The organism is Enterobacter cloacae complex sp. HYC003_NIDB, assembly GCF_056673375.1.
The window spans coordinates 4,010,066-4,067,736 of record NZ_CP114220.1 but is presented as its reverse complement, the minus strand read 5'-3'; the positions used below and the strand labels follow the sequence as shown (position 1 = coordinate 4,067,736).

The 57,671-nt window shown below is 55.4% G+C and carries 49 protein-coding genes (2 of these 49 running past the window's edge); 33 read left to right on the top strand and 16 right to left on the bottom strand.

The features are described 5' to 3' along the window. From ilvI to mutT, 22 genes are all read left to right on the top strand, one after another. Nucleotides 1-1,504, top strand: the 3' portion of a protein-coding gene (ilvI, locus tag O1722_RS19490; RefSeq protein WP_015572665.1) for an acetolactate synthase 3 large subunit. Its footprint begins 221 nt before the window's first position; the window shows 1,504 of its 1,725 coding nt (coding positions 222-1,725); its start codon lies off the left edge, out of view; the stop codon is at nt 1,502-1,504. A 1-nt stretch (nt 1,505) separates the two neighbouring features. Then, nucleotides 1,506-1,997, top strand: coding sequence for an acetolactate synthase small subunit (gene ilvN / locus O1722_RS19485; protein WP_003856371.1), 492 nt, complete (start codon nt 1,506-1,508; stop codon nt 1,995-1,997). A 179-nt stretch (nt 1,998-2,176) separates the two neighbouring features. After that, entirely contained in the window at nt 2,177-3,181 is a 1,005-nt protein-coding gene (cra, locus tag O1722_RS19480; protein WP_003856369.1) for a catabolite repressor/activator, read from the top strand. Between the two features lie 591 nt (nt 3,182-3,772). Further along, complete coding sequence (gene mraZ / locus O1722_RS19475; protein WP_033486443.1) at nt 3,773-4,231, top strand: division/cell wall cluster transcriptional repressor MraZ; 459 nt, start codon at nt 3,773-3,775, stop codon at nt 4,229-4,231. 2 nt (nt 4,232-4,233) lie between these two features. Further along, on the top strand, nt 4,234-5,175 hold the full coding sequence (rsmH, locus tag O1722_RS19470) for a 16S rRNA (cytosine(1402)-N(4))-methyltransferase RsmH (protein WP_003856366.1): 942 nt from the start codon (nt 4,234-4,236) through the stop codon (nt 5,173-5,175). Continuing rightward, nucleotides 5,172-5,537, top strand: coding sequence for a cell division protein FtsL (gene ftsL, locus O1722_RS19465; protein ID WP_003856363.1), 366 nt, complete (start codon nt 5,172-5,174; stop codon nt 5,535-5,537). The genes rsmH and ftsL overlap by 4 nt, the downstream gene beginning before the upstream one ends. Before the next feature lie 15 nt (nt 5,538-5,552). Further along, nucleotides 5,553-7,319, top strand: a complete 1,767-nt coding sequence (gene ftsI / locus O1722_RS19460; protein ID WP_003856361.1) for a peptidoglycan glycosyltransferase FtsI — start codon at nt 5,553-5,555, stop codon at nt 7,317-7,319. Continuing rightward, nucleotides 7,306-8,793 (top strand): UDP-N-acetylmuramoyl-L-alanyl-D-glutamate--2,6-diaminopimelate ligase, encoded by a 1,488-nt coding sequence (murE, locus tag O1722_RS19455; RefSeq protein ID WP_017383786.1) that lies wholly within the window; start codon nt 7,306-7,308, stop codon nt 8,791-8,793. Before ftsI ends, murE begins: the two co-directional genes overlap by 14 nt. Next, nucleotides 8,790-10,148: a UDP-N-acetylmuramoyl-tripeptide--D-alanyl-D-alanine ligase gene (murF, locus tag O1722_RS19450; RefSeq protein ID WP_033486444.1), complete on the top strand. Its 1,359-nt coding sequence runs from the start codon at nt 8,790-8,792 to the stop codon at nt 10,146-10,148. Before murE ends, murF begins: the two co-directional genes overlap by 4 nt. After that, entirely contained in the window at nt 10,142-11,224 is a 1,083-nt protein-coding gene (gene mraY, locus O1722_RS19445; protein WP_003856353.1) for a phospho-N-acetylmuramoyl-pentapeptide-transferase, read from the top strand. Before murF ends, mraY begins: the two co-directional genes overlap by 7 nt. A gap of 2 nt (nt 11,225-11,226) precedes the next feature. Further along, a complete protein-coding gene (gene murD / locus O1722_RS19440; protein WP_017694517.1) occupies nt 11,227-12,543 on the top strand; it encodes a UDP-N-acetylmuramoyl-L-alanine--D-glutamate ligase in 1,317 nt (438 codons plus the stop codon). Next, a complete protein-coding gene (ftsW, locus tag O1722_RS19435) occupies nt 12,543-13,787 on the top strand; it encodes a cell division protein FtsW (RefSeq protein WP_006810115.1) in 1,245 nt (414 codons plus the stop codon). Before murD ends, ftsW begins: the two co-directional genes overlap by 1 nt. Continuing rightward, nucleotides 13,784-14,848, top strand: a complete 1,065-nt coding sequence (gene murG, locus O1722_RS19430; protein WP_033486445.1) for an undecaprenyldiphospho-muramoylpentapeptide beta-N-acetylglucosaminyltransferase — start codon at nt 13,784-13,786, stop codon at nt 14,846-14,848. Before ftsW ends, murG begins: the two co-directional genes overlap by 4 nt. Nucleotides 14,849-14,907: 59 nt before the next feature. Then, nucleotides 14,908-16,383, top strand: coding sequence for a UDP-N-acetylmuramate--L-alanine ligase (murC, locus tag O1722_RS19425; protein WP_003856345.1), 1,476 nt, complete (start codon nt 14,908-14,910; stop codon nt 16,381-16,383). Then, the gene (locus O1722_RS19420; protein WP_033486446.1) at nt 16,376-17,296 is read left to right on the top strand and encodes a D-alanine--D-alanine ligase; all 921 of its coding nucleotides are present in this window, start codon (nt 16,376-16,378) and stop codon (nt 17,294-17,296) included. The genes murC and O1722_RS19420 overlap by 8 nt, the downstream gene beginning before the upstream one ends. Nucleotide 17,297: 1 nt before the next feature. Beyond that, the gene (ftsQ, locus tag O1722_RS19415; protein WP_003856342.1) at nt 17,298-18,140 is read left to right on the top strand and encodes a cell division protein FtsQ; all 843 of its coding nucleotides are present in this window, start codon (nt 17,298-17,300) and stop codon (nt 18,138-18,140) included. After that, nucleotides 18,137-19,393 (top strand): cell division protein FtsA, encoded by a 1,257-nt coding sequence (gene ftsA, locus O1722_RS19410; protein WP_003856340.1) that lies wholly within the window; start codon nt 18,137-18,139, stop codon nt 19,391-19,393. The genes ftsQ and ftsA overlap by 4 nt, the downstream gene beginning before the upstream one ends. Before the next feature lie 63 nt (nt 19,394-19,456). After that, nucleotides 19,457-20,608, top strand: coding sequence for a cell division protein FtsZ (ftsZ, locus tag O1722_RS19405; protein WP_003856338.1), 1,152 nt, complete (start codon nt 19,457-19,459; stop codon nt 20,606-20,608). A gap of 101 nt (nt 20,609-20,709) precedes the next feature. After that, nucleotides 20,710-21,627 carry a UDP-3-O-acyl-N-acetylglucosamine deacetylase gene (lpxC, locus tag O1722_RS19400; protein WP_003856337.1) on the top strand — a complete coding sequence of 306 codons (918 nt, stop codon included), beginning with the start codon at nt 20,710-20,712 and terminating at the stop codon, nt 21,625-21,627. Nucleotides 21,628-21,907: 280 nt separating this feature from the next. Next, on the top strand, nt 21,908-22,411 hold the full coding sequence (gene secM / locus O1722_RS19395) for a secA translation cis-regulator SecM (RefSeq protein WP_032103219.1): 504 nt from the start codon (nt 21,908-21,910) through the stop codon (nt 22,409-22,411). A 58-nt stretch (nt 22,412-22,469) separates the two neighbouring features. Then, the gene (secA, locus tag O1722_RS19390) at nt 22,470-25,175 is read left to right on the top strand and encodes a preprotein translocase subunit SecA (protein WP_015572673.1); all 2,706 of its coding nucleotides are present in this window, start codon (nt 22,470-22,472) and stop codon (nt 25,173-25,175) included. A gap of 57 nt (nt 25,176-25,232) precedes the next feature. Beyond that, nucleotides 25,233-25,625 (top strand): 8-oxo-dGTP diphosphatase MutT, encoded by a 393-nt coding sequence (gene mutT / locus O1722_RS19385; RefSeq protein WP_026080649.1) that lies wholly within the window; start codon nt 25,233-25,235, stop codon nt 25,623-25,625. A gap of 34 nt (nt 25,626-25,659) precedes the next feature. Here the strand turns inward: mutT and yacG are convergent, their stop codons facing one another. From yacG to coaE, 3 genes are read right to left on the bottom strand one after another with little or no spacing between them, the layout of a single operon-like run. Beyond that, the gene (yacG, locus tag O1722_RS19380; protein WP_003856332.1) at nt 25,660-25,854 is read right to left on the bottom strand and encodes a DNA gyrase inhibitor YacG; all 195 of its coding nucleotides are present in this window, start codon (nt 25,852-25,854) and stop codon (nt 25,660-25,662) included. 9 nt (nt 25,855-25,863) lie between these two features. After that, complete coding sequence (gene zapD / locus O1722_RS19375) at nt 25,864-26,607, bottom strand: cell division protein ZapD (protein WP_015572676.1); 744 nt, start codon at nt 26,605-26,607, stop codon at nt 25,864-25,866. Then, nucleotides 26,607-27,227, bottom strand: coding sequence for a dephospho-CoA kinase (gene coaE, locus O1722_RS19370; protein WP_032103181.1), 621 nt, complete (start codon nt 27,225-27,227; stop codon nt 26,607-26,609). The genes zapD and coaE overlap by 1 nt, the downstream gene beginning before the upstream one ends. 228 nt (nt 27,228-27,455) lie before the next feature. Here coaE and O1722_RS19365 point away from each other — a divergent pair, with 228 nt between their 5' ends. Beyond that, on the top strand, nt 27,456-28,499 hold the full coding sequence (locus O1722_RS19365; protein WP_017383777.1) for a GMP reductase: 1,044 nt from the start codon (nt 27,456-27,458) through the stop codon (nt 28,497-28,499). 33 nt (nt 28,500-28,532) lie between these two features. On the opposite strand, the gene hofC is transcribed toward O1722_RS19365, so the two are convergent. From hofC to nadC, 4 genes are all read right to left on the bottom strand, one after another. Continuing rightward, nucleotides 28,533-29,717, bottom strand: a complete 1,185-nt coding sequence (hofC, locus tag O1722_RS19360) for a protein transport protein HofC (RefSeq protein ID WP_033486448.1) — start codon at nt 29,715-29,717, stop codon at nt 28,533-28,535. Further along, complete coding sequence (gspE, locus tag O1722_RS19355) at nt 29,707-31,086, bottom strand: type II secretion system protein GspE (protein WP_032671436.1); 1,380 nt, start codon at nt 31,084-31,086, stop codon at nt 29,707-29,709. The genes hofC and gspE overlap by 11 nt, the downstream gene beginning before the upstream one ends. A gap of 12 nt (nt 31,087-31,098) precedes the next feature. Next, the gene (gene ppdD / locus O1722_RS19350; protein WP_479954375.1) at nt 31,099-31,536 is read right to left on the bottom strand and encodes a prepilin peptidase-dependent pilin; all 438 of its coding nucleotides are present in this window, start codon (nt 31,534-31,536) and stop codon (nt 31,099-31,101) included. Between the two features lie 174 nt (nt 31,537-31,710). Next, nucleotides 31,711-32,604, bottom strand: coding sequence for a carboxylating nicotinate-nucleotide diphosphorylase (gene nadC, locus O1722_RS19345; RefSeq protein ID WP_015572681.1), 894 nt, complete (start codon nt 32,602-32,604; stop codon nt 31,711-31,713). 140 nt (nt 32,605-32,744) lie between these two features. On the opposite strand from nadC, the gene O1722_RS19340 reads away from it, so the two are divergent. The 3 genes from O1722_RS19340 to ampE all read left to right on the top strand — a co-directional run bounded on the left by O1722_RS19340 (nt 32,745) and on the right by ampE (nt 35,433). Next, the gene (locus tag O1722_RS19340) at nt 32,745-33,749 is read left to right on the top strand and encodes an IS110-like element IS4321 family transposase (RefSeq protein ID WP_000427623.1); all 1,005 of its coding nucleotides are present in this window, start codon (nt 32,745-32,747) and stop codon (nt 33,747-33,749) included. A gap of 269 nt (nt 33,750-34,018) precedes the next feature. Further along, nucleotides 34,019-34,582 (top strand): 1,6-anhydro-N-acetylmuramyl-L-alanine amidase AmpD, encoded by a 564-nt coding sequence (ampD, locus tag O1722_RS19335; RefSeq protein WP_017694507.1) that lies wholly within the window; start codon nt 34,019-34,021, stop codon nt 34,580-34,582. Then, a complete protein-coding gene (ampE, locus tag O1722_RS19330) occupies nt 34,579-35,433 on the top strand; it encodes a beta-lactamase regulator AmpE (RefSeq protein WP_003856320.1) in 855 nt (284 codons plus the stop codon). The genes ampD and ampE overlap by 4 nt, the downstream gene beginning before the upstream one ends. An 18-nt stretch (nt 35,434-35,451) precedes the next feature. Here ampE and O1722_RS19325 read toward each other — a convergent pair whose 3' ends face one another. The 3 genes from O1722_RS19325 to aroP all read right to left on the bottom strand — a co-directional run bounded on the left by O1722_RS19325 (nt 35,452) and on the right by aroP (nt 39,345). Further along, entirely contained in the window at nt 35,452-36,402 is a 951-nt protein-coding gene (locus O1722_RS19325) for a glycoside hydrolase family 43 protein (protein ID WP_033486449.1), read from the bottom strand. A 10-nt stretch (nt 36,403-36,412) separates the two neighbouring features. Beyond that, nucleotides 36,413-37,810 carry a glycoside-pentoside-hexuronide (GPH):cation symporter gene (locus O1722_RS19320; RefSeq protein ID WP_017383771.1) on the bottom strand — a complete coding sequence of 466 codons (1,398 nt, stop codon included), beginning with the start codon at nt 37,808-37,810 and terminating at the stop codon, nt 36,413-36,415. A 164-nt stretch (nt 37,811-37,974) separates the two neighbouring features. Beyond that, a complete protein-coding gene (aroP, locus tag O1722_RS19315; RefSeq protein ID WP_015572685.1) occupies nt 37,975-39,345 on the bottom strand; it encodes an aromatic amino acid transporter AroP in 1,371 nt (456 codons plus the stop codon). Nucleotides 39,346-39,882: 537 nt separating this feature from the next. Here aroP and pdhR point away from each other — a divergent pair. The 4 genes from pdhR (at nt 39,883) to lpdA (ending at nt 46,944) form a co-directional block, all read left to right on the top strand. Further along, nucleotides 39,883-40,647, top strand: a complete 765-nt coding sequence (gene pdhR, locus O1722_RS19310; protein WP_015572686.1) for a pyruvate dehydrogenase complex transcriptional repressor PdhR — start codon at nt 39,883-39,885, stop codon at nt 40,645-40,647. 123 nt (nt 40,648-40,770) lie between these two features. Next, a complete protein-coding gene (gene aceE / locus O1722_RS19305; RefSeq protein ID WP_003856315.1) occupies nt 40,771-43,434 on the top strand; it encodes a pyruvate dehydrogenase (acetyl-transferring), homodimeric type in 2,664 nt (887 codons plus the stop codon). 14 nt (nt 43,435-43,448) lie between these two features. Continuing rightward, nucleotides 43,449-45,344, top strand: a complete 1,896-nt coding sequence (aceF, locus tag O1722_RS19300) for a pyruvate dehydrogenase complex dihydrolipoyllysine-residue acetyltransferase (protein ID WP_017694504.1) — start codon at nt 43,449-43,451, stop codon at nt 45,342-45,344. Nucleotides 45,345-45,519: 175 nt separating this feature from the next. Further along, nucleotides 45,520-46,944: a dihydrolipoyl dehydrogenase gene (lpdA, locus tag O1722_RS19295; protein ID WP_032647260.1), complete on the top strand. Its 1,425-nt coding sequence runs from the start codon at nt 45,520-45,522 to the stop codon at nt 46,942-46,944. Between the two features lie 52 nt (nt 46,945-46,996). On the opposite strand, the gene O1722_RS19290 is transcribed toward lpdA, so the two are convergent. Both O1722_RS19290 and O1722_RS19285 read right to left on the bottom strand, forming a co-directional pair. Further along, nucleotides 46,997-47,788: a DUF2950 family protein gene (locus O1722_RS19290; protein WP_033486450.1), complete on the bottom strand. Its 792-nt coding sequence runs from the start codon at nt 47,786-47,788 to the stop codon at nt 46,997-46,999. A 10-nt stretch (nt 47,789-47,798) separates the two neighbouring features. Beyond that, nucleotides 47,799-49,253: a DUF3300 domain-containing protein gene (locus O1722_RS19285; RefSeq protein WP_033486451.1), complete on the bottom strand. Its 1,455-nt coding sequence runs from the start codon at nt 49,251-49,253 to the stop codon at nt 47,799-47,801. 449 nt (nt 49,254-49,702) lie between these two features. Here O1722_RS19285 and acnB point away from each other — a divergent pair, with 449 nt between their 5' ends. Both acnB and yacL read left to right on the top strand, forming a co-directional pair. Continuing rightward, nucleotides 49,703-52,300 (top strand): bifunctional aconitate hydratase 2/2-methylisocitrate dehydratase, encoded by a 2,598-nt coding sequence (gene acnB, locus O1722_RS19280; protein WP_017383766.1) that lies wholly within the window; start codon nt 49,703-49,705, stop codon nt 52,298-52,300. Between the two features lie 212 nt (nt 52,301-52,512). Beyond that, the gene (yacL, locus tag O1722_RS19275) at nt 52,513-52,875 is read left to right on the top strand and encodes a protein YacL (RefSeq protein ID WP_017694501.1); all 363 of its coding nucleotides are present in this window, start codon (nt 52,513-52,515) and stop codon (nt 52,873-52,875) included. Nucleotides 52,876-52,906: 31 nt separating this feature from the next. On the opposite strand, the gene speD is transcribed toward yacL, so the two are convergent. The 3 genes from speD to O1722_RS19260 all read right to left on the bottom strand — a co-directional run bounded on the left by speD (nt 52,907) and on the right by O1722_RS19260 (nt 55,020). Next, nucleotides 52,907-53,701, bottom strand: coding sequence for an adenosylmethionine decarboxylase (gene speD, locus O1722_RS19270; RefSeq protein WP_017694500.1), 795 nt, complete (start codon nt 53,699-53,701; stop codon nt 52,907-52,909). Continuing rightward, complete coding sequence (speE, locus tag O1722_RS19265) at nt 53,702-54,571, bottom strand: polyamine aminopropyltransferase (RefSeq protein ID WP_015572694.1); 870 nt, start codon at nt 54,569-54,571, stop codon at nt 53,702-53,704. Nucleotides 54,572-54,672: 101 nt separating this feature from the next. Then, nucleotides 54,673-55,020, bottom strand: a complete 348-nt coding sequence (locus O1722_RS19260; protein ID WP_003856306.1) for a YacC family pilotin-like protein — start codon at nt 55,018-55,020, stop codon at nt 54,673-54,675. A 145-nt stretch (nt 55,021-55,165) separates the two neighbouring features. Here O1722_RS19260 and cueO point away from each other — a divergent pair, with 145 nt between their 5' ends. Beyond that, a complete protein-coding gene (gene cueO, locus O1722_RS19255; protein ID WP_032652587.1) occupies nt 55,166-56,725 on the top strand; it encodes a multicopper oxidase CueO in 1,560 nt (519 codons plus the stop codon). 86 nt (nt 56,726-56,811) lie between these two features. Here the strand turns inward: cueO and O1722_RS19250 are convergent, their stop codons facing one another. Further along, nucleotides 56,812-57,671, bottom strand: partial view of a glucose/quinate/shikimate family membrane-bound PQQ-dependent dehydrogenase gene (locus tag O1722_RS19250; protein ID WP_003856304.1) — the 3' end only. It continues 1,531 nt past the right edge of the window; the window shows 860 of its 2,391 coding nt (coding positions 1,532-2,391); the start codon falls outside the window, past its right edge; it ends in the stop codon at nt 56,812-56,814.

Sequence of the window (57,671 nt, the reverse complement as noted above, 5' to 3'; positions counted from 1 at the left end):
TTCGGGGCCGGGAGCGACCAATGCCATCACCGGCATTGCGACTGCGTATATGGACTCTATTCCACTGGTCATTCTCTCCGGACAGGTGGCGACGTCACTGATTGGCTATGATGCGTTTCAGGAATGCGACATGGTGGGGATCTCACGCCCCGTGGTGAAGCACAGCTTTCTGGTTAAGCAAACGGAAGATATCCCGGGCGTGCTGAAAAAAGCCTTCTGGCTGGCCGCCAGCGGTCGTCCTGGGCCAGTGGTTGTCGATCTGCCAAAAGATATTCTCAATCCCGCGAATAAACTGCCTTACCTGTGGCCTGAGTCGGTGAGCATGCGTTCGTATAATCCGACGACGCAAGGGCACAAAGGCCAGATTAAGCGTGCGCTGCAAACGCTGCTGGCTGCGAAAAAGCCCGTAGTCTATGTGGGGGGCGGCGCCGTCAATGCAGCCTGTGAAACGCAACTACGCGAACTGATTGAGAAGCTGAATCTTCCTGTCGCGTCATCGCTGATGGGGCTGGGGGCATTCCCGGCTACCCACCGTCAGGCGCTGGGCATGCTGGGTATGCATGGCACCTATGAAGCCAATATGACGATGCACCATTCTGATGTGATTTTTGCCGTCGGCGTACGTTTTGACGATCGCACCACCAATAACCTGGCGAAATACTGTCCGAATGCGACGGTGCTACACATTGATATCGATCCTACTTCTATCTCTAAAACGGTGCCGGCGGATGTGCCCATCGTGGGGGACGCACGACAGGTGCTGGATCAAATGTTGGAACTGCTGGCGCAGGAGACCGCCTCTCAACCGCTGGATGAGATCCGTGACTGGTGGCAACAAATCGAACAATGGCGCGGCCGTCAGTGCCTTAAATACGACACGCAGAGTGAAAACATCAAGCCGCAGGCGGTGATCGAGACGATCTGGCATCTGACCAAAGGCGAGGCGTATGTCACTTCTGACGTAGGCCAGCATCAGATGTTCGCTGCGTTGTATTACCCGTTTGATAAACCGCGTCGCTGGATCAACTCAGGCGGGCTTGGCACGATGGGCTTTGGTCTGCCCGCCGCGCTGGGGGTGAAGCTGGCGTTGCCGAACGAAACGGTTATCTGCGTAACGGGTGATGGCAGTATACAGATGAATATTCAGGAGCTTTCTACTGCGCTGCAATATGAGTTGCCAGTGCTGGTGCTTAACCTGAATAACGGTTACCTCGGTATGGTGAAGCAGTGGCAGGATATGATTTATTCCGGCCGTCACTCTCAGTCTTATATGAAGTCACTTCCGGACTTTGTCCGTCTGGCTGAAGCCTATGGTCATATTGGCATGCGGGTAACCGATCCGTCAGAGCTGGAAGCGAAGCTCGGCGAAGCGCTTGAGCACGTTAAAAACAATCGCCTCGTCTTCATGGACGTCATCGTAGACGGCACAGAGCACGTTTATCCGATGCATATCCGTGGCGGTGGTATGGATGAAATGTGGTTAAGCAAAACGGAGAGAACCTGATATGCGCCGGATATTATCTGTATTACTGGAAAATGAGTCGGGCGCACTGTCACGCGTCATTGGGCTTTTTGCGCAGCGCGGATACAACATTGAAAGCCTGACCGTTGCGCCGACCGATGATCCAACGCTCTCCCGCATGACGATCCAGACTGTCGGCGATGCGAAAGTGCTTGAGCAGATCGAAAAGCAATTGCACAAGCTGGTGGACGTGTTGCGCGTCAGCGAGCTGGGGCAGGGGGCTTACGTCGAACGTGAAGTGATGCTGGTGAAAATTCAGGCCAGCGGTTATGGCCGTGAAGAGGTCAAGCGTAACACGGATATTTTCCGTGGGCAGATCATTGACGTCACGCCTTCTATATATACTGTGCAGCTTGCCGGAACGAGCGATAAGCTGGATGCGTTCCTGGCCTCCGTCAGGGATGTGGCAAAAATTGTTGAAGTTGCGCGCTCTGGCGTTGTTGGCCTCTCGCGCGGCGATAAAATCATGCGTTAGTTGCGCAAAAGGTTCGCCTCTTTCAGCCCGGTAGCCAAAGCCGGGCTTTTTTTTGCGTAATCCACCGACAACGCGGACAAAAGCGGTTGCCGTGAAAGCTATTCTGCGTTTAGATGTTAAAATATTTAACCATAACCTTGACAGGGCCATGGACTTTTTTCTTTTTTTGAGGGGCAATTGTGAAACTGGATGAAATCGCCCGGCTCGCCGGCGTGTCGAGAACCACGGCCAGCTATGTGATTAACGGTAAAGCAAAGCAGTATCGTGTCAGCGATAAGACCGTTGAGAAAGTGATGGCAGTCGTTCGTGAGCATAATTACCATCCGAATGCTGTCGCCGCAGGTTTACGTGCCGGACGCACCCGCTCGATTGGCCTGGTGATCCCGGATCTGGAAAACACCAGCTATACCCGCATCGCCAACTATCTTGAACGTCAGGCTCGTCAGCGGGGCTATCAGCTGTTGATTGCCTGCTCCGAGGATCAGCCCGACAACGAGATGCGCTGCATTGAGCATCTGCTGCAACGTCAGGTTGACGCCATCATCGTGTCGACCTCTTTACCACCCGAGCATCCTTTCTATCAGCGCTGGGCGAACGATCCATTCCCGATTGTGGCGCTGGATCGTGCTTTGGATCGTGAACATTTCACCAGCGTCGTAGGTGCCGATCAGGACGATGCAGAAATGCTGGCTGCCGAGCTGCGTACCTTCCCGGCGGAAACGGTGCTCTATCTTGGCGCTTTGCCTGAACTATCCGTGAGCTTCCTGCGTGAACAAGGGTTCCGTACGGCGTGGAAAGACGATCCGCGTGACGTTCATTATCTGTATGCCAACAGCTATGAGCGCGAAGCGGCTGCTCAGCTGTTCGAGAAATGGCTGGAAACGCACCCGATGCCGCAGGCGTTGTTTACCACCTCGTTTGCCCTGTTGCAGGGGGTGATGGACGTGACGTTACGTCGCGATGGCAAGCTGCCATCCGATCTGGCGATTGCGACCTTCGGCGATAACGAACTGCTCGACTTCCTGCAATGTCCGGTGCTGGCCGTGGCTCAGCGTCACCGCGACGTCGCCGAGCGCGTGCTTGAGATTGTTCTGGCAAGCCTGGATGAACCTCGCAAACCGAAACCCGGGCTTACGCGTATCAAACGTAATCTCTATCGGCGCGGGATTTTGAGCCGCCATTAATATTTCCACAGGGGCGGTAAAACTGCCCCTTTTGCGGCGCATTTATTGCGGGAAATAATTCCCGGATAAAAATTAGGATTTATCTCTAAGATTCGTAGCCGGCTATTTTTCTGAATCCGTTTTGGCGTTAAAAAGCGCAATTATAATTTTTAACGGGCATTCTTTTGTATTGTTTTGTTACAAACAGCCGCCAGCCGATGAATATTCAGCCATTTTTTACTGTCCCCTTCAGCCCTCAATGTACACGAACGAATCCATATTGCCTTGCGCTTAATCTGGTGCTGTTATCCCCCGGCGATATGCCTTAAAATGCTGCCCGCGTCGCAAACTGACACTTTATATTTCCCTGCGATGATATTGAGTGAGTCTTAACGCTCGTGTGCATATTCGGTTTTTTTCTTACAAATATTCATAACGTTAATTTTGCCTCGCCAGTTGTGTAGTTATTAGCCAGGTCACTCTTGCTCTGTAAATACGGTGCTTTCGCGCCGGTATAGAGAGAGTCCTGGCTTGACAAGCTTTTCCCTCGCTCCGTAAACTCCTTCAGGTGGGAATTTGTGGGTTAAAGTGGTGAGGAGGGGTGAGGCTGGCATGTTCCGTGGAGCAACGTTAGTCAATCTCGACAGCAAAGGGCGTTTATCGGTACCAACCCGATACCGCGACCAGCTGATTGAGAACGCTTCGGGTCAACTGGTTTGCACCATTGACATCAACTCCCCCTGCCTGCTGCTTTACCCTTTGCCTGAATGGGAAATCATTGAGCAAAAGCTGTCGCGACTGTCGAGCATGAACCCGCAAGAACGCCGCGTGCAGCGGTTGTTATTGGGACATGCCAGTGAATGTCAGATGGATAGCGCCGGGCGATTATTGATTGCGCCTGTGTTGCGGCAACACGCCGGTCTGATTAAAGAAGTGATGCTGGTCGGGCAGTTCAACAAGTTTGAACTGTGGGACGAAACGACCTGGTATCAACAGGTCAAGGAAGATATCGACGCTGAGCAGTCTGATTCCGCAACATTATCGGAACGGCTGCGGGACTTGTCTCTATAAATATGATGGAAAATTATAAACATACAACGGTGCTGCTGGATGAGGCCGTTAACGGCCTGAATATTCGTCCAGACGGCATCTATATTGATGGCACTTTTGGTCGCGGTGGTCACTCGCGTTTGATCCTCTCCCAGCTTGGAGCGGAAGGACGCCTGCTGGCAATTGACCGCGATCCGCAGGCGATTGCCGTTGCGCAAACCATCGATGATCCTCGCTTTTCCATCGTGCATGGACCTTTCTCTGCGCTTGCGGATTATGTCGCTGAGCGCGGCCTGACCGGCAAGATCGACGGGATTCTCCTCGATCTTGGCGTCTCTTCACCACAGCTTGATGATGCAGAACGCGGCTTCTCCTTTATGCGTGATGGGCCGCTGGATATGCGTATGGACCCCACTCGCGGCCAGTCTGCCGCTGAATGGTTACAAACTGCTGACGAAGCGGATATTGCCTGGGTAATCAAAACCTTCGGTGAAGAACGCTTTGGCAAACGTATTGCGCGCGCCATCGTGGAGCGCAACCGCGTTGAGCCAATGACCCGTACCAAAGAGCTGGCAGAAGTCATCGCGGCGGCAACGCCGGTGAAGGACAAGCACAAACATCCTGCGACCCGTACCTTCCAGGCGGTTCGTATCTGGGTAAACAGTGAACTGGAGGAAATAGAGCTGGCGCTAAAAAGCTCGCTCGACGTGCTGGCCCCGGGTGGGCGGTTATCCATCATCAGCTTCCATTCGCTGGAAGATCGCATCGTAAAACGCTTTATGCGTGAACAGAGCCGCGGTCCGCAGGTTCCAGCTGGGTTGCCGATGACGGAAGAACAACTCAGAAAGCTGGGAGGCCGTCAGTTGCGAGCATTAGGCAAGTTGATGCCGGGCGAAGAAGAGGTGGCAGAGAATCCACGTGCCCGTAGTTCAGTGCTGCGTATTGCAGAGAGGACGAACGCATGATCAGCAGAGTGACAGAGACCCTAAGCAAAGTTAAGGGATCGTTAGGAAGCAACGAGCGCCATGCCTTGCCTGGCGTGATCGGCGACGATCTTTTGCGGTTTGGGAAGCTGCCACTCTGCTTGTTCATTTGCATCATTGTGACGGCAGTCATGGTGGTCACCACCGCTCACCATACCCGTTTATTAACTGCGCAGCGCGAACAGATGGTACTGGAACGCGATGCGCTGGATATTGAATGGCGAAATCTGATCCTTGAAGAAAACGCGCTCGGCGATCACAGCCGGGTTGAACGGATCGCAACGGAAAAACTGCAATTACAGCATGTTGATCCTTCGCAGGAAAATATCGTAGTACAAAAATAAGGGAAAACGCGACGCATGAAAGCAGCGGCAAAAACGCTAAAACCAAAACGCCAGGAAGAACAGGCCAACTTTGTCAGTTGGCGTTTTGCGTTGCTTTGCGGCTGCATTTTACTGGCGCTGGGTTTCCTGCTGGGACGCGTGGCGTGGCTACAAATCATCGCGCCTGACATGCTGGTACGTCAGGGTGATATGCGTTCTCTGCGCGTGCAGGAAGTTTCTACCTCTCGTGGGATGATCACCGATCGTTCCGGCCGTCCGCTGGCGGTGAGCGTGCCGGTGAAGGCGATCTGGGCCGATCCGAAAGAGTTACACGATGCAGGCGGGATCACCCTTGATAACCGCTGGAAGGCGCTGTCAGACGCGTTGAAAATGCCGCTGGATCAGCTGGCGTCGCGCGTTAACGCCAACCCGAAAGGGCGCTTTATCTATCTTGCCCGTCAGGTGAACCCTGACATGGCTGACTACATTAAGAAACTGAAGCTGCCGGGCATTCATCTGCGGGAAGAATCCCGCCGTTACTATCCTTCGGGCGAAGTCACCGCGCACCTGATTGGCTTTACCAACGTGGATAGCCAGGGGATTGAGGGCGTTGAAAAAAGCTTCGACAAGTGGCTTACCGGCCAGCCTGGCGAGCGAATCGTGCGTAAAGACCGCTATGGTCGCGTCATTGAAGACATTTCCTCGACAGACAGCCAGGCCGCGCACAACCTGGCCCTGAGTATTGATGAACGCTTGCAGGCGCTGGTTTATCGTGAGCTGAACAACGCCGTCGCGTTTAACAAGGCGGAATCGGGCAGCGCTGTGCTGGTGGATGTGGCGACAGGTGAAGTGCTGGCGATGGCCAGTAGCCCCTCATACAACCCGAATAATTTTGCCGGTACAGCAAAAGATGCAATGCGTAACCGCTCCATCACCGATGTGTTTGAACCCGGCTCAACCGTAAAACCTATGGTGGTGATGACGGCTCTACAGCGAGGCATCGTCAACGAAAATACCGTTCTGAATACGATTCCTTATCGAATTAACGGTCACGAAATCAAAGACGTGGCACGTTACAGCGAACTGACCCTGACCGGGGTCTTACAGAAGTCGAGTAACGTCGGTGTGTCAAAACTGGCGTTAGCGATGCCGTCCTCAGCGTTAGTAGATACTTACTCACGTTTTGGGCTGGGAAAGGCGACCAATTTGGGGTTGGTCGGAGAACGCAGTGGCTTATATCCTCAAAAACAACGGTGGTCTGACATAGAGAGGGCCACCTTCTCTTTCGGCTACGGGCTAATGGTAACTCCCTTACAGTTAGCGCGAGTCTACGCAACGATTGGCAGCTATGGCATTTATCGTCCGCTGTCGATCACCAAAGTTGATCCACCGGTTCCGGGGGAACGTGTTTTCCCGGAATCTATCGTTCGTACCGTCGTGCATATGATGGAAAGCGTCGCGTTACCTGGCGGTGGCGGCGTGAAGGCCGCAATTAAGGGCTATCGTATCGCCATTAAAACCGGTACAGCGAAAAAAGTGGGGCCGGACGGCCGCTATATCAACAAATACATTGCCTATACCGCAGGCGTAGCGCCTGCAAGCAATCCGCGTTTTGCGCTGGTGGTCGTCATCAACGATCCGCAGGCGGGTAAATACTACGGCGGCGCCGTCTCCGCGCCTGTGTTCGGGGCTATTATGGGCGGCGTGTTGCGCACCATGAACATTGAACCGGATGCGCTGGCGACGGGCGAAAAAAGTGAATTTGTAATTAATCAAGGCGAGGGAACAGGTGGCAGATCGTAATTTGCGCGACCTTCTTGCTCCGTGGGTGCCTATGCTACCTGCGCGAGCACTGCGAGAGATGGTACTGGACAGCCGCGTAGCGGCTTCTGGCGATCTTTTTGTGGCAGTAGTGGGTCATCAGGCGGACGGGCGTCGTTATATCCCGCAGGCGATTGCGCAAGGTGTTGCTGCCATTATTGCTGAGGCCAAAGATGAGGCAACAGACGGTGAGATCCGTGAAATGCACGGCGTGCCGGTCATCTATCTCAGCCAGCTGAATGAGCGTCTCTCCGCGCTGGCAGGACGTTTTTACAACGAACCTTCCGACCAGTTAAAGCTGGTTGGCGTGACAGGAACCAACGGAAAAACCACCACCACTCAGCTGATGGCGCAGTGGGCGCAGCTGCTGGGCGAAACCGGTGCCGTCATGGGCACGGTGGGGAACGGTCTTCTGGGCAAAGTAAGCCCGACGGAAAACACTACAGGCTCGGCGGTTGACGTGCAGCGTGTGCTGGCGGGCCTCGCTGAGCAGGGGGCGACCTTCGCTGCGATGGAAGTCTCTTCCCATGGTCTGGTACAACATCGCGTGGCGGCCCTGAAATTTGCTGCCTCTGTCTTTACTAACCTGAGCCGCGATCACCTTGATTATCATGGTGATATGGAGCACTACGAAGCGGCGAAATGGCTGCTTTATTCCACTCACCACCACGGGCAGGCGATCATTAACGCCGACGACGAAGTCGGTCGCCGCTGGCTGGAAAAACTGCCGGATGCGGTGGCGGTGTCGATGGAAGATCGCATTAATCCGAACTGCCGCGGCCGCTGGCTGAAGGCGGTCGAGGTGAACTACCACGATAGTGGGGCGACGATCCGCTTCGCTTCCACCTGGGGCGAAGGTGAAATTGAAAGCCGCCTGATGGGGGCCTTTAACGTCAGTAACCTGCTGCTGGCGCTGGCGACGTTGCTGGCGCTGGGCTACCCGATGGCGGATCTGCTGAAAACGTCTGAGCGTTTGCAACCGGTCTGTGGCCGCATGGAAGTGTTCAGCGCGCCGGGCAAGCCGACGGTGGTCGTGGATTACGCACACACGCCGGATGCGCTGGAAAAAGCGCTGGAAGCGGCGCGTCTGCACTGCGCAGGCAAGCTCTGGTGCGTGTTTGGCTGCGGTGGCGATCGCGACAAGGGCAAACGTCCGCTGATGGGCGCCATAGCTGAGCAGTTCGCGGATATTCCCGTGGTAACCGATGACAACCCGCGTACCGAAGAGCCGCGGGCCATTATCAATGACATTCTGGCGGGCATGCTGGATGCGGGTCGTGCGCGCGTGGTCGAAGGCCGTGCGGAGGCCGTGACTAACGCCATTATGCAGGCGCAGGAGAACGATGTGGTTCTGCTGGCCGGTAAAGGTCATGAAGATTATCAGATCGTCGGCAATCGTCGTCTGGATTACTCCGACCGCGTGACGGCAGCGCGTCTGCTGGGAGTGGTGGCATGATTAGCATTACGTTAAGCAAGGCCGCTGCGGTATTGCAGGGGATGCTGCATGGTCAGGATCTGACCATTGAGGCTGTGACCACCGACACCCGTAAGGTGACGGCGGGCTGCCTGTTTGTGGCGCTGAAGGGCGAGCGTTTTGACGCCCACGATTTTGCGCAACAGGCTAAAGATAACGGCGCGGGCGCGCTGCTGGTCAGTCGTAAGCTCGATATCGATTTGCCGCAGATTGTGGTGAAAGATACGCGCCTGGCGTTTGGCGAGCTGGCGGCATGGGTTCGCCAGCAGGTACCGACTCGCGTCGTGGCGCTGACGGGCTCGTCGGGCAAAACCTCCGTTAAAGAGATGACGGCGGCGATCCTTAGCCAGTGCGGTAACACGCTTTATACGGCGGGCAACCTTAATAATGACATCGGTGTACCGATGACGCTGCTGCGCCTGACCAACGAGCATGAATATGCGGTGATTGAGTTAGGGGCTAACCATCAGGGCGAAATCGCCTGGACCGTGAGCCTGACGCGTCCGGAAGCGGCGCTGGTGAATAACCTGGCGGCGGCACATCTTGAAGGTTTTGGTTCGCTGGCCGGTGTGGCGAAAGCGAAAGGTGAAATTTATACCGGCCTGCCGGATGACGGCATCGCCATTATGAACGCCGATAACAACGACTGGCTGAACTGGCAGAGCATCATTGGTTCACGCAAAACCTGGCGCTTCTCACCGAATGCGGCAAACAGTGATTTTTCGGCGACCAACATTCATGTGACGTCACACGGCACCGAGTTCACCCTCACGACCCCAACGGGCGACATCGAGGTGCTGCTGCCCCTGCCCGGTCGTCATAACATTGCCAATGCGCTTGCTGCGACAGCGCTCTCAATGGCGGTAGGTGCCTCACACGCGGCGATCAAAGCAGGTCTGGCAAATTTAAAAGCCGTGCCGGGGCGTCTTTTCCCGATCCAGCTGGCTGAAAACAAACTTCTGCTGGATGACTCCTACAACGCTAACGTCGGCTCCATGACGGCGGCCGTGCAGGTCTTGTCTGAGATGCCGGGCTATCGCGTGATGGTTGTGGGCGATATGGCCGAGCTGGGTGATGAAAGCGAAGCCTGCCATGTTCAGGTGGGTGAAGCGGCGAAAGCCGCCGGGCTTGACCGCGTATTGAGCGCAGGCACGCTGAGCAAGGCCATTTCCGATGCCAGTGAAGTTGGCGAACATTTTGCCGATAAATCTGCACTGATCGAACGCCTGAAGGCATTGATTACAGAAAAACAGATTGTGACTGTTTTAGTTAAAGGTTCACGTAGTGCCGCCATGGAAGAGGTTGTGCACGCATTACAGGAGAACGGGACATGTTAGTTTGGCTGGCCGAACATTTGGTCAAATATTACTCAGGCTTTAACGTCTTTTCCTATCTGACGTTTCGCGCCATCGTCAGCCTGCTGACTGCGCTGTTCATCTCGCTGTGGATGGGCCCGCGCATGATTGCCCGTCTGCAAAAACTCTCTTTCGGCCAGGTTGTACGCAACGATGGTCCGGAATCGCACTTCAGCAAGCGCGGTACGCCGACCATGGGCGGGATCATGATCCTGACCGCGATTGTGGTGTCCGTTCTGCTGTGGGCCTATCCGTCTAACCCCTATGTCTGGTGCGTGCTGACCGTGCTGGTTGGCTACGGGATCATCGGTTTTGTTGATGACTACCGCAAAGTCGTGCGCAAAGACACTAAAGGGTTGATCGCCCGCTGGAAGTATTTCTGGATGTCGGTGATTGCGCTGGGCGTGGCCTTCGCGCTTTACCTGGCAGGAAAAGACACCCCGGCCACCGAGCTGGTGGTGCCGTTCTTCAAAGACGTGATGCCGCAGCTGGGGCTGTTCTACATTCTGCTGGCTTACTTTGTGATCGTCGGCACCGGCAACGCCGTCAACCTGACCGATGGTCTGGACGGCCTGGCCATCATGCCAACCGTGTTTGTCGCGGGCGGTTTCGCGCTGGTGGCGTGGGCGACCGGTAACATGAATTTTGCAAACTACCTGCACATCCCGTACCTGCGACATGCGGGTGAGCTGGTGATCGTCTGTACGGCGATTGTCGGGGCGGGGCTGGGCTTCCTGTGGTTTAACACATATCCGGCGCAGGTCTTTATGGGCGACGTCGGTTCACTGGCGCTGGGCGGTGCGCTGGGCATTATCGCCGTGCTGCTGCGTCAGGAGTTCCTGCTGGTGATCATGGGCGGTGTGTTTGTGGTTGAGACGCTGTCGGTGATTTTGCAGGTCGGTTCCTTCAAGCTGCGCGGTCAGCGCATCTTCCGTATGGCACCGATTCACCACCACTATGAACTGAAAGGCTGGCCGGAGCCGCGCGTCATTGTGCGCTTCTGGATTATTTCGCTGATGCTGGTGCTGATTGGCCTGGCAACGCTGAAGGTACGTTAATCATGGCAGATTACCAGGGCAAAAAAGTCGTTATCATCGGGTTAGGCCTCACCGGCCTCTCCTGCGTGGACTTTTTCCTTGCGCGTGGCGTGACGCCGCGCGTGATGGATACGCGCGTCTCTCCGTCGGGTCTGGACAAGCTGCCGGAGCAGGTTGAACGCCACCTGGGTGGTCTGAATGATGAGTGGCTGCTGGCCGCCGATCTGATTGTTGCCAGCCCCGGTATGGCGCTGGCGCATCCTTCCCTGAGCGCCGCCGCGGATGCGGGCGTTGAGATTGTCGGCGATATCGAACTGTTCTGCCGGGAGGCGCAGGCCCCGATCGTCGCCATTACCGGTTCAAACGGTAAAAGCACCGTCACCACGCTGGTGGGGGAAATGGCGAAGGCGGCGGGCAAAAATGTCGGCGTGGGCGGTAACATTGGTCTGCCCGCTCTGATGCTGCTTGATAAAGGGTGTGAGCTGTTCGTCCTTGAGCTTTCCAGCTTCCAGCTGGAAACCACTTCAAGCCTGCATGCGGCGGCGGCGACGATCCTAAACGTCACCGAAGATCATATGGACAGATACCCGTTCGGCTTGCAGCAGTACCGTGCGGCCAAACTGCGCGTTTATGAAAATGCCAAAGTTTGCGTAGTGAATGCCGATGATGCACTCACCATGCCGGTGCGCGGCGCAGACGAACGCTGCATTAGCTTCGGTATTAACATGGGTGACTATCACCTTAATCGTCAGCAGGGCGAAACCTGGCTACGTGTGAAAGGTGAGAAAGTGCTGAACGTGAAAGAGATGATGCTCTCCGGCCAGCATAACTACACTAATGCCCTGGCGGCGCTGGCGCTGGCGGATGCTGTTGGCCTGCCGCGATCTTCAAGCCTGAAGGCGCTGACCACCTTTACCGGCCTGGCGCACCGCTTCCAGCTGGCGCTGGAGCACAACGGCGTACGCTGGATTAATGATTCCAAAGCGACCAACGTGGGTAGCACCGAGGCGGCACTGAACGGTTTGCACGTTGATGGCACGCTATACCTGCTGCTGGGCGGCGACGGTAAATCGGCTGACTTCTCCTCGCTAAAGCAGTACCTCAACGGTGATAACGTGCGCCTGTATTGCTTTGGCCGCGATGGCAGCGAGCTGGCAGCGTTGCGTCCTGAAGTCGCCGAGCAAACCGAGACCATGGAGCAGGCGATGCGCCTCATCGCCCCACGCGTGAAGCCCGGCGATATGGTACTGCTCTCACCAGCCTGTGCCAGCCTCGATCAATTCAAGAGTTTCGAACAGCGGGGTGATGTCTTTACCCGCCTGGCGAAGGAGTTAGGCTGATGCGTTTATCTCTCCCTCGTCTGAAAATGCCGCGCCTGCCAGGATTTGGTATCCTGGTATGGCTGTTTACGGCGCTGAAAGGCTGGGTGATGGCTTCCCGGGATAAAGATTCCGACAGCCTGATCATGTACGACCGCACGCTGTTCTGGCTCACGCTGGGGCTGGCGGCGATCGGCTTTATTATGGTCACCTCGGCGTCAATGCCTGTCGGACAGCGTCTGGCAAACGACCCGTTCCTGTTTGCCAAGCGTGACGGGCTGTACATCATTCTCGCGTTCTGCCTGGCAATGATCACCTTACGCCTGCCGATGTCGTTCTGGCAGCGGCACAGTACAGCCATGCTCATCGCCTCAATCATCATGCTGTTGATCGTTCTGGTTGTCGGGAGCTCCGTTAACGGGGCATCACGCTGGATTGCCTTTGGGCCACTGCGTATTCAGCCCGCGGAGTTCACCAAACTGTCGTTGTTCTGCTACCTGGCTAACTACCTGGTGCGTAAAGTTGACGAAGTTCGTAACAACCTTCGTGGCTTCTTAAAACCGATGGGCGTGATTCTGGTCCTCGCGATCCTGCTGCTGGCGCAGCCCGACCTCGGTACGGTAGTCGTACTGTTTGTCACTACGCTGGCGATGCTGTTCCTGGCGGGCGCAAAACTGTGGCAGTTCATTGCCATCATCGGGATGGGGATTTCGGCGGTGGTGCTGCTGATCCTCGCCGAGCCCTACCGTATCCGCCGTGTGACCTCGTTCTGGAACCCATGGGAAGATCCGTTCGGCAGCGGTTACCAGCTGACGCAGTCGCTGATGGCGTTTGGCCGCGGCGAAGTCTGGGGTCAAGGCCTGGGCAACTCGGTACAAAAACTGGAGTATTTACCGGAGGCGCACACCGACTTCATCTTCTCCATTATTGGGGAAGAACTGGGTTATATCGGTGTGGTATTGGCGCTATTAATGGTATTCTTCGTCGCTTTCCGCGCCATGTCGATTGGCCGGAAAGCGCTGGAGATCGATCACCGCTTCTCCGGTTTCCTGGCCTGCTCAATTGGTATCTGGTTTAGCTTCCAGGCGCTGGTAAACGTTGGGGCGGCAGCGGGTATGCTGCCGACCAAAGGTCTGACGTTGCCGTTGATCAGTTATGGTGGTTCGAGTCTGTTGATCATGTCGACGGCCATCATGTTTTTGTTACGCATAGATTATGAAACGCGTCTGGAGAAAGCTCAGGCGTTTACACGAGGTTCACGATGAATCAACCGAAGCGGTTAATGGTGATGGCAGGCGGTACCGGTGGACACGTGTTCCCGGGACTGGCGGTTGCGCACCATTTAATGGAACAGGGCTGGCAGGTACGCTGGCTGGGAACCGCAGACCGCATGGAAGCCGATCTGGTACCTAAACACGGTATCGAGATCGACTTTATTCGTATTTCTGGCCTTCGTGGCAAAGGGATCAAGGCGCAGCTGCTGGCGCCGGTGCGCATTTTCAATGCCTGGCGTCAGGCGCGCGCCATTATGAAGCGTTTTAAGCCTGACGTCGTTCTGGGCATGGGCGGTTACGTTTCCGGTCCGGGCGGACTGGCGGCGTGGTCACTGGGCATCCCCGTTGTTCTGCATGAGCAGAACGGTATTGCCGGGTTGACCAACAAATGGCTGGCAAAAATCGCCACCAAAGTTATGCAGGCCTTCCCCGGGGCATTCCCGAAAGCGGATGTCGTAGGGAATCCGGTACGTGTGGACGTGCTGGCGCTGCCGCTGCCAGATACGCGTCTGGCGGGTCGCGAAGGGCCGGTGCGCGTGCTGGTCGTCGGCGGTTCCCAGGGCGCACGTATTTTAAACCAGACGATGCCGCAGGTTGCGGCAAAACTGGGTGATGCGGTGACCATCTGGCACCAGAGCGGGAAGGGCGCTCAGCAGACCGTTGAGCAGGCCTACGCGCAGGAAGGTCAGCCGCAGCATAAAGTGACTGAATTTATTGATGATATGGCCGCAGCCTATGCCTGGGCCGATGTTGTGGTCTGTCGCTCGGGCGCGCTGACGGTGAGCGAAATCGCCGCCGCCGGTTTACCGGCGCTGTTTGTGCCGTTCCAGCACAAAGACCGACAGCAGTACTGGAATGCGCTGCCGCTTGAGAAAGCGGGTGCTGCGAAGATTTTTGAGCAGCCACAATTTACCGCTGATGCGGTCGCCACTACCCTGGCGGGCTGGAACCGGGATGTATTACTGGAGATGGCGCAACGCGCACGCGCGACCGCTATCCCGGATGCAACGGAACGGGTGGCAAAAGAAGTGAGCCTGGCAGCCCAGGCATAATTCTCGCAGTGCGTGTTGCGCTGCACGATTTTTTTGAAGTAGTCGATGGCGTTTAGAGAATGAATACACAACAACTGGCAAAACTGCGTTCTATCGTGCCCGAGATGCGTCGCGTCCGGCACATTCACTTTGTCGGCATCGGTGGTGCTGGCATGGGCGGTATTGCCGAAGTGTTAGCTAACGAAGGCTATCAGATCAGCGGGTCTGACCTGGCGCCAAACCCTGTTACGCAGCAGCTGGCGTCGCTGGGGGCGACTATCTATTTCAATCATCGCCCGGAAAACGTGAGCGATGCGAGCGTGGTTGTGGTGTCCAGCGCTATCTCCGCGGATAACCCGGAAATCGTTGCGGCGCATGAGGCGCGCATCCCGGTGATCCGTCGCGCGGAAATGCTGGCGGAACTGATGCGTTTCCGTCACGGCATTGCGGTGGCCGGTACGCACGGTAAAACCACCACAACAGCGATGGTCTCCAGCATTTATGCGGAAGCGGGTCTCGACCCGACGTTCGTTAACGGTGGTCTGGTGAAAGCCGCTGGCGTGCATGCGCGTCTGGGCCACAGCCGTTATCTGATTGCGGAAGCGGATGAGAGCGATGCGTCGTTCCTGCATCTACAGCCGATGGTGGCGATCGTCACCAACATCGAAGCTGACCATATGGACACTTACCAGGGCGACTTCGAGAACTTAAAGCAGACCTTTATTAACTTCCTGCACAACCTGCCGTTCTATGGCCGTGCGGTGATGTGCGTGGACGATCCGGTTATTCGCGAGCTGCTGCCGCGCGTCGGGCGTCAAATTACGACCTACGGCTTCAGCGAAGACGCGGATGTACGCGTAGAAGATTACAAGCAGATCGGTGCGCAGGGGCATTTCACCCTCGCGCGTCAGGATAAAGACCTGCTGCATGTCACCCTGAACGCTCCGGGACGTCACAACGCCCTGAATGCGGCAGCGGCGGTGGCTGTTGCGACAGAAGAAGGCATTGACGATGAAGCGATCCTGCGCGCACTGGAGAGCTTCCAGGGGACGGGCCGTCGCTTCGACTTCCTCGGTGAATTCCCGCTGGAGCCGGTAAACGGTAAGCCAGGTTCTGCGATGCTGGTAGACGACTACGGTCACCATCCGACGGAAGTGGACGCAACCATCAAAGCGGCACGCGCGGGTTGGCCGGAAAAGAATCTGGTCATGATCTTCCAGCCGCACCGTTACACGCGTACTCGCGATCTGTATGACGATTTTGCCAACGTCCTTTCGCAGGTTGATACCCTGCTGATGCTGGATGTTTATGCAGCGGGTGAAACTCCGATTCCGGGTGCGGACAGTCGTTCTTTATGTCGTACCATCCGTGGACGCGGTAAAGTGGATCCTATTCTGGTTCCCGACCCGGCTCAGGTGGCTGAAATGCTTGCCCCGGTCCTGACGGGTAACGATCTGATCCTGATTCAGGGCGCGGGAAATATCGGCAAAATCGCCCGTACCTTAGCTGAAATCAAACTGAAGCCGCAAACTCAGGAGGACGAGCGTCATGGCTGATAAGATTGCTGTCCTGTTTGGCGGCACTTCCGCCGAACGCGAGGTTTCTCTGAATTCGGGCGCTGCCGTGCTGGCGGGCCTGCGTGAAGGTGGCGTGGACGCGCATCCGGTTGATCCGAAAGAGGTGGACGTCACGCAGCTGAAAGCGATGGGCTTCGATAAAGCCTTTATCGCGTTGCACGGTCGCGGCGGTGAAGACGGCACGTTGCAGGGGCTGCTGGAGCTGATCGGTATGCCGTACACCGGCAGCGGCGTGATGGCATCCGCCATCTCCATGGATAAACTGCGCAGCAAAATGCTGTGGCAGGGGGCGGACCTGCCCGTTGCGCCATGGGTTGCACTGACGCGTCGTGAATATGAAATGGGTCTGTCGGACAGCGTTAATACACGCATTGCGGCACTGGGCTTACCGGTTATTGTGAAGCCGAGCCGTGAAGGGTCGAGCGTGGGAATGTCCAAAGTCGATAAAGCTGTAGATTTGGCTGACGCTTTAGCACTGGCATTTCAACATGATGAAGAAGTTCTGATTGAAAAATGGCTTAGCGGGCCGGAATTTACCGTCGCGATGCTTGGCGAAGAAATTTTACCGTCAATTCGCATCCAACCCGCCGGAGTCTTCTATGATTATGAGGCGAAGTATCTCTCTGATGAGACGCAATATTTCTGCCCAGCGGGTCTTGAAGCAGAGCGTGAGGCCGAATTACAGTCTCTGGTGCTTAAAGCCTGGAATGTGCTGGGATGTCGTGGCTGGGGACGCATTGACGTGATGCTTGACGGTGACGGGCAATTTTATCTGCTGGAAGCAAACACGTCTCCGGGTATGACCAGCCATAGCCTTGTGCCGATGGCGGCGCGTCAGGCGGGAATGAGCTTCTCGCAGTTAGTCGTACGTATTCTGGACCAGGCGGGCTGATATGTCTCAGGCTGCATTGAACACGCGCAACCGCGATGACGAAGAAGAATACTCCTCTTCGCGCCGGAGTAATGGAACGCGTCTTGCAGGGATCATCTTCCTGCTCGGGGTGCTGTGCACCGTGTTTATCAGCGGCTGGATGGTGCTGGGCTGGATGGAAGACGCGCAGCGGTTGCCGCTGTCGAAGCTGGTGGTGACCGGGGAGCGACACTACACGCGTAACGATGACATTCGCCAGTCGATTCTGGCGCTTGGGTCGCCTGGCACCTTTATGACGCAGGACGTCAACATTATCCAGAGTCAGATTGAACGTCTGCCGTGGATAAAACAGGCGAGTGTCAGAAAACAATGGCCTGATGAATTGAAGATTCATCTGGTTGAATATGTGCCGATTGCGCGTTGGAATGATCAGCATATGGTTGACGTAGACGGAAATTCGTTCAGCGTCCCGAGCGATCGTGTCAACAAGCAGAATTTACCGATGTTGTATGGCCCGGAAGGCAGCGAAAACGAAGTATTGCAGGGTTTTCGTGAGATGGGGCAGGTGCTGGCTAAGGATCGCTTTACGTTAAAAGATGCTGCGATGACGGCGCGCCGTTCCTGGCAGTTGACCCTAACGAATGGCATTAAGCTCAATCTTGGCCGCGGCGACACAATGAAACGTCTGGCGCGTTTTGTAGAACTTTACCCGGTTTTACAGCAGCAGGCGCAGACGGATGGCAAACGGATAAGCTACGTTGATTTGCGCTATGACTCAGGCGCAGCAGTCGGTTGGGAGCCGGCTCCGGTCGAGGAACCTAATCAGCAACAAAATCAGGCACAGGTACAGGCAGAACAACAATGATCAAGTCGACGGACAGAAAATTGGTAGTAGGACTGGAGATTGGCACCGCGAAGGTTGCCGCTTTGGTAGGGGAAGTTCTGCCCGACGGTATGGTCAATATCATTGGCGTGGGCAGCTGCCCCTCCCGTGGTATGGATAAAGGTGGGGTAAACGACCTTGAGTCGGTGGTGAAATGCGTTCAGCGCGCCATCGACCAGGCTGAATTGATGGCAGATTGCCAGATTTCCTCTGTCTATCTGGCCCTGTCTGGTAAGCACATCAGCTGCCAGAATGAAATCGGTATGGTGCCGATTTCTGAAGAAGAGGTGACGCAGGAAGACGTTGAGAACGTTGTCCACACGGCGAAATCCGTGCGTGTTCGCGACGAGCACCGTGTGCTGCATGTGATCCCGCAGGAATACGCGATCGACTACCAGGAAGGTATCAAGAATCCGGTCGGTCTCTCGGGCGTGCGTATGCAGGCAAAAGTGCACCTGATCACATGTCACAACGATATGGCGAAGAACATTGTAAAAGCCGTTGAACGTTGTGGCCTGAAAGTTGACCAACTCATTTTCGCCGGTCTTGCCGCGAGCTATTCCGTGCTGACCGAAGACGAACGTGAACTGGGCGTCTGTGTGGTCGATATTGGTGGTGGTACAATGGACATGGCCGTCTATACCGGCGGTGCGTTACGCCACACCAAAGTGATCCCGTACGCCGGGAATGTGGTGACCAGCGATATCGCTTACGCCTTTGGTACGCCACCGAGCGATGCAGAGGCGATTAAAGTGCGCCATGGTTGCGCGCTGGGCTCTATCGTCGGCAAAGACGAGAGCGTTGAAGTGCCGAGCGTAGGCGGGCGACCGCCGCGCAGCCTGCAACGCCAGACGCTGGCAGAGGTGATTGAGCCGCGTTATACCGAGCTGCTCAACCTGGTCAACGAAGAGATTTTGCAGTTACAGGAACAGCTTCGCCAGCAGGGTGTGAAACATCATCTCGCGGCGGGGATTGTATTAACCGGCGGGGCAGCGCAAATTGAAGGTCTTGCGGCCTGCGCTCAGCGCGTGTTCCATACGCAGGTGCGTATTGGTGCGCCGCTGAATATTACCGGTTTAACGGATTACGCTCAGGAGCCGTATTACTCAACGGCCGTGGGCCTGCTGCACTACGGGAAAGAATCCCATTTGAGTGGTGAAGCAGAAGTGGAAAAACGCGTCTCGGTGGGGTCTTGGGTCAAACGACTTAACACCTGGTTGCGAAAAGAGTTTTAATTTTTTTAAGAGACCGGAGAGAATTAGCGGTCTCGGGCGACAGGCACAACGGAGAGAGAGATTATGTTTGAACCTATGGAATTAACCAACGACGCGGTGATTAAAGTCATCGGCGTCGGTGGCGGCGGCGGTAACGCCGTAGAGCACATGGTGCGCGAGCGCATCGAAGGTGTTGAATTCTTCGCGGTGAACACCGATGCGCAGGCGCTGCGTAAAACGGCTGTTGGCCAGACGATTCAGATCGGTGGTGGCATCACCAAAGGTCTGGGAGCAGGGGCTAACCCGGAAGTGGGCCGCAACGCGGCTGAAGAAGATCGTGAAGCGCTGCGCGCTGCACTGGACGGTGCAGACATGGTCTTCATCGCAGCGGGTATGGGCGGCGGTACAGGTACCGGTGCAGCACCCGTTGTGGCGGAAGTCGCTAAAGATTTAGGTATTCTGACCGTTGCTGTCGTGACCAAGCCTTTCAACTTTGAAGGTAAGAAGCGTATGGCTTTCGCGGAGCAGGGTATCACCGAGCTGTCCAAGCACGTGGACTCTCTGATTACCATCCCGAACGACAAGCTGCTGAAAGTGCTGGGTCGCGGTATCTCTCTGCTGGACGCCTTTGGCGCGGCAAACGACGTGCTGAAAGGCGCGGTTCAGGGTATTGCTGAACTGATTACCCGTCCTGGTCTGATGAACGTTGACTTTGCAGACGTTCGCACCGTGATGTCCGAGATGGGCTACGCGATGATGGGCTCTGGCGTGGCGAGCGGCGAAGACCGTGCGGAAGAAGCCGCTGAAATGGCGATCTCTTCTCCACTGCTGGAAGATATCGATCTGTCTGGTGCGCGCGGCGTGCTGGTCAACATTACCGCTGGCTTTGACCTGCGTCTGGATGAGTTCGAAACCGTGGGTAACACCATCCGTGCGTTCGCCTCTGACAACGCGACCGTCGTTATCGGTACGTCCCTTGATCCGGAAATGAACGACGAACTGCGTGTGACCGTTGTGGCCACCGGTATCGGTATGGACAAGCGTCCTGAGATCACCCTGGTGACCAACAAACAGACTCAGCAGCCGGTTATGGATCGTTACCAGCAGCACGGTATGGCGCCTCTGACTCAGGAGCAAAAACCCGCTGCGAAAGTTGTGAACGACCCAACTCCACAAACGGCAAAAGAGCCAGATTATCTGGATATCCCGGCGTTCCTGCGTAAGCAAGCTGACTAAGAATTGGCTGGAATTTGGGGATTTGCGCTCTTTGTGCTAAACTGGCCCACCGTTAGTGATATACACTCTCGGTTGGATAGTTAATTTGGCGAGATTATACGATGATCAAACAAAGGACACTTAAACGTATCGTTCAGGCGACGGGTGTCGGTTTACATACCGGCAAGAAAGTCACCCTGACGTTACGCCCTGCGCCGGCCAATACCGGGGTCATCTATCGTCGCACCGACTTGAATCCACCGGTAGATTTTCCGGCCGATGCCAAATCTGTGCGTGATACTATGCTCTGTACTTGTCTGGTGAACGAGCATGACGTGCGGATTTCTACCGTAGAGCACCTGAACGCCGCCCTGGCGGGTCTGGGTATCGACAACATTATGGTTGAAGTCGATGCGCCAGAAATCCCGATCATGGACGGGAGTGCTGCTCCGTTCGTTTATTTGTTGCTGGATGCCGGCATCGAAGAACTGAACTGCGCGAAGAAATTTGTGCGCATTAAAGAGACCGTTCGCGTCGAAGATGGCGACAAATGGGCTGAATTCAAACCGTACAATGGTTTCTCGTTGGACTTCACCATCGATTTTAACCATCCGGCGATTGACTCCAGCACCCAGCGCTATGCGATGAACTTCTCTGCGGATGCGTTCATGCGTCAGATCAGCCGAGCACGTACCTTCGGCTTTATGCGTGATATCGAATATCTGCAATCCCGCGGCCTGTGCCTGGGCGGCAGCTTCGATTGTGCCATCGTTGTTGACGATTATCGCGTACTGAACGAAGACGGCCTGCGTTTTGAAGATGAATTTGTTCGTCACAAAATGCTGGACGCGATCGGCGACCTCTTCATGTGTGGTCACAACATCATTGGTGCATTTACCGCGTTTAAATCCGGTCATGCACTGAACAACAAACTGTTGCAGGCCGTCCTGGCAAAACAGGAAGCCTGGGAATATGTGACCTTCGAAGACGAAGCTGAACTGCCGCTGGCGTTCAAAGCCCCGACTATGGTCCTGGCGTAACGGTTGAAGCCGTTTCGTAAGAAAAGCGACTGGTTCACCTGGTACTCTCTCCGACCAGGGAAGCCAGTCGTTTTTATTTCTGCCCTTCTTTAATTTGTCCCCCTCACCCCTGGCCTGTGTCGGGTGCCGAATAACGGTGTGTTCGCTGCATTATTGACCGTTTTTACCTGCTGCAAGGTGTCATTCCTGCTGCCGTGTATTGGCTTTAGTGGTAATATCTGGGCGCTAAAAAAGAATAACTGAACTCAGCCTGCACTGGCGGGCGAACGTGGTGGAGCAAGTGAGCGGAATACTGACGCGCTGGCGACAATTTGGCAGACGTTACTTCTGGCCGCATCTCTTATTGGGGATGGTCGCGGCGAGTTTCGGCTTGCCTGTGCTCAGCAACAGCGCAGACGCGGCCACGCCAGCACGTTCCACGACGACCAAACACGATCTCACCACACGGGTTAACTTCACTAATCTCGCATGGCTTGAAGCCAGCCGCCGTCCCAATTTCTCCGTTGATTACTGGCAGCAGCACGCGATTCGCACGGTTATCCGCCATCTGTCGTTCGCGATGGCGCCGCAGACGATGCCTGTTGCGGAAGAAACGCTGCCGGTTCAGGCTCAGCATCTTGCCCTGCTCGATACGCTTAATGCGCTTCTGACGCAGGACAACCAGCCGCCAGTGACCGTAAATCAGACGGCGCAAACGGATTTTGTTTCCCCTGCATCCTTCTCTGTTTCGACATGGATTAGCCAGGTTCACGGCATCCGTGCCGGGCCTCAACGCCTCAGCTAAATTAACCTTTTTCAATACCTTAATTTATCTGCCCGACTGGGGCGTTTGAGAATTTATTATGCTAATCAAATTGTTAACCAAAGTTTTTGGTAGTCGTAACGATCGTACCCTTCGCCGCATGCGCAAAGCTGTGAACGTCATCAACGGTATGGAACCGGCGATGGAGAAGCTCACTGATGATGAGCTGAAAGCGAAAACCGCGGAGTTCCGTGCGCGTCTGGAGAAAGGTGAAACCTTAGAAAGCCTGATCCCGGAAGCCTTCGCCGTTGTACGTGAGGCCAGTAAACGCGTGTTCGGCATGCGTCACTTCGACGTGCAGCTGCTGGGCGGGATGGTGCTCAACGAGCGCTGCATCGCGGAAATGCGTACCGGTGAAGGTAAAACCCTGACGGCAACGCTGCCGGCTTACCTGAATGCGCTGACGGGTAAGGGCGTTCACGTTGTTACCGTCAACGACTATCTGGCGCAGCGCGACGCCGAAAACAACCGTCCGCTGTTCGAATTCCTCGGCATGACAGTAGGCATTAACATGTCCGGCCTGCCGGCACCTGCCAAGCGTGAAGCCTACAACGCGGACATCACCTACGGCACCAACAACGAATACGGCTTCGACTACCTGCGTGACAACATGGCGTTCAGCCCGGAAGAGCGCGTCCAGCGTAAACTGCACTATGCGCTGGTGGATGAGGTTGACTCCATTCTGATCGATGAAGCGCGTACCCCGCTGATCATCTCCGGCCCGGCCGAAGACAGCTCCGAGATGTACCGTAAAGTCGACAAAATCATTCCTCACCTGCTGCGTCAGGAGAAAGAAGACTCCGATACCTTCCAGGGTGAAGGTCACTTCTCCGTGGATGAAAAAGCGCGTCAGGTCAACCTGACCGAACGCGGCCTGGTGAAAATCGAAGAGCTGCTGGTGGCTGAAGGCATTATGGAAGAGGGCGAGTCTCTGTACTCCCCGAGCAACATCATGCTGATGCACCACGTAACGGCCGCACTGCGCGCGCACGCCCTGTTCACCCGCGACGTTGACTACATCGTTAAAGACGGCGAAGTCATCATCGTCGATGAACACACCGGCCGTACCATGCAGGGACGTCGCTGGTCCGATGGCCTGCACCAGGCCGTGGAAGCGAAAGAAGGCGTGGATATTCAAAACGAAAACCAGACGCTGGCATCCATCACCTTCCAGAACTACTTCCGTCTGTACGAGAAGCTGGCGGGGATGACCGGTACCGCAGATACCGAAGCGTTTGAGTTCAGCTCCATCTATAAGCTGGATACCGTGGTAGTACCTACCAACCGTCCGATGATCCGTAAGGATATGCCGGACCTGGTATACATGACTGAAGCGGAAAAAATTCAGGCGATCATTGAAGATATTCGCGAACGTACCGCGAAGGGCCAGCCGGTACTGGTGGGGACCATCTCCATCGAGAAATCCGAAGTGGTATCTAACGAGCTGACTAAAGCGGGCATCAAACACAACGTTCTGAACGCCAAGTTCCACGCTAAAGAAGCAGATATCGTTGCGCAGGCCGGTTACCCGGCTGCCGTAACCATCGCCACCAACATGGCGGGTCGTGGTACCGATATTATGCTCGGCGGTAGCTGGCAGGCCGAAGTGGCGGAGCTGGAAAACCCAACCCCAGAGCAAATCGCGCAGATCAAAGCCGACTGGCAGGTGCGTCACGACGCGGTGCTGGCATCCGGTGGTCTGCACATCATTGGTACCGAGCGTCATGAATCTCGTCGTATCGATAACCAGCTGCGCGGTCGTGCAGGTCGTCAGGGTGATGCCGGTTCTTCCCGCTTCTATCTGTCTATGGAAGATGCGCTGATGCGTATTTTCGCCTCTGACCGTGTGTCCGGCATGATGCGTAAACTGGGAATGAAACCTGGCGAAGCGATCGAGCACCCGTGGGTTACCAAAGCGATTGCCAACGCCCAGCGTAAAGTAGAAAGCCGCAACTTCGATATTCGTAAGCAGCTGCTGGAATATGATGACGTTGCCAACGACCAGCGTCGTGCGATCTACACCCAGCGTAACGAACTGCTGGACGTGTCCGACGTGAGCGAAACCATCAACAGCATTCGCGAAGATGTGTTCAAAGCCACTATCGACGCGCACATTCCGCCGCAGTCTCTGGAAGAGATGTGGGATATCGAAGGTTTGCAGGAACGTCTGAAAAACGACTTCGATCTCGAACTGCCAATCAAAGAGTGGCTGGACAAAGAGCCTGAGCTGCACGAAGAGACCCTTCGCGAGCGTATCTACGAAACCGCGCTGGACGTCTACAAGCGTAAGGAAGAAGTGGTTGGCGCAGAGATGATGCGTCACTTCGAGAAAGGCGTAATGTTGCAGACCCTGGACTCCCTGTGGAAAGAGCACCTGGCGGCAATGGACTACCTGCGTCAGGGTATCCATCTGCGTGGTTATGCGCAGAAAGATCCGAAGCAGGAGTACAAGCGTGAATCCTTCTCCATGTTTGCTGCCATGCTGGAGTCGCTGAAGTATGAAGTCATCAGCACCCTGAGCAAAGTTCAGGTGCGTATGCCGGAAGAAGTGGAAGCGATGGAGCAGCAGCGTCGTGAAGAAGCTGAGCGTCTGGCACAGATGCAGCAGTTGAGCCATCAGACCGATGAGAGCGAAGCCGCAGCGGCAATCGCAGCGCAGACGGGCGATCGTAAAGTCGGTCGTAACGATCCGTGCCCATGCGGTTCCGGCAAAAAATACAAGGCGTGCCACGGCCGTCTGAGTTAAGAACATAACAAACTGAAAAGGCGCAGATATCTGCGCCTTTTTTATGGAAGTGACATGATGAAAACACTGCAAATTGCTGTCGGGATCATTCGCAACCCGCAAAATCAGATCTTCATTACCCAACGTGCCGCCGATGCGCACATGGCCAACAAATGGGAATTCCCCGGCGGAAAAATCGAATCAGGTGAAACGCCGGAGCAGGCGCTGGTGCGTGAGCTTCAGGAAGAGGTGGGGATCACCCCGCTTGGCGCAACGCTGTTCGATAAGCTGGAGTACCAGTTTCCGGATCGTCACATCACGCTGTGGTTCTGGCTGGTTGAAAACTGGGAAGGTGAGCCGTGGGGAAAAGAGGGGCAGCCGGGTAACTGGATTGAGCTTCAGGCCAGCGATGCGGAAAAATTTCCGCCTGCCAATGAGCCTGTGATCCTCCGGCTGGCCGCACAACCGTAGGCCTGCTAAGCGAAGCGCCAGCAGGCTTTGAACGTTACTGCTGGTTTTCGCTCCAGTCATCGCTATCCGAGAGATCGCCTTCGCTCGGAATGCGTTTCTCTTCCGCCGCCCATTCGCCCAGGTCTATAAGCTGACAGCGCTTGCAGCAGAATGGGCGAAATGGACTCACTTCTCCCCAGACGACAGTTTTCCCACAGGTTGGGCAGTTTACGGTGGTTACGTCAGACATTGGCACTCCTTAACAACAGGCCAGTTCAAAATCGAGGCGTTCCGGCACGGTGCCATGTTCACTGTCCAGCGGCATAAAGCGGATCGCGAAACGGCTTTTATGCCCGGAAATTTGCGGGTAAAGCTGCTCGCCAAGAGACAGGTTCAGGCGCAGAAGATCGGCGTCGTCGCCGTTATCCTGATAGAAACCGTTGAGACTGGTTTGTTTGCGGAACGGGGCAGAGTTACGCACAAGATCGAGGATCAGGGATAACGTCTGATTCATCGGCTCCAGGCTGCCCAGCCAGCTGTTCACCTGGCGATCGCGCTGTTCCTGCGGCATGTGCAGCCACATATGCAGCGTTGGCAGGTCAAAGCTACAGCATCCGCCCGGTATGCTCAGGCGCTGGCGCACCAGCGCAATCAGACGATCCTCTCGTAAAAACTGGCCAACGCGCGGCGCGGCCATCAAGGTCGTGCTGCTGTTTTTTAGCTGCTGGCGTAAAGCGTCAATTCGACTTTGATCCACGCCCGGTACTTCGGCCCAGGCCTGTAATTTACGCTGCTGGCGCTCCAGCTCTTTCAACAGCTCAGTGCGGACGTCGCCGCGTTCAATCACATCCAGCAGATCGCCCACGTTGCGGAAAAAATGCAGCGCGGTGGCGTGATCGTTGACAGGCAGATGTTGTGAAAGCTGTTGAATAAGAAATTCTATGCGTAGCCAGGTACGCATTTTTTCGTTAAGCGGATGCTCAAAAAGGATATGAGTCGACATTATGGTTTTTCCTGTGCAACGGCCTGCGCGGCGAAGGTCAGATACTGCGCGTGCAGACGAGCAACATCCGATGCAATGGCATCTGGTGCGCCGTTATTATCAATAACATCATCCGCAATGGCGAGGCGCGCTTCGCGCGTGGCCTGTGCGGCAAGAATTTGTTCAGCATGCTCGCGTGAAACATGGTCACGCGCCATGGTTCTCTGGATTTGCGTTTCGCGGGAAACGTCAATCACCAGCGTTCTGTCTGCTTTATTTTGAAGCTGATTTTCCACCAGTAACGGGACCACCCATAACACATAGGGCGAACTGGCTGCGGCAATCTGACGCTGAGTTTCCTGGTGGATAATGGGGTGGAGCAGGGCATTAAGCCAGGCTTTTTCCGCTGGATCGGAAAATATGCACTCACGCAGCTGCCGACGATTCAGGGTGCCGTCAGCCTGTATCACGGGGCGACCAAAATGCGCTTCGATGGCGTTTAAGGCGGGTGTATTGGGTTCTACCACCTGACGGGCAATGATATCGGCGTCGATAATCGTGATGCCGAGACGAGCAAACGCGTGCGCAACGGTGCTTTTACCACTACCGATGCCGCCGGTTAATGCGACGATATACCCCATTAAATCAGATCCTGGGAATTATTCAGTTTTAAAATCAGTTGCTTAAAATTCAAACTTACAACAGCCAATGTTTAGCTCTCTTTACCCGCTTTTTACCAGGTAAATTTATAGGATTGTAGCGTAAAAAAAGAGAATTTCGCAGTCTTGCGGAGCAGGTATTAGTGCGTATGATAGCGTCACTGGAGTTGTGCTTTTAATATATTTGCCTCTAACCCCAGGAATCCGCACATGCGTATCGAAGAAGATCTGAAGTTAGGTTTCAAAGACGTTCTTATCCGCCCTAAACGCTCTACACTGAAAAGTCGCTCAGACGTTGAACTCGAACGTCAATTCACCTTTAAGCATTCCGGTCAGACGTGGTCTGGCGTGCCGATTATCGCGGCCAACATGGATACCGTCGGGACCTTCGAGATGGCGACCGCACTGGCGCAATTCGACATCCTTACTGCGGTACACAAACACTACAGCGCTGAAGAGTGGGATGCGTTTGTCGCCTCCGCCTCGGCTGACGTGGTGAAGCATGTGATGGTCTCGACCGGTACCTCTGATGCAGATTTCGAGAAAACCAAACAGATCCTGAACGCCAATCCGGCGCTGAATTTTGTCTGCATTGACGTGGCAAATGGTTATTCCGAGCATTTCGTTCAGTTCGTCAGCAAGGCACGTGAGGCCTGGCCAACCAAAACCATCATCGCGGGCAACGTGGTGACCGGTGAAATGTGTGAAGAGCTGATCCTCTCCGGGGCCGACATTGTAAAAGTTGGCATTGGCCCGGGGTCCGTTTGCACCACGCGCGTGAAAACCGGTGTGGGTTATCCGCAGCTGTCTGCGGTAATTGAATGCGCTGACGCTGCGCACGGTCTGGGCGGCCAGATCATCAGCGACGGTGGCTGCACCATGCCAGGCGATGTCGCGAAAGCCTTCGGCGGCGGCGCGGATTTCGTGATGCTCGGCGGCATGCTGGCAGGCCACGAAGAGAGCGGCGGTACCGTGGTGGAAGAGAACGGCGAGAAATTCATGCTGTTCTACGGAATGAGCTCTGAATCCGCGATGACCCGTCACGTGGGCGGTGTCGCGAAATACCGTGCGGCGGAAGGCAAAACCGTTAAGCTGCCACTGCGTGGTCCGGTCGAAAACACGGCGCGCGATATCCTCGGCGGTCTGCGTTCTGCCTGCACCTACGTTGGTGCTTCCCGCCTGAAAGAGCTGACGAAACGCACGACGTTTATCCGCGTTCAGGAGCAGGAAAACCGCGTATTTAATAGCCTCTGACGGCTACGGCTGGCGCGCGTCCGTGCGCCAGCGTTACCCCGCGCTCATTGCATCCCCCAGATGGAAAATCGGCAAATACATTGCCACCACCAGCGTGCCGATAATCAGACCCGTCACGACCAGTAGCAAAGGCTCAAGAAGCGCTGCCAGATTGTCTGCCTGCTGAAATGTCTGTTCCGTATGGTGGCGGGCCAGATTCATCAGCATCACATCCAGTGAACCCGACACTTCTCCGGTGCGAATGAGCTGAATACACAGTGGCGTAAAAACAGAGGCCTTCTGGAAGGAGGACCACACGGGCATCCCCTGTTCGATATCGCTGCGTATCTCACGGAGTTTCTCCTGCCAGTAGCCCCTCTCAACGGTCTCCTCCACACTCTCCAGTCCTTGTAAAAAGGCAATTCCGGCCTGCTGGGTTAATGACAGCACGGTAAAAATCTGCCCCAGTTTTTGCCCGCGCGTCAGCGTGCCCATCACCGGTACGTGTAACAAGACATACTGCCAGCGTGGATGCCGCCGCAGCTTACAGGCGATGACAACCATTGCCACGAGCAGGGTCAAAAGGGTGAGGATATGCGCCTGAACCAAGGCCGCCAGCCCCATGACTGCCTGCGTGAGCAAAGGGAGCGGGGTGTTGAACGTTTTGTAGATTGCAGCAAACTCAGGCAAAACCAGCGTGACCATCGCCAGCACCACGAAAACGGCCAGCGTCAGGATGATCAGCGGATAGCGCAGCGCTTTCTTTACCTTCGCACTGAGCTGCTGCTGGGATTTTTGTTGCTGCGCAAGCTGACGGCAGCAGGCTTCGAGCTTACCCGTCAGCTCACCCGTCTTCACCATTGAGACATAAAGAGGGCTAAACACCTCTGGCCATTTCTTCATGGCCTCTGACAGGGCGCAACCTTCGCTCAGGTCATCAGCAAGACTGTGCAGCAGCGCCTGCCAGTGCTGCAAAGGATGCTGTTCCGCAAGCATGTGCAGGCTTTGGGATAGCGTGAGTCCAGCCTGTAGCAGCGTGGCGAGCTGGCGAAAAATATCGTAGCAGTGCTGCACCTGCCATCGGTGGCGCTGCTGACAGCGTTTTAGCGCCAGCGGGTGCAGTTGTTTAAGCACCAGAGCCGTGTAAGCTGCGCCACGGTCGATGGCCCAGAGGGTGCCGGTTTGCACCTCCCCCTCGGTGTTCAGGGCACGCCAGCGCCAGAGCGAATTAGCAGCCATCGGGCATTCCCAGGACGCGCAACAGCTCTTCGAGCGTGGTCAGCCCTTGTTCTACGGCCATGCAGCCATGCTCAAACAAAGAGGTCATTCCCGCCTGACGAGCGCTGGACCCAATCACCTCCGTGCTTGCTCCGCTGGCGATGGCCTGCCGCAGCGTGTCGTCGATGACGAGCACTTCAAAAATGGCTACGCGACCATAAAAACCGTGGTAGCAGCGATCGCAGCCGGTGGGTTGCCAGCGAGGAAGCGGCCGGGGCCACAGCGTGCGGGGTAATTCGGTGTGGCGGCTGGCTTCCTGTCGGCAGTACGGACATAAACGGCGCACCAGTCGCTGGGCAATCACCATCGAGAGCGCCGAAGAGATCATCCAGCGCGCGACGCCCATCTGTTGCAGCCGTACCAGCGTTTCAGTCGTCGAATTAGTATGGAGGGTGGACAGCACCAGATGCCCGGTTTGCGCCGCCTTAATGGCAATTTCTGCCGTTTCGCCGTCACGAATTTCACCCACCATAATGATGTCAGGATCCTGCCTGAGCAGGGCACGCAGCACGCTCTGGAAGGTCAGCCCCGCGCGCGGATTAATCTGCGTCTGGTTTAAGCCTGCAAGCGGGATTTCAACGGGATCTTCCACGCTGCAAATATTGACGTCAGGGGTATTTCGCACCTGTAACGCGCTGTACAGCGTCACTGTTTTCCCGCTACCGGTCGGGCCGGTGACCAGAATCAACCCCTGAGGGCTGTTAAGCGCCCCGGCAAAACGGGCCTGCTGGTCTGCGCTCATCCCCAGCTGTTCAAGCTCCAGTGCCTGCTGTACCTGGTGAAGCAGACGAAGCACGATTTTTTCTCCACCGCTACAGGGAAGGGTTGCGATACGAAAAGAGACGGGGACGCTTGCCAGCTCCACCGTAAACTGGCCGTCCTGCGGCAGCCGGCGCTCCGCAATATCCAGTTGACCCAGCACCTTCAGGCGTGCGGCAAGCGTCGTCCCGAGGGTGGCAGAGATCGGCAGTTGCGGGTAGAGAACACCGTCGATTCGCAAACGGATTTGGTAGCCGTGCTCCGTCGGTTCAATATGGATGTCAGAAGCCCGCTGGTTTACTGCCTGCTGCAAGGTTGTACTGAGCACGTCAGCGGCTGAGTTTGGCGCTATGCCCGGCAGGTGTGATGATGAGAGGGACTGAAGCCGTTTTTCCATCCGTTCGGCCGTCCAGCACTCAATATCAATACGCTTCTGCGTGGCGAAGCGTAACGCTTCCATCAGCTCAGAGGCAGGATTACCCACTACCGCAATGCTGATCATGTCGGTGTCGCTTGCGAGTAGCAGTGCGTGATGGCGCTGACAGAGCGTCATAAGCTGTTCAGTATTCATTGTCCACTCCTGTCAGTTGTTATCGAAGCGGAAAACATCTTCACAGGCTTGTCTGAGCGCCGTGTCGGACGCAATTTTGCAGTCACGCGTCCAGCCCGTCATTCCGTTACCGTCGCTCCAGATCGGTGTCATGAGCACTTCAAGTCCGTTAAGGCTTTCCTGCCCTGTTAACGATACGACCCCCTTCGCCACGCTCATCGCTGAAACGTAACGTGTGGTTGTCGGGGAGGGGATGGCATTGGTGCCTGCGTCGCAGCGATCCACACCACCACGATCCAGGGCGCAAAGCTCAATGGCGGTGCGGTAGGGGATGAACGTTTGCAGCATATCGGTGAGCGCCGCTTTTCGCAGGTAGTTCTGATAGGCCGGAACGCCAATGGCGCTCAGGATGGCAATAATGCCAATGACCACCATTAGCTCAATCAGGGTAAATCCTTGTTGTCTGTTCATGTCTGCTCCTTACGTTAAGTGGCGCTACTGTGGCAGTGCCAGCATGCAGAAACGAGGGACAAAAGCGTGAACGTGAAGGGGCTTTCAGGGAAATGATTCAGTGTTGCAGAGAAGGACAGCGTAATTGCGAGCGGTTTCGTATTTCCCCTCTCCGGGCGGAGAGGGGAGGCTAATTTATTTGAAGCGCATCGAGAGGTCGAGGGCGCGGACGTGCTTGGTCAGGGCGCCAACGGAGATGTAATCGACGCCGGTTTCAGCAAATTCGCGGATGGTGTCGAACGTCACGTTGCCGGACACCTCAAGCTGCGCCTGGCCGTTTGTGCGTTTGACCGCTTCACGCATCTGCTCCGTGTCGAAGTTATCGAGCATGATGATGTCAGCCCCCGCTTTAATGGCCTCGTCCAGCTCCTCCAGCGTTTCCACTTCCACTTCGACCGGCACATCCGGATGTAGCCAGAAGGCTTTTTCCACGGCCTGACGCACCGAGCCAGAGGCAATAATGTGGTTCTCTTTGATCAGGAAGGCATCGGATAGCCCCAGACGATGGTTGGCGCCGCCACCGCAGAGTACCGCGTATTTCAGCGCGGTCCGCAGGCCCGGCAGGGTTTTACGGGTATCCAGCAGCTGCGTGCGGGTGCCTGCCAGCAGGTCAACGTAGCGGCGTACTTCACTGGCAACGCCAGAGAGCGTTTGCACAAAATTGAGCGCGGTGCGTTCACCGGTCAGCAAGACGCGGGACGGGCCGTCCAGCTCGAACAGTGGCTGATTCGCCGTGACCGCATCACCGTCTTCAACGTGCCATGTTACCTGCACCTCGTCGCCTGCCAGCTGGGTAAAGACCTCCTCAACCCAGCGTTTGCCGCAGAAAACCCCCGCTTCGCGGGTGATGATCACCGCATGCGAGCGTGTCTCTTTTGGCAACAATTGGGCGGTAATATCGTTATCGGCGCTGACGTCGCCGCCGAGATCTTCTTTCAGGGCATGGGCAACGCTTGCCGGGATATCACTATTAATACGTTCCAGAAGCGCGTCACGTCGGTGGTCGGGGTTATAGCGGCGAGGCGGCATGATAAAACTCCAAATTGGTAACGAATCATAATATTGAAACATGCTACTCTGAACCGAGTAACAGCACCATAGATAATGAGATGGTCACTCCCTCCTTCCCGGTACTATGCTGAGGACAGGCTTTCATTCGGAGAACTATCATGGAAAACATTGCGCTCATTGGTATCGATCTGGGTAAAAACTCTTTCCATATTCATTGCCAGGATCGTCGCGGGAAGGCTGTTTACCGTAAAAAATTTACCCGGCCAAAGTTGATCGAATTTTTGGCGACATGCCCCGCTACAACCATCGCAATGGAAGCCTGTGGCGGTTCTCACTTTATGGCACGCAAGTTGGAAGAGTTGGGGCATTCCCCAAAGCTGATATCACCACAATTTGTCCGCCCGTTCGTTAAAAGCAATAAAAACGACTTTGTCGACGCCGAAGCTATTTGTGAAGCTGCATCGCGTCCGTCTATGCGTTTTGTGCAGCCCAGAACGGAATCTCAGCAGGCAATGCGGGCTCTGCATCGTGTCCGTGAATCCCTGGTTCAGGATAAGGTAAAAACAACCAATCAAATGCATGCTTTTCTGCTGGAATTTGGCATTAGCGTTCCCCGAGGAGCTGCCGTTATTAGCCGACTGAGTACCATTCTTGAGGATAATAGTTTGCCTCTTTACCTCAGCCAGTTATTGCTGAAATTACAACAGCATTATCACTATCTTGTTGAGCAGATTAAAGATTTGGAATCCCAGTTGAAACGAAAGTTGGACGAAGATGAGGTTGGACAGCGCTTGCTGAGCATTCCCTGCGTCGGAACACTGACAGCGAGTACTATTTCAACTGAGATTGGCGACGGGAAGCAGTACGCCAGCAGCCGTGACTTTGCGGCGGCAACAGGGCTTGTACCTCGGCAGTACAGCACGGGAGGTAGGACGACATTGCTGGGAATTAGTAAGCGAGGTAATAAAAAGATCCGAACTTTGTTGGTTCAATGTGCCAGGGTATTCATACAAAAACTGGAACACCAGTCTGGCAAATTGGCCGATTGGGTCAGGGATTTACTGTGCCGGAAAAGCAACTTTGTCGTCACTTGTGCTCTGGCAAACAAGCTGGCCAGAATAGCCTGGGCCCTAACGGCACGACAGCAAACTTATGTAGCATAACGGCAGAAATACACCGGTTTAAAGAATTACTGATCTGGTTTTGCGAATACTGATATTGATGATACTAACGGCCCACCGGCCTGTTGAGGAACCTGTAAAACGGAAAGGCTCATTGAAGCCGTATATTTTCTGGAGGTTCATCAGGCGCGGAACTCATCAAGGCGCGGGAATAAAATCCCATTCAGACGCCGGATAGATTCAAGCAAGCCAACTTGTCGTCAAAATCGGTGTTGCAAAAACGGGAGTGACCATAGATAAGGAGTTCCAGCATGTTGTTAGAAAACGGATGGCTGGTGGACGCGCGGCATGTACCGTCGCCGCACCACGACTGCCGCCCGGAGGATGAAAAGCCCACACTGCTGGTGGTTCACAATATTAGTCTCCCGCCGGGTGAGTTTGGCGGTCCGTGGATCGATGCGTTATTCACTGGAACGATAGATCCCGATGCCCACCCCTTCTTTGCTGAGATTGCGCATCTGCGCGTATCGGCGCACTGTCTGATCCGTCGTGATGGCGAAGTGGTTCAGTATGTTCCTTTTGATAAGCGAGCCTGGCATGCTGGCGTGTCGATGTATCAGGGGCGCGAGCGGTGCAATGATTTCTCTATTGGAATTGAACTGGAAGGAACGGACACCACGCCTTACACCGATGCGCAATATGAGAAACTGGTTGCTGTAACGCAAACGTTAATCGGGCGCTATCCCGCCATTGCAGACAATATTACAGGGCACAGCGACATCGCCCCGGAAAGAAAAACCGACCCCGGCCCGGCGTTTGACTGGTCCCGGTTTCACGCCATGCTTACCACGTCGTCAGATAAGGAGATAACATGACGTTGTTTACCATGCTGCTGGTTATGATCGCTGAACGCCTGTTTAAGCTCGGCGAGCACTGGCATCTGGATCATCGGCTGGAGGTGTTATTCCGCCGCATCAGGCATTTTTCCATGCTGCGCACGCTGCTGATGGCGGCAGGCGTGATGGCGATTACGTTCCTGTTGCTGCGCTCGCTTTACGGCCTCTTTTTCAACGTGCCGCTGCTGGTGGTGTGGATCCTGCTCGGCGTGCTGTGTATTGGCGCGGGCAAGGTGCGTTTGCACTATCACGCGTATCTGAAAGCCGCTTCCCGGGATGATGCCCACGCGCGCGGCGCGATGGCGAGCGAGTTGACGATGATCCACGGCGTACCGCCGGATTGCGATGAACGCGAGTTTCTGCGGGAGCTGCAAAACGCGCTGCTGTGGATTAACTTCCGTTACTACCTGGCGCCGCTGTTCTGGTTCGTGGTGGGCGGACCCTGGGGGCCGGTTCTGCTGATGGGTTATGCGTTCCTGCGCGCCTGGCAGACCTGGCTTGCCCGCTATCTTACGCCGCATGAACGTCTACAGTCCGGCATTGATGCCATCCTGCACGTGCTCGACTGGCTTCCGGTGCGTCTGGTAGGCGTGGTCTATGCCCTCATCGGTCACGGTGAAAAGGCGCTGCCCGCGTGGTTTGTCTCCCTTGCAGACCGCCATACCTCGCAGTATCAGGTTTTAACCCGACTGGCACAGTTCTCGCTGGCGCGTGAGCCGCACACGGATAAAGTCGCAACGCCAAAAGCTGCCGTCTCGATGGCGAAGAAAACATCCTTTGTGGTGGTGGTGATTGTGGCGCTGCTAACGATTTACGGCACGCTGGTCTGACCCAGCGCGCCGAAGCCGTTACGGCGTATCCGCGGGCGGGATGCCGAAGTCAGGCATCCCGTTTTCGTTCCAGCGGACGAGTTTCAGGCGAGTATGGCGATTGGGATCGTAAAGCGGATCGCCTTCAATTTCAGTGTAGTTTCGCGCGTGGTAGACCAGCACATCTTCGCCTTCCGGCGTCTGCGTAAAGCTGTTATGGCCTGGCCCATACTGACGGTTTTCGTAGCTGGTGACGAACACCGGGCGCGGGGATTTATGCCAGTTAGCCGGGTTTTGCGGATCGGCATTCAGGTCTGCCCACAGTAATCCCATGCAGTAGTTCTCGTCGGTGGCGCTGGCGGAATAGCTGATAAACAGCTTATCGCCATGGAACAGCACCGCCGGGCCTTCGTTGACCCAGAACCCACGGCACTCCCAGTCATATTCCGGTTTACTGAGCATCACCGGCTCGCCTTTCAGCGTCCACGGATTTTCCATTTCACACAGGTAAAGATTGGAGTTACCGGAAATGTCCGGGGCTTTTTGCGCCCACAGATACCAGCGTTTACCCTGATGAACAAAGGTGGTGGCATCCAGCGCGAAGGTGTCAAACGGGGTTTTGATTTGCCCTTTTTCCACCCACGTACCGGTGAGCGGATCGCGATCTGCGCATTCAATAGCAAACATGCGATGCTGGAACATCCCGAGCTGATCGAGCGCCTGGGTATGCGTGGCGGCAAAATAGATGTACCACCTGCCGTCGATATGATGCAGTTCCGGTGCCCAGATCAGCTGGCTCATCGGGCCGGTGTCGGGCTTGCGCCAGACAATCACCTCTTCGGCATCGCGTAAACCTTCCAGCGAGTCCGCGCGGCGGATCGCCAGCCGATCGTACTCCGGTACGGAGGCGATAAAGTAATATTGCCCATCGTGACGCAGGATATACGGGTCGGCGCGTTGTTCAATAAACGGGTTTGGCCAGGTTTGCATTCGGCTTTCCTTATTTAGTCTCAGCGGCTTTGAGTTCCTGATAATCGTTCAGCTCGCGATAGTTGGTGCGACGCTTTTCCAGATCGGACTGGATCTGCTTCATGGTCTCACGGTCCACTTTCAGCAGACGTACTACGCCCGCGGTAATTAAGTATCCAATGCCGGGAATGACGGTAAACAGCAGCACGATCCCGTTGATGGCGTCCGCGCTCTGCGCTTTTGCGCCCGCGTCGTAGCCGTACCAGGAGAGCAGGAAGCCGACCATTGCCCCGGCAATCGCCAGACCCAGCTTCAGGAAGAAGATGTTGCCGGAGAAGCTGATCCCGGTGATGCGTTTCCCGGTTTTCCATTCACCGTAGTCGTCCACGTCGGCCATCAGCGACCAGTGCAGCGGTGACGGGATCTGGTGCAGGATGTTCAGCAGGACGTAGAGCACGACAATAGTTGTCGTCGCTTTCGGGTCGAAGAAGTAAAAGGCGCAGGAGAAAATCGCCAGCACGATGTTGGTCCAGAAGAAGACCTTCAGCTTACACCAGCGGTCGGTCAGCACTTTCGCCAGCATACTGCCGAACATCATGCCGACCACGCCCAGGCTGATAAACAGCGTGGCGAAATGGGTGCTTTGCCCCATGACCCAGGTGACGTAATACATGGTGGCCGCCATACGGATAAAGCCGGGGCAGACGTTGCACAGCGTTAACAGCAGGATCCGCACCCACTGGTCATTCTTCCACACGTCTTTCAGGTCGTTTTTCAGTTCGTCATGAGTTTGCACCGCCGGACGCACGCGCTCCCGCACCGTGGCGAAGCAGAACAGGAACATGCAGGTACCAATCAGCGCCAGCACGGTCATCGCCATCTGGTAGCCTTTGGCTTTGTTATCCCCACCGAACCAGTCGGCCATCGGCAGGAGCGTCAGCGACAGCAGCAGCGTGGCGATACCAACCATAACAAAACGGTAGGACTGGCAGGCAACGCGCTCTTTCGGGTCGTTGGTGATCACGCCGCCCAGCGAGCAGTAGGGAATGTTGATAGCCGTGTAGGTCAGCGACAGCAGGAAATAGGTGACAAACGCATAGATAACTTTGCTGTTATAGCTCCAGTCAGGCGTGGTAAACATCAGGATGCTGAACAGCGCGTAGGGGAAGGCAATCCACAGCAGCCATGGACGAAACCGGCCATATTTGCTGCGGGTACGGTCGGCAATCGCGCCCATAATTGGGTCCGTGACGGCATCAATGACGCGTACGGACAGGAGTAAAACGCCAACCAGTGCAGGAGCCAGACCAAAAATATCCGTATAAAAGTAGTTAACAAATAACATGATGGCGCCAAAGATGATGTTGCATCCGGCGTCACCCATGCCATAGCCGATCTTTTCTTTTACTGACAGTTTGTTGTTATTCATCGACAGCTCTCCGGGTTTCGGTATGGAGAGAATTATTCGCTGGCAAACGAATATATGCGTTGCAATATAAAGGCGGTGATATGGAGGATTTTGCTGTGGGCGCGAATTTGTGAGGAAGGTAACAAGACGCTGTACCCGCAACCGCGAGTACAGCGAGAAAACACTTAGTGCGCTTTCACCGTTTTGGCATTTTTCTGTTTCACCATATAACCCACGCCGAGGATCGCAATCCAGACCGGGATCAGGTAGACGGAAATCGCCATGCCTGGGGTGATGAGCATAATGACCAGCACAGCTGCCATGAACAGCAGGCAAACCCAGTTCCCCAGCGGATAGAGCAGGGCAGGGAAGCGCGTGGTTACGCCCTGCTGGTGCTTGGCGCGGCGGAACTTGATGTGCGCGAGGCTAATCATCGCCCAGTTAATCACCAGCGCGGAAACCACCAGCGCCATCAGCAGACCGAAGGCAGATTCCGGTGCCAGGTAGTTAATCAGAACGCACAGCGCCGTCACGACCGCCGACACGATGATGGTATTAACCGGTACGCCACGCTTATCAACGGTAAGCAGCGCTTTCGGTGCGTTGCCCTGTTGCGCCAGGCCGAACAGCATACGGCTGTTGCAGTAAACGCAGCTGTTATAAACGGAGAGCGCGGCGGTCAGCACCACGACGTTGAGCGCGTTCGCCACGAAGGTGTCGCCCAGCTCGTGGAAGATGAGCACAAACGGGCTGGTATCCGCCGTCACGCGCGTCCATGGCAGCAGGGAGAGCAGGACCGCCAGGGAGCCCACATAGAAGATCAGAATACGGTAGATAACCTGGTTAGTGGCTTTCGGAATGCTCTGCTCCGGGTTGTCGGCTTCCGCGGCGGTGATGCCCACCAGCTCCAGACCGCCGAAGGAGAACATGATAATTGCCATCATCATCACCAGACCGGTCATGCCGTGCGGCAGGAACCCGCCTTGCTCCCAAAGGTTGCGCACGGTGGCCTGCGGGCCGCCGTTGCCGCTGAACAGCAGCCAGCCGCCGAAGATGATCATCGCTACAACGGCAATCACTTTGATGATGGCAAACCAGAACTCCATCTCACCAAACACTTTTACGTTGGTCAGGTTAATGGCATTGATAATGACGAAGAAGGCCGCCGCAGACGCCCAGGTGGGGATCTCCGGGTACCAGAACTGAATGTATTTCCCAACGGCGGTCAGCTCGGCCATGGCAACCAGAACGTACAGAACCCAGTAGTTCCACCCCGAGGCGAAACCTGCGAAGCTGCCCCAGTATTTATAGGCGAAGTGGCTGAATGAGCCTGCGACCGGCTCCTCAACAACCATTTCACCTAACTGGCGCATAATCAGAAATGCAATAAAACCCGCAATCGCGTACCCCAGAATAATGCCCGGACCGGCCGACTGGATAACCGATGCACTGCCCAGAAACAGGCCAGTACCAATAGCACCGCCCAGGGCGATGAGCTGAATATGGCGGTTTTTAAGGCCGCGCTTTAGCTGATCGCCATGCTGTTGAGCTTCCATTTGAAACCTCGTGTGTGGTTGTTATGTTCACGCTGTGCGTGTGTAATTATGAAAGTCCATATTCTGTATTTATTTCTTTACGGTTAACGATACCGAAAAAAGCGGAGATGGCTTCCGTTAGCGCAAGAATAGTGGTAAGCGCCAGCGAATGCACCTGCTTTATGAAGGGATGATGACGACTTGAATAAAAAGAAACCAATTGTAAATCGGTACGTTAACCCCTCATACCCCAACCTATAGAATAGAAATGCGTCAGAAGAGGGCGAATTTTCATTTTTTGCCTTGTTGAATCGCTTCAGATTGCAAAAACCCTCGTTTCATTATGGTTAAAACTGCCTCTTTGGTAGTAACCATTTCATTTGTGCAAAGTTACATTCCTGAAACGTTAGTTCTGTAAGGTTGTTAAAATGTGCCGGGTTTACTGATTTCAATCAAAACCAATATGGACAGAAGGTGAATACTTTGTTACTTTAGCGATACGAACATGAAATTGGTAAGACCAATTGACTCCGGGCAAAAAGGCGTAAGACAGGGAATATGGCCTACAGCAAAATTCGCCAACCAAAACTTTCCGATGTGATTGAGCAGCAGCTGGAGTTTTTGATTCTCGAAGGGACACTGCGCCCGGGCGAGAAGCTCCCGCCAGAACGCGAGCTGGCAAAACAGTTCGACGTTTCACGCCCCTCTCTGCGTGAGGCGATTCAACGTCTCGAAGCAAAGGGCCTGTTGCTCCGTCGCCAGGGTGGCGGAACCTTTGTGCAAAACAGCCTGTGGCAGAGCTTCAGCGACCCGCTGGTAGAACTTCTCTCTGACCACCCAGAATCCCAGTTTGATCTGCTTGAGACCCGTCACGCGCTGGAAGGTATCGCGGCCTATTACGCCGCCCTTCGCAGCACTGATGAAGACCGCGTACGTATTCGCGAGCTGCATCAGGCCATTGAACGGGCACAGCAGTCCGGCGATTTAGACGCCGAGTCCAATGCCGTCGTCCAGTATCAAATTGCCGTCACCGAAGCGGCGCACAACGTGGTGCTCCTCCATCTGCTACGCTGCATGGAGCCGATGCTGGCCCAGAACGTTCGTCAGAATTTTGAATTGTTGTATGCCCGTCGGGAGATGCTCCCGCTGGTAAGCAACCATCGCACCCGAGTATTCGAGGCGATAATGGCCGGGGAACCGGAGCAGGCGCGCGAAGCGTCGCACCGCCATCTGGCTTTCATTGAGGAAATCTTGCTGGACCGCAGCCGTGAACAATCGCGTCGCGAACGTTCATTACGCCGCATACAGCAACGAAAGGATTAAGCGCCAGGTACTTTTAGAGCGCGGCAACTAAACGCAGAACCTGTCTTATTGTGTTTTCTGGCGAAAATACAATGGGACAGGTTCCAGACAAATCAACGTATTAGATAGATAAGGAATACCCCCATGTCAGAACGTCTCCAAAATGACGTGGATCCGATCGAAACTCGCGACTGGCTACAGGCGATCGAATCGGTCATCCGTGAAGAAGGTGTTGAGCGCGCTCAGTATCTGATTGATCAGCTGCTTTCAGAAGCACGCAAAGGCGGCGTGAAAGTGGCTTCAGGTGCAGGGGCTAGCAACTACGTAAACACGATTGCCGTCGAAGACGAACCGGAATACCCGGGCAATCTGGATCTGGAACGCCGTATCCGTTCTGCTATCCGCTGGAACGCCATCATGACCGTTCTGCGCGCATCCAAGAAAGACCTGGAACTGGGTGGCCACATGGCGTCCTTCCAGTCTTCTGCGACCATTTACGAAGTGTGCTTCAACCACTTCTTCCGTGCAGCTAACGAGAAAGATGGCGGCGATCTGGTGTACTTCCAGGGCCACATCTCTCCGGGCATCTATGCACGTGCCTTCCTGGAAGGTCGTCTGACTGAAGAGCAGATGAACAACTTCCGTCAGGAAGTTCACGGTAAGGGTCTGTCTTCTTACCCGCACCCTAAACTGATGCCTGAGTTCTGGCAGTTCCCGACCGTATCTATGGGTCTGGGTCCAATCGGTGCGATCTATCAGGCAAAATTCCTGAAGTACCTGGAACACCGTGGTCTGAAAGACACCTCTGAGCAGACCGTTTACGCCTTCCTGGGCGACGGTGAAATGGATGAGCCAGAATCTAAAGGCGCGATCACCATCGCGACCCGTGAGAAGCTGGACAACCTGTGCTTCATCATCAACTGTAACCTGCAACGTCTGGATGGTCCGGTCACCGGTAACGGCAAGATCATCAACGAACTGGAAGGCATCTTCGCAGGTGCTGGCTGGAACGTGATCAAAGTGATGTGGGGCGGTCGTTGGGATGAGCTGCTGCGTAAAGACACCAGCGGTAAACTGATCCAGCTGATGAACGAAACCGTTGACGGCGACTACCAGACCTTCAAATCCAAAGACGGTGCCTACGTTCGTGAGCACTTCTTCGGCAAATATCCTGAAACCGCAGCCCTGGTTGCAGACTGGACTGACGAGCAGATCTGGGCGCTGAACCGCGGTGGTCACGATCCGAAGAAAGTTTACGCTGCACTGAAAAAAGCGCGTGAAACCAAAGGTAAAGCGACTGTGATCCTGGCCCACACCATTAAAGGTTACGGCATGGGTGATACCGCAGAAGGTAAAAACATCGCTCACCAGGTTAAGAAAATGAACATGGACGGCGTGCGTTATATCCGCGATCGTTTCAACGTTCCAGTGACCGATGAGCAGGTAGAAAAACTGTCTTACATCACCTTCCCGGAAGGTTCTGAAGAGCACAAGTACCTGCACGAACGTCGTCAGGCGCTGAAAGGCTACCTGCCTGCTCGTCAGCCTAACTTCACCGAGAAGCTGGAACTGCCAGCGCTGGAAGATTTCTCTCAGCTGCTGGAAGAGCAGAACAAAGAGATCTCTACCACTATCGCTTTCGTTCGTGCCCTGAACGTGATGCTGAAGAACAAGTCGATCAAAGATCGTCTGGTTCCAATCATCGCCGACGAAGCGCGTACTTTCGGTATGGAAGGTCTGTTCCGTCAGATCGGTATCTACAGCCCGAACGGTCAGCAGTACACCCCGCAGGACCGTGAGCAGGTTGCATACTACAAAGAAGACGAGAAAGGTCAGATCCTTCAGGAAGGTATCAACGAACTGGGTGCAGGCGCATCCTGGCTGGCTGCTGCGACTTCTTACAGCACCAACAACCTGCCGATGATCCCGTTCTACATCTACTACTCCATGTTCGGGTTCCAGCGTATCGGTGACCTGTGCTGGCAGGCAGGCGACCAGCAGGCTCGCGGCTTCCTGATCGGTGGTACTTCTGGTCGTACGACCCTGAACGGTGAAGGTCTACAGCACGAAGATGGTCACAGCCACATTCAGTCTCTGACTATCCCTAACTGTATCTCTTACGACCCGTCTTACGCGTACGAAGTGGCAGTCATCATGCATGACGGCTTGCAGCGCATGTACGGTGAAGCGCAAGAGAATATTTACTACTACATCACCACCCTGAACGAAAACTACCACATGCCGGCAATGCCAGCAGGTGCCGAGGAAGGTATCCGTAAAGGTATCTACAAACTCGAAACCATCGAAGGTAGCAAAGGTAAAGTTCAGCTGCTGGGCTCCGGTTCTATCCTGCGTCACGTTCGTGAAGCAGCGCAGATCCTGGCGAAAGACTACGGTGTGGGTTCCGATGTGTACTCTGTTACCTCCTTCACTGAACTGGCGCGTGATGGCCAGGATTGTGAGCGCTGGAACATGCTGCACCCAATGGAAACCCCACGAGTTCCGTACATCGCTCAGGTGATGAACGACGCGCCAGCGGTGGCGTCTACTGACTATATGAAACTGTTCGCTGAGCAGGTTCGTACTTACGTTCCAGCTGATGATTATCGCGTACTGGGTACTGACGGCTTCGGTCGTTCTGACAGCCGCGAAAACCTGCGTCACCACTTCGAAGTTGATGCTTCCTACGTGGTGGTAGCAGCACTGGGCGAACTGGCTAAACGTGGCGAAATCGATAAGAAAGTGGTTGCAGACGCAATCACCAAATTCAACATCGATGCAGATAAAGTTAACCCGCGTCTGGCGTAAGAGGTAAAAGAATAATGGCTATCGAAATCAATGTACCGGACATCGGGGCTGATGAAGTTGAAATCACTGAGATCCTGGTCAAAGTGGGCGACAAAGTTGAAGCTGAACAGTCGCTGATCACCGTAGAAGGCGACAAAGCTTCTATGGAAGTCCCGTCTCCTCAGGCTGGCATCGTTAAAGAGATCAAAGTCTCTGTTGGCGATAAAACCGAGACCGGTAAACTGATCATGATTTTCGATTCCGCCGACGGTGCAGCAGCTGCTGCACCTGCGCAGGAAGAGAAGAAAGAAGCCGCTCCTGCTGCTGCTCCAGCAGCGGCCGCGGCAGCGAAAGAAGTGAACGTGCCTGACATCGGCGGTGACGAAGTTGAAGTCACTGAAATCCTGGTGAAAGTGGGCGATACCGTTGCGGCCGAGCAGTCACTGATCACCGTAGAAGGCGACAAAGCCTCTATGGAAGTGCCGGCACCGTTCGCGGGTACCGTTAAAGAGATCAAGATCAACACCGGCGACAAAGTTTCTACGGGTTCCCTGATCATGATTTTCGAAGTGGCGGGCGCTGAAGGTGCTGCGGCTCCAGCGAAAGCGGAAGCTGCTCCGGCTCCGGCTGCTGCACCAGCGGCTGCTGGCGGCGTGAAAGACGTTAACGTACCGGACATCGGCGGTGACGAAGTTGAAGTGACCGAAGTGATGGTAAAAGTGGGCGACAAAGTTGCCGCTGAACAGTCACTGATCACCGTTGAAGGCGACAAAGCTTCTATGGAAGTGCCTGCGCCGTTCGCCGGTACCGTTAAAGAGATCAAAATCAACACCGGCGACAAAGTATCTACCGGCTCTCTGATCATGGTCTTCGAAGTGGAAGGCGCAGCACCTGCCGCCGCTCCAGCTGCCGCGGCTGCTCCGGCACCGGCTGCTGCACCGGCTCAGGCTGCTAAACCGGCTGCTGCCCCTGCTGCTAAAGCAGAAAAATCTGAGTTCGCTGAAAACGACGCTTACGTCCACGCGACTCCGCTGATTCGTCGCCTGGCGCGCGAATTCGGTGTGAACCTGGCGAAAGTGAAGGGCACTGGTCGTAAAGGCCGTATCCTGCGCGAAGACGTTCAGGCTTACGTGAAAGATGCGGTGAAACGCGCCGAAGCTGCACCTGCTGCTGCCGGTGGCGGTATCCCGGGCATGCTGCCATGGCCGAAAGTGGACTTCAGCAAGTTCGGTGAAATCGAAGAAGTGGAACTGGGCCGTATCCAGAAAATCTCGGGTGCTAACCTGAGCCGTAACTGGGTAATGATCCCGCACGTTACCCACTTCGATAAGACCGATATCACCGATCTGGAAGCGTTCCGTAAACAGCAGAACGCCGAAGCTGAGAAGCGTAAGCTGGACGTGAAGTTCACTCCAGTGGTCTTCATCATGAAAGCGGTTGCCGCTGCCCTTGAGCAGATGCCTCGCTTCAACAGCTCCCTGTCCGAAGACGGCCAGAAGCTGACGCTGAAGAAGTACATCAACATCGGTGTTGCGGTTGATACGCCAAATGGTCTGGTTGTTCCGGTCTTCAAAGACGTGAACAAGAAGAGCGTCACTGAGCTGTCCCGTGAACTGACCACCATCTCCAAAAAAGCGCGTGATGGTAAGCTGACTGCCGGCGAAATGCAGGGCGGCTGCTTCACTATCTCCAGCATCGGCGGCCTGGGTACCACCCACTTCGCACCGATTGTGAACGCGCCGGAAGTGGCTATCCTCGGTGTGTCCAAGTCCGCGATGGAGCCGGTGTGGAATGGCAAAGAGTTCGTGCCGCGTCTGATGATGCCAATCTCTCTGTCCTTCGACCACCGCGTGATCGACGGGGCTGATGGTGCGCGTTTCATCACCATCATCAACAACATGCTGAGCGACATTCGCCGCCTGGTGATGTAATCGAAAAGCCGGCCAGTCGGCCGGCTTTTTTCTGATAATCTCATGGGGTTTTTGAGGTTATTGGTGAAAGCGATAATTCGTGAGCCGTTTGTTGTTTCAAAATTGTTAACAATTTTGTAAAATACGGGCGGATAGAACGACCCGGTGGACGACGGGTATACATTAAGAGGTCATGATGAGCACAGAAATCAAAACTCAGGTCGTAGTACTTGGGGCAGGCCCGGCAGGTTACTCCGCAGCATTTCGCGCCGCGGATTTAGGTCTGGAAACCGTCATCGTAGAACGTTACAGCACCCTCGGCGGTGTTTGTCTGAACGTCGGCTGTATCCCTTCTAAAGCGCTGCTGCACGTAGCGAAAGTTATCGAAGAAGCCAAAGCGCTGGCTGAACACGGTATCGTCTTCGGCGAGCCGAAAACCGACATCGACAAAATTCGTACCTGGAAAGAGAAAGTTATCACTCAGCTGACCGGCGGTCTGGCGGGTATGGCCAAAGGCCGTAAAGTGAAAGTGGTAAACGGTCTGGGTAAATTCACCGGTGCGAACACCCTGGAAGTGGAAGGCGAAAACGGTAAAACCGTGATTAACTTCGACAACGCGATCATCGCGGCAGGCTCTCGCCCAATCGAACTGCCATTCATTCCACATGAAGATCCACGCGTGTGGGATTCCACCGATGCGCTGGAGCTGAAAACCGTTCCTGAGCGCCTGCTGGTTATGGGCGGCGGTATCATCGGTCTGGAAATGGGTACCGTGTACCATGCGCTGGGTTCAGAGATCGACGTGGTTGAAATGTTCGACCAGGTTATCCCGGCTGCCGACAAAGACATCGTTAAAGTCTTCACCAAACGCATCAGCAAGAAATTCAACCTGATGCTGGAAACCAAAGTGACTGCCGTTGAAGCGAAAGAAGACGGTATTTACGTTTCCATGGAAGGCAAAAAAGCCCCATCCGAACCACAGCGTTACGACGCCGTGCTGGTGGCTATCGGTCGTGTGCCGAACGGTAAAAACCTCGACGCGGGCAAAGCTGGCGTGGAAGTGGACGACCGTGGCTTCATCCGCGTTGACAAACAGCTTCGCACCAACGTGCCGCACATCTTTGCTATCGGCGATATCGTCGGTCAGCCAATGCTGGCGCACAAAGGTGTTCACGAAGGTCACGTTGCCGCTGAAGTTATCGCCGGCATGAAGCACTACTTCGATCCGAAAGTGATCCCATCTATCGCCTACACCGAGCCAGAAGTTGCATGGGTCGGTCTGACTGAGAAAGAAGCGAAAGAGAAAGGCATCAGCTATGAAACCGCCACCTTCCCGTGGGCTGCTTCTGGCCGTGCTATCGCGTCCGACTGCGCAGACGGTATGACCAAACTGATCTTCGACAAAGAGACTCACCGTGTTATCGGTGGTGCGATTGTCGGTACCAACGGCGGCGAGCTGCTGGGTGAAATCGGTCTGGCTATCGAAATGGGCTGTGACGCGGAAGACATCGCGCTGACCATCCACGCTCACCCGACTCTGCACGAGTCCGTGGGCCTGGCGGCAGAAGTGTTTGAAGGTAGCATTACGGACCTGCCAAACGCGAAAGCGAAGAAGAAATAAATTTCTTCAGATGAAAAAAGCGGCCTGAGGCCGCTTTTTTTATGCGCCGCGTTCAGGGGGTGACAGGCTGCCAGGTTTTATCCGGGTGGTATGCAGCGAGCGCCTGCGCTTTTTGTGCCGAATCGTTGCCGAGGTCTGCCTGATGCACCTTGTCATCCTGGTTAACAACAAAGCTCATTACCCCCGTCTGACCATAGCTCACGGGCCAGGCAACCATCGCAAAGCCATTTTTATCCGGCAGAATGCGGAACCGATAACCGTGATAGCCCATACCTGGCTCCGGCGAGCTGAAGGCGGGACCCAGCGGGCTTGGCGCTTCGCCCGGCGAGATGGGCCAGTACAGGCCGTCTTTTAGCCCTGGCGTGCTGACAATCTTCTGCGCATAGCGATGGTTTATGGCGTAGTAGCTCTGCTGTGCGTCGACGTAGGCGTGCAGCGCTTCGATAGCCGCGAGTTCGTTGCGGCCGATTTCGCGGGTCAGGATCTCATCAGCCGCTTTCTGCATATCAAATTGCCAGCCCTCTTTTTTCTTCACTACCGGTATGGGGAGTTGCCAGCCGTTATCGCCAACTGACAGATGGGCGATATCGCCGCTGATTTCGGTACGATGGTTAATCTTCCAGTCACGCAGGAATCGAGCTACCGCCTCCGGATCAACCCCTTCAGGTGGCAGATAGTCGCGCCAGTTATCCCCCAGCAGGTCGGCCATCGCGCTCTCATTCTGCTCGCTGATGGCCTTCGTCAGGGCATTAGCCGCCTGCTCAGGCGTGGAGAAAGATTGCTGGGCGCAGGCGAAGGTGGATACCATCAACAACAGCATTCCACCGATCGGTTTCATGTTCATAGCGGCTTCCTTAACGACGATGGAATTCACGGTGTTCGGTATGATGTTCGGACAGCTGCTGGCGGCTTTGCAGCCCGCGCTGGTGCTGGGCCTGCCAGTTGGCCGAGCGGCTGTCGTTGCCGCTCAGGGCGTTTGCCCGCAGCGGCTGATGCTGAACCTGCGTCGGGCGTCTGGTTTGCGCAAGAGTATTATTCATCCGTTGTGCGTGGGGCCGCGCGCTGTCGTAGCCGCGATAGTTGCTGCGCTGAGAGAGCTGCTTCAGCTGCTGCGCGGACGCTGAATGTTGCGGGAAATGCGCGTCGCCATGCTGTAGCTGTGTGAGGGTTTTGCCCGTCGACTGCTGTATCTGCGCCATCGCAGCCTGCCGCTGGCTATCGCGGTTGACCGTCTGCTGCCGGGTAGCGCTCAGCCCTCCCGGCACTGAAGTCTGATGATAGCGGCTGGCAAGCTGGCTATTGGCGTAGGGCACGCCGTTGCGGTAGGCCGGATTATGCTGCCAGACCTGATGATTATCGGTACGGTGCTCGCCGGTGATCTTATTGAAGTTATTAACATTAATATTAATGTTATCGCCGTTATGCGAATAACCGCCGTGGTGATCGTCATCATGATCGTGATGATGATCGTCGTCATCGTCCCAGTCGATGTTACTGAACAGCGCATAGGTAGTGGCTACGCCGAGGCTATAGCCAAAGCCTCTGACAAAACTATTGGTAAACTGCTGGCCGGGAGACGGGGGCAGATACACTGGCGGATAGCTGGCGTTTGGCCACGTGCCGTAAACGGTGGAAGGGGTGTAGGTAGGGACATAAACCACCTGTGGATCGGCTGGCTCAATTTTAATCACCGTCGGACTAGCCGACGTTGACGTCGCGGCTGTACTGGCGGAAGCTGGCGCAGATTTTTTCACGGTGGTGACGGTCTGCTGCGGGGTGGATTGCAACGTGCCTGTCTGCTGCGCGAGCAGGCGCAGACGCTGCATGGAATCCATCACATCCTTTGGCTGGGCCAGAAAGGCGTCGCCGAGGCTCTGTACCCACGACGGGTTTTCTCCCATCAACGACATTAACTGCGGAAAGGCGACCAGCGATTTCACGCTGGCATCCCATGGCTGCCCGCTGACCGCCTGAATGGCGGTATCGCCCTGCATTTTAGGGTTGTCCTTTGACCACTGGGCGGCCTGAATCACGCTCGCCGGATAGGTTGAGGCCATCAGAATTTGCGACAGCAGCGCGTCGGGATAGAGCGCAATGGGCGCTGTCCACTGATCGATCTGCGCGGCGGTATAGGCCGGAGTCGCCACCGGGGCAGGTTGTGCTGTCGGGGCGGGGAGCTGCGGGGCTACCGGCGCAAGTGCGGGAGCGGGTTCCGTTGCGCGGCTTTTAACGAACATGACGCCCGAGGTGGCAAACAGCCCCGCACTGCAAAGCAGAACAAGAAGATGTGGTTTAAAAGGCAACTTCATAGATTGACTCCAACGAGACGAGTGCAGTGCCGTGAGGCGTTGCTGTTGCCGCGAGTATCATTCACCCGTGTTTTACAGTTTTGACTTTTGTTGGGAAAACCTCCGAAGCATCCGGATAAAGAGTGTGAGTATTTATTACACAATTATATCGGATGGCTGAGCAGGCGACGGACATTCAGAAGGCCGCTCTTGCGAGCGGCCAGCAGCTAGCTGCTGGGGTGGCGACAAACTTACGGAACTGCTTTCGGGCCCGGTGACGGGGTGCTATACCATGCTTAACGATTCAGCAAATTTTTTAATGTTGCTTTTTTGTAAACAGATTAACACTGTGCAGAAATCCTGCTATGCTGCCCGACGCGGTATCGGGCATTTACCCTACAAACTGCTGTCTCACAGGAGCGTGAAGAGAACGCCCGCCGCATATGACAATGAGAGCGAGGAGAACCGTCGTGCTAGAAGAATACCGTAAGCACGTAGCAGAACGTGCCGCCGAGGGAATTGTACCCAAACCGTTAGATGCAACCCAAATGGCCGCGCTCGTCGAGCTGCTGAAGAACCCGCCTGAGGGCGAAGAAGAATTCCTGTTAGATCTGCTGATCAACCGTGTACCGCCTGGCGTAGATGAAGCTGCCTACGTAAAAGCCGGATTCCTTGCCGCCGTTGCCAAAGGCGAAGCCACCTCCCCACTGGTTACTCCTGAAAAAGCGATTGAACTGCTCGGCACCATGCAGGGCGGCTATAACATTCATCCGCTGATTGACGCGCTGGATAACGACAAGCTGGCGCCAATTGCTGCCAAAGCGCTCTCTTCAACGCTGCTGATGTTCGATAACTTCTACGATGTGGAAGAAAAAGCCAAAGCAGGCAACGTTTACGCGAAGCAGGTGATGCAGTCCTGGGCCGATGCCGAATGGTTCCTTAACCGCCCTCAGCTTGCTGAAAAAATTACCGTTACCGTCTTTAAAGTGACCGGTGAAACCAACACCGATGACCTTTCTCCGGCGCCGGATGCATGGTCTCGCCCGGATATCCCACTGCACGCCCTGGCGATGCTGAAAAACGCCCGTGAAGGCATTGAGCCGGATCAGCCAGGCGTGGTTGGCCCGATCAAACAGATCGAAGCCCTGCAACAAAAAGGTTTCCCGCTGGCTTACGTCGGTGACGTGGTTGGTACCGGTTCTTCCCGTAAATCCGCCACCAACTCCGTGCTGTGGTTCATGGGCGACGACATTCCGCACGTGCCGAACAAGCGCGGCGGCGGCCTGTGCCTCGGCGGCAAAATTGCGCCAATCTTCTTCAACACCATGGAAGATGCGGGCGCGCTGCCAATTGAAGTGGACGTGAGCAACCTGAACATGGGCGACGTGATTGACGTTTACCCGTATAAAGGCGAAGTGCGCAACCACGAAACCAACGAACTGCTGGCCAGCTTCGAACTGAAAACCGACGTGCTGATCGACGAAGTGCGTGCCGGTGGCCGTATTCCGCTGATCATCGGCCGTGGCCTGACCACCAAAGCGCGTGAAGCGCTGGGTCTGCCGCACAGTGACGTATTCCGTCAGGCGAAAGACGTGGCCGAGAGCAACCGCGGTTACTCTCTGGCGCAGAAAATGGTGGGTCGCGCCTGCGGCGTCACTGGTATCCGTCCTGGCGCGTACTGCGAACCGAAAATGACCTCCGTGGGGTCTCAGGACACCACTGGCCCAATGACCCGTGATGAACTGAAAGACCTGGCGTGCCTGGGCTTCTCTTCCGATCTGGTGATGCAATCCTTCTGCCACACCGCGGCGTATCCGAAGCCGGTTGACGTAACCACGCACCACACGCTGCCAGACTTCATTATGAACCGTGGCGGTGTCTCCCTGCGTCCGGGCGACGGCGTTATCCACTCCTGGCTGAACCGCATGCTGCTGCCGGATACCGTCGGTACCGGCGGTGACTCCCATACCCGTTTCCCAATCGGGATCTCCTTCCCGGCGGGTTCCGGTCTGGTGGCGTTTGCCGCAGCGACCGGCGTGATGCCGCTGGATATGCCGGAATCGGTGCTGGTGCGCTTCAAAGGTAAAATGCAGCCGGGCATTACCCTGCGCGATCTGGTGCACGCGATCCCGCTGTATGCCATTAAACAGGGTCTGCTGACCGTCGAGAAGAAAGGCAAGAAAAACATCTTCTCTGGCCGCATTCTGGAAATTGAAGGTCTGCCGGATCTGAAAGTGGAGCAGGCGTTCGAGCTGACCGATGCCTCTGCCGAGCGTTCTGCGGCGGGCTGTACCATCAAGCTGAACAAAGAGCCGATTATTGAGTATCTGACCTCCAACATCGTGCTGCTGAAGTGGATGATAGCGGAAGGCTACGGCGACCGTCGTACGCTGGAGCGTCGTATTCAGGGCATGGAAAAATGGCTGGCGGATCCGCAGCTGCTGGAAGCCGACGCTGACGCAGAGTACGCGGCGGTGATTGAGATCGATCTGGCGGATATCAAAGAGCCAATCCTGTGTGCGCCTAACGATCCGGACGATGCGCGTCTGCTCTCTGACGTGCAGGGCGATAAGATCGACGAAGTGTTCATCGGCTCCTGTATGACCAACATCGGCCACTTCCGTGCTGCCGGTAAGCTGCTGGATACCCACAAAGGCCAGCTGCCGACCCGTCTGTGGGTGGCGCCGCCAACCCGTATGGATGCGGCGCAGCTGACCGAAGAGGGCTACTACAGCGTGTTTGGTAAGAGCGGGGCGCGTATCGAAATCCCTGGCTGTTCCCTGTGTATGGGCAACCAGGCGCGCGTGGCCGACGGTGCGACGGTGGTTTCCACCTCAACCCGTAACTTCCCTAACCGTTTAGGAACCGGGGCGAACGTTTACCTGGCCTCTGCGGAGCTGGCGGCGGTTGCGGCGCTGATTGGCAAACTGCCAACGCCGGAAGAGTACCAGACCTTTGTGGCTCAGGTAGATAAGACGGCGGTGGATACTTATCGTTATCTGAACTTCGACCAGCTCTCTCAGTACACCGAGAAGGCTGACGGGGTGATCTTCCAGACCGCAGTATAAATGCTACCCTCTCCCGTGGGAGAGGGGCTGGGGGTGAGGGCACCAGACCGCTCCGCACCTGACCCATTGCCCGGTGGCGCTACGCTTACCGGGCCTACAAAACCCATCGCAACGTCGGTGGGTTTTTTATTTTCATTCCTCCCACCTCTCCCGCTTTTTTTCTTCCTCTCTGCTGCGATAATTACCCTAATGGCTTTGCAGAGGAAAACGCTATGGATTACGAATTTTTGCGCGACATCACCGGCGTGGTGAAAGTGCGAATGTCGATGGGGCACGAAGCCGTTGGACACTGGTTTAACGAAGAGGTGAAAGAGAACCTCGCGCTGCTGGATGAAGTCGAACAGGCGGCGGAAACGGTGAAAGGCAGTGAACGCTCCTGGCAACGCGCCGGGCACGAATACACGCTGTGGATGGATGGCGAAGAGGTGATGGTGCGCGCCAACCAACTTGAGTTCTCGGGTGATGAGATGGAAGAGGGAATGAGTTACTACGACGAAGAGAGCCTGTCGCTGTGCGGCGTGGAAGACTTCCTGAGCGTGTTGAACGCCTACCGCGATTTTATGAAACAGAAGTAATTCCCCGAAGCGTCCCTGCTCCGGATCACGTTTACACGGTCGGAATGTTACGGCCGTAGTAAATTTCGCGCATCTCTTTCCAGAGCAGGTCGGTAATGACCTTACGCTCTTCGTCACTTAAATCTTCCGGCCTGGTGTGGAACATGTAGTGCTTAAGATCGAACTCTTTAAGCATCATCTTGGTATGGAAGATATTCTCCTGATAGACGTTCACATCCATCATGTCGTACAGCGACTTCATGTCTTCGGACATGAAGTTCTGAATGGAGTTGATCTCATGATCAATGAAGTGCTTCATGCCGTTGATATCACGGGTAAAACCGCGCACGCGATAATCAATAGTGACGATATCGGATTCCAGCTGGTGGATTAAATAATTCAACGCATTCAGCGGTGAAATCACGCCGCAGGTCGACACTTCAATATCCGCGCGGAAGGTACACAGCCCGCCTTCCGGGTGGCTTTCCGGGTAGGTGTGCACGCAGATGTGGCTTTTATCCAGGTGGGCGACTACCACTTCCGGCAGCGGGCCGGGGTGCTCGGTTTTGTCGATAAGCTTCGGGTCAACCGGCTCTTCACTCACCAGAATGGTGACGCTCGCACCCTGAGGCTCATAATCCTGGCGCGCGATATTCAGGATGTTCGCGCCGATAATCGAGCAGGTCTCTGTCAGGATCTCGGTCAGACGGTTGGCGTTGTAGAGTTCATCGATATAGGCGATGTAACCATCGCGCTCTTCTGCTGTTTTGGCGTAGCAGATATCGTAAATACAAAAACTCAGGCTTTTGGTCAGATTGTTAAAGCCATGCAGTTTAAGCTTTTTCAATTAGTTCACCTCCTTTGAGGACAGCGCGTCTTGCAGATATTGAGGCAACGCAAAGGCTGCGGTGTGGATCGCCGGGTTGTAGTAGCGGCACTGGAGTCCGGCCTGGTGGAAGCGGGCCTGCACGATCTCGGTAGAGAGATGGCGCAGAACGTCGTTATCCGTCGCCCAGGCAAAGGTCATGATCCCGCCGTAGTAAGTGGGGATCGCCGCCTGGTAGAAGCTGACGTCAGCAAAATAGGTGCTCAGCTTACGGTGGCTATCAAGCGCTTCATCCTGTTGCAGGAAGCAAACGCCGTTTTGCGCCACAAAAATTCCGCCAGGCTTCAGGCAGCGCTTGCAGCCTTCGTAAAACGACGAGGTAAACAGCGACGCGCCCGGACCGATAGGGTCGGTACAGTCAGAGATAATGACATCAAACGTTTGCGTAGTCTGGTTAACAAAATTGACGCCATCATCGATAACCAGATTAAACCGCGGATCGTCATAGCTGCCGGCATTATGGTTGGGCAGATACTGGCGGCAGAACGACACCACACCGGCGTCGATTTCCACCATGGTGATGGTTTCGACATTCTGATGGCGAGAGACTTCACGCAGCATCGCGCCGTCGCCGCCGCCGATAATCAGCACGTCCTTCGCGTGGCCGTGGGCCAGCAGCGGGACGTGGGTCATCATTTCGTGATAGATAAACTCGTCGCGCTCGGTGGTTTGCACCACGCCGTCCAGCGCCATCACGCGGCCAAAGGCGGCGTTTTCGAAGATTATCAAATCCTGATGATCGGTTTTCTCATGATAGAGCACGTTATCCACGGCAAAATACTGACCAAACTGGTCATGCAGCGTTTCTTGCCATACCGTTTTTTCGGTCATGGGGAGCACCTCCTTCGTTAACATCCATTACATCCGGCAGATGGGCGCAACACAACACCGCCGTGAGGCGGTTAACGGGTCAACAAGGGGCGTCGGGAAGGTTACTTCACGTAGGCGAGCAGGCTGAGTGAATCGCGAGCCAGCGCTTTGCATTTTTTAGCAGTGGGAATGCCAATACCGCTTAAATCACGGTAGCTGTCTTCACCGAGCGCCTTCATGTCGAAGCTGTCGTAGTTGCTGAGGTCCCATTGGTTCTGCTGGGCAAAAAAGACCAGTGCGCGACGAATTTGCCCATTGGGTAAATTCTGGTAACCACAATCGTTTTTCAGAAAAACAAAAACTGCCGTCAGATCGGCCATATCTTCCGCTTCGTTTTCACTTAGCGCGTAACTGTTCGCACACATCGCCATCAGGCTGGCGAACAAAATTGTTCTGAAAAACGTCTTCATTGCCTTTACCACTGCATCACGGAAAATTAACGTTAGCATACTTGATGCCAGGCCGACGATCTTTATTATTGCCGCCGTGCTTGACCTTCCGGTAAGGGGAGGGTTTATGCTCAAAAGATCGCCTGCTGGAAATAAGGAAATGCACATGCAACGTCGTGATTTTTTAAAATTTTCTGCCGCGCTGGGGGTTGCCAGCGCGTTACCTCTCTGGAGCCGCGCCGTTTTTGCCGCCGACAGACCGGCTTTACCCATTCCTGAATTACTCGCCGCAGATGCCCGCAGCCGCATTCAGCTTGTGGTGCAGGCCGGTAAAACCACGTTCGGTCAGCACGCCGCCACGACGTGGGGCTATAACGGCAATCTGCTCGGCCCGGCGTTGCAGTTACGCAAAGGGAAGGCGGTGACGGTAGACATTCATAACACGCTTGCGGAAGAGACCACGCTGCACTGGCACGGGCTGGAAGTCCCGGGCGAAGTGGATGGAGGGCCTCAGGGCATTATCAGGCCTGGTGGTAAACGCAGCGTAACCTTTACTCCGGAACAACGCGCGGCGACCTGCTGGTTCCACCCGCATCAGCATGGCAAAACGGGCCATCAGGTGGCGATGGGGCTGGCCGGCCTGGTGCTGATTGAAGACGATGAAAGCCGCCTGCTGCGCCTGCCAAAACAGTGGGGAATCGACGATGTCCCGGTGATTGTGCAGGACAAAAAATTCAACGCTGACGGGCAAATTGACTATCAGCTGGACGTAATGAGCGCGGCGGTAGGCTGGTTTGGCGATACACTCCTGACCAACGGCGCGATCTACCCGCAGCATGCCGCGCCAAAAGGCTGGCTGCGCTTACGTCTGCTTAACGGCTGTAACGCCCGCTCGCTGAACTTCGCCACCAGCGATAAACGCCCGCTTTACGTGGTGGCAAGCGACGGCGGCCTGCTGCCGGAGCCGGTGAAGGTGAGCGAGCTGCCGATGCTGATGGGGGAGCGCTTCGAGGTGCTGGTGGACATCAGCGATGGCAAAGCGTTTGACCTGGTGACCCTGCCGGTCAGCCAGATGGGGATGGCCGTTGCGCCGTTTGATAAGCCGCATCCGGTCCTGCGCATTCAGCCGCTACAGATCACCGCCTCCGGTACGCTGCCGGAGACCCTCACCACGCTGCCAGCACTCCCGTCGCTGGACGGGCTTACGCAGCGTAAACTTCAGCTTTCTATGGATCCGATGCTCGACATGATGGGCATGCAGGCGCTAATGAAGAAGTACGGCAATCAGGCCATGGCGGGAATGCATCATGGCCAGATGATGGGCCATATGAATATGGACCACGGTAAAATGGGCGGCATGGATCACGGCGGCCATGGTTTCGATTTCCACAACGCCAACCGCATCAACGGCAAAGCGTTCGATATGAACACGCCCATGTTCGCCGCCACGAAAGGGCAGTTTGAACGCTGGGTGATTTCAGGCGAAGGCGACATGATGCTGCACCCGTTCCATATCCACGGCACGCAGTTCCGTATTCTGTCTGAAAATGGTAAAGCGCCGGAGGCGCATCGTGCGGGCTGGAAAGATACGGTGAGGGTGGAAGGCGGCGTCAGCGAGGTGCTGGTGAAGTTCGACCACGAGGCGCCGAAAGAGTTTGCCTATATGGCCCACTGTCATCTGCTGGAGCATGAAGATACGGGGATGATGCTCGGTTTTACCGTATAAAAAAAGCCGGGTGGCGGCTTCGCCTTACCCGGCCTACATAGGGCACCCGTAGGCCCGGTAAGCGTTAGCGCCACCGGGCTTTTTCGTTACTTAGCGTCGTCAGGCAGTGCATACGCGACAATATAGTCGCCCATCTTCGTGCCAAACGAACCGTGACCACCCGCAGAGATGACAACGTACTGCTTGCCATTCACTTCATAGGTCATCGGCGTTGCCTGTCCACCGGCTGGCAGACGGCCTTGCCACAGTTTCTCACCGTTGGTCATGTTGTACGCGCGCAGGTAGTTATCTGCGGTTGCCGCGATGAACAGCACGTTACCGGCGGTGGAGATTGGGCCACCCAGCATTGGCATACCCATATTGAACGGCACTGGAACAGGCATCGGGAACGGCATGCTGTCCTGTGGCGTACCAATACGTTTCTTCCAGACGATCTTGTTGGTCTTCAGATCCAGACCGGAGATATAACCCCAGGCAGGCTGTTTACACGGCAGACCGAACGGAGAAAGGAACGGATTCAGGGTCACACCATAAGGAACGCCATACTGCGGCTGGATACCGGCTTCGGTACCGCTGCCTTTCGCATCTTTCGGCTGCTCCATTGGGTTACCCGGACCACGAGGGATCAGGCGGGAAACGAACGGCAGCGCCATTGGGTTAGCGATGGCGACCTGACGGTTAGGGTCAACGGAGATCCCACCCCATTCGAACATCCCCAGGTTACCCGGGAAGACCAGCGTACCCTGCTCTGACGGCGGGGTGAAAATCCCTTCGTAGCGCAGCTGGTGGAACATCACGCGACATACCAGCTGGTCAAACATGGTGGCACCCCACATGTCTGCACCGCTGAGATCTTTCTTCGGACGGAAGCTCAGGTCAGAGAACGGCTGCGTTTTGGTGACGTAGTCGCCTTTGGCCGCACCCTGCGGAACCGGTTTTTCCGGCG

Bases quoted from the DNA above. Each gene is read 5' to 3' on its own strand.
- ftsW (WP_006810115.1), top strand. From the start codon at position 12,543: ATGCGTTTATCTCTCCCTCGTCTGAAAATGCCGCGCCTGCCAGGATTT.
- cueO (WP_032652587.1), top strand. From the start codon at position 55,166: ATGCAACGTCGTGATTTTTTAAAATTTTCTGCCGCGCTGGGGGTTGCC.
- nadC (WP_015572681.1), bottom strand. From the start codon at position 32,604: ATGCCGCCTCGCCGCTATAACCCCGACCACCGACGTGACGCGCTTCTG.
- lpdA (WP_032647260.1), top strand. From the start codon at position 45,520: ATGAGCACAGAAATCAAAACTCAGGTCGTAGTACTTGGGGCAGGCCCG.
- murC (WP_003856345.1), top strand. From the start codon at position 14,908: ATGAATACACAACAACTGGCAAAACTGCGTTCTATCGTGCCCGAGATG.
- secA (WP_015572673.1), top strand. From the start codon at position 22,470: ATGCTAATCAAATTGTTAACCAAAGTTTTTGGTAGTCGTAACGATCGT.
- murF (WP_033486444.1), top strand. From the start codon at position 8,790: ATGATTAGCATTACGTTAAGCAAGGCCGCTGCGGTATTGCAGGGGATG.
- speE (WP_015572694.1), bottom strand. From the start codon at position 54,571: ATGACCGAAAAAACGGTATGGCAAGAAACGCTGCATGACCAGTTTGGT.
- yacL (WP_017694501.1), top strand. From the start codon at position 52,513: ATGGATTACGAATTTTTGCGCGACATCACCGGCGTGGTGAAAGTGCGA.
- O1722_RS19365 (WP_017383777.1), top strand. From the start codon at position 27,456: ATGCGTATCGAAGAAGATCTGAAGTTAGGTTTCAAAGACGTTCTTATC.
- aceF (WP_017694504.1), top strand. From the start codon at position 43,449: ATGGCTATCGAAATCAATGTACCGGACATCGGGGCTGATGAAGTTGAA.
- murD (WP_017694517.1), top strand. From the start codon at position 11,227: ATGGCAGATTACCAGGGCAAAAAAGTCGTTATCATCGGGTTAGGCCTC.
- rsmH (WP_003856366.1), top strand. From the start codon at position 4,234: ATGATGGAAAATTATAAACATACAACGGTGCTGCTGGATGAGGCCGTT.
- ftsQ (WP_003856342.1), top strand. From the start codon at position 17,298: ATGTCTCAGGCTGCATTGAACACGCGCAACCGCGATGACGAAGAAGAA.
- O1722_RS19420 (WP_033486446.1), top strand. From the start codon at position 16,376: ATGGCTGATAAGATTGCTGTCCTGTTTGGCGGCACTTCCGCCGAACGC.
- murG (WP_033486445.1), top strand. From the start codon at position 13,784: ATGAATCAACCGAAGCGGTTAATGGTGATGGCAGGCGGTACCGGTGGA.
- ilvN (WP_003856371.1), top strand. From the start codon at position 1,506: ATGCGCCGGATATTATCTGTATTACTGGAAAATGAGTCGGGCGCACTG.
- mutT (WP_026080649.1), top strand. From the start codon at position 25,233: ATGAAAACACTGCAAATTGCTGTCGGGATCATTCGCAACCCGCAAAAT.
- coaE (WP_032103181.1), bottom strand. From the start codon at position 27,227: ATGGGGTATATCGTCGCATTAACCGGCGGCATCGGTAGTGGTAAAAGC.
- O1722_RS19285 (WP_033486451.1), bottom strand. From the start codon at position 49,253: ATGAAGTTGCCTTTTAAACCACATCTTCTTGTTCTGCTTTGCAGTGCG.
- hofC (WP_033486448.1), bottom strand. From the start codon at position 29,717: ATGGCTGCTAATTCGCTCTGGCGCTGGCGTGCCCTGAACACCGAGGGG.
- O1722_RS19320 (WP_017383771.1), bottom strand. From the start codon at position 37,810: ATGAATAACAACAAACTGTCAGTAAAAGAAAAGATCGGCTATGGCATG.
- mraZ (WP_033486443.1), top strand. From the start codon at position 3,773: ATGTTCCGTGGAGCAACGTTAGTCAATCTCGACAGCAAAGGGCGTTTA.
- ppdD (WP_479954375.1), bottom strand. From the start codon at position 31,536: ATGAACAGACAACAAGGATTTACCCTGATTGAGCTAATGGTGGTCATT.
- pdhR (WP_015572686.1), top strand. From the start codon at position 39,883: ATGGCCTACAGCAAAATTCGCCAACCAAAACTTTCCGATGTGATTGAG.
- ftsL (WP_003856363.1), top strand. From the start codon at position 5,172: ATGATCAGCAGAGTGACAGAGACCCTAAGCAAAGTTAAGGGATCGTTA.
- ampD (WP_017694507.1), top strand. From the start codon at position 34,019: ATGTTGTTAGAAAACGGATGGCTGGTGGACGCGCGGCATGTACCGTCG.
- ftsZ (WP_003856338.1), top strand. From the start codon at position 19,457: ATGTTTGAACCTATGGAATTAACCAACGACGCGGTGATTAAAGTCATC.
- aceE (WP_003856315.1), top strand. From the start codon at position 40,771: ATGTCAGAACGTCTCCAAAATGACGTGGATCCGATCGAAACTCGCGAC.
- ampE (WP_003856320.1), top strand. From the start codon at position 34,579: ATGACGTTGTTTACCATGCTGCTGGTTATGATCGCTGAACGCCTGTTT.
- mraY (WP_003856353.1), top strand. From the start codon at position 10,142: ATGTTAGTTTGGCTGGCCGAACATTTGGTCAAATATTACTCAGGCTTT.
- yacG (WP_003856332.1), bottom strand. From the start codon at position 25,854: ATGTCTGACGTAACCACCGTAAACTGCCCAACCTGTGGGAAAACTGTC.
- ftsA (WP_003856340.1), top strand. From the start codon at position 18,137: ATGATCAAGTCGACGGACAGAAAATTGGTAGTAGGACTGGAGATTGGC.
- aroP (WP_015572685.1), bottom strand. From the start codon at position 39,345: ATGGAAGCTCAACAGCATGGCGATCAGCTAAAGCGCGGCCTTAAAAAC.
- O1722_RS19290 (WP_033486450.1), bottom strand. From the start codon at position 47,788: ATGAACATGAAACCGATCGGTGGAATGCTGTTGTTGATGGTATCCACC.
- gspE (WP_032671436.1), bottom strand. From the start codon at position 31,086: ATGAATACTGAACAGCTTATGACGCTCTGTCAGCGCCATCACGCACTG.
- O1722_RS19260 (WP_003856306.1), bottom strand. From the start codon at position 55,020: ATGAAGACGTTTTTCAGAACAATTTTGTTCGCCAGCCTGATGGCGATG.
- O1722_RS19325 (WP_033486449.1), bottom strand. From the start codon at position 36,402: ATGCAAACCTGGCCAAACCCGTTTATTGAACAACGCGCCGACCCGTAT.
- lpxC (WP_003856337.1), top strand. From the start codon at position 20,710: ATGATCAAACAAAGGACACTTAAACGTATCGTTCAGGCGACGGGTGTC.
- zapD (WP_015572676.1), bottom strand. From the start codon at position 26,607: ATGTCGACTCATATCCTTTTTGAGCATCCGCTTAACGAAAAAATGCGT.
- ftsI (WP_003856361.1), top strand. From the start codon at position 5,553: ATGAAAGCAGCGGCAAAAACGCTAAAACCAAAACGCCAGGAAGAACAG.
- O1722_RS19340 (WP_000427623.1), top strand. From the start codon at position 32,745: ATGGAAAACATTGCGCTCATTGGTATCGATCTGGGTAAAAACTCTTTC.